The following is a 48,327-nucleotide window of genomic DNA, read 5'->3' as shown; positions in this document are numbered from 1 at the left end:
ATGTACTTGGCCTCGCGGTCGGCCTCGGAATACACCATCACGGCCTTGACGCCGAGCTCCCGGCAGGCGCGCTGGATGCGGAGCGCAATTTCGCCGCGGTTGGCGATCAGTATCTTTTTGAACATGCGGCGGTCACTCGATCATGAAGAGCGACTGTCCGTACTCCACCGCCTGACCGTTCTCGCACAGGATGCGGGTGATGGTGCCGGACTTGTCGGCCTCAATCTCGTTGAGGATCTTCATGGCCTCGATGATGCAGATGGTCTCGCCTTCCTTGACCTGGCTGCCCACTTCCACGTAGGCCTTGGCGCCGGGGCTGGACGAGCGGTAAAAGGTACCGACCATCGGGGACTTGACCGCATGACCTGCCGGCGCGGCGGGTGCCGCGGCTTCGACAGGCGCAGCCGGAATGCCGGCCGCCGGGGCGGCCACCGGTGCCGGCATCATGGCCATGGGGGCCTGCATCACCATGGGTGTGCCGCCTGACTTGACGATCCGGACCTTGCCTTCGGCCTCGGTGATTTCCAGTTCAGACACATTCGACTCCGAAACGAGGTCGATCAGTGTTTTGAGTTTTCTCAGATCCATGGTTTCTCCAACGGCAGTGGGCGCCTGTGAGGCCTACCCCTGATTGTTATTTTGCTGACGGTACAACTGGCAGGTTGGGCGCAGAGTGTGTCTAAATTCCGCCTTGTTCAGCCTTCAGCACCTAAGAGTCGGTTAGTTTGATCAATTCGGCTGAATTGGCCAAACGCGAAAAGGCGAAGTCTACCGCATAGCGGTAGCCTGCCGGACCAAAACCCGCCATCACGGCTTCGGCCAGGTCAGAGAAATAAGAGTGATGTCTGAAGGCTTCGCGCCTGTGCACATTGGAGAGATGGACTTCCACAAATGGAATAGCCACTCCGGCAAGGGCGTCACGCAGGGCGACGCTGGTGTGGGTGAAGGCCGCCGGATTGATCACGATGAAGCGGGTGCCGTCGGTGCGCGCCTGATGAATTCTATCCAGCAGCGCGCCCTCATGGTTGCTCTGAAAGGTTTGCAGCGATATGCCGCGATCTGCGCCTAATTTGACCAAACCTGCATTGATCTGATCCAAAGTCGTCGAGCCGTAAATTTCCGGCTCCCGAGTGCCCAGCAGGTTCAAATTGGGGCCGTGTAATACCAGTACGCTCATTGGACGCCGCCTCCGTGCCGGACCAAGCCGGTGAAGCCCAGACTTTAACCCAGAAACAGCCGTTTATTAAAGCTTGCGCCCATGCGTCTCACGCCAGTTGCGCCCACTGCGCCAGGTCTTCCTCGGTCACCTTGCCGCTTTTGCGATGCAGCAACTGACCATCAGCGCCAAACACCACGGTAAACGGCAGGCCGCCAGTCAGATTGCCCAGCGATTTGCTGAGCTCTGTGCCTGCAAAGCCAGCCATGGCGATTGGAAAGTTCAGGGGTTTGCGCTGTAGCCAGGCTCGTACTGCGCTGGGTTGGTCCACCGCCAAACCAAGAACTTGCCAGCTTTTAGCCTTGTTTTCTACGTAAAAACGGTCAATTAACGGCAATTCCTCAATACATGGTGGGCACCAGGTGGCCCAAAAATTCACCAACAGTGGTTTGCCGGAAAAGCTGGCGATGGCCAGGCTGCCACCGTCTGGCGTGTCAAAGCTTTGCTGCCAGAACGGGTCGCGTGTGCTGAGGGATGCGTCAGGGCCGGCGGGGTTGCCGTGCGGCTGAAGTTGCCGCCACGCCAGGCTGGCTCCTGCCAGCGCAGCGCCTGCGGCCGCGCCCCCCAGAAGCACTTTCCGGCGGTTCAAGAGGAGGTCTCCTGGTTGGTCATCAGCAATTTTTGCACGTCCACCATGTCACCGCGCGGCTTGCGGCCTTTGCTGTCCGGCCGCAGCGCGCCGCGCAGGTCGTCATGGTCGTACACCAGCAGGTGCACGCCGACGTTTTCGTTCAAGCCCTGGCAAAAGCTGCTCAGGCTCAGCGCCTCAACGCTGTCGCCGGTAAAGCCGGTCACGCTGCGCGGTTCATAGTCCACGCTATGGTCGATCAGCGCAATCTCGGCAGATTTCGGGTCATCGCAGAAAAGCTGGATGTAAATGTCTGATAGCCGGGTGGCAGTGCCGTGCCAGACCGCGCCACCCAGGTAGGGCCGAAACGGGGCCATGCGCTCCATCCAGGTCAGCGCCAGCACGCGTAGCGCCGCCAGTTCGGCTGGCTGCGTGTCGGCGCAGAACAGCGCAATGTACTCGCGCACCGCATCTTCCACTTCGTCATTGCCCGGCAGCTCGCTGCGCGCCGGCAGGCCCATTTGCTTGACGGCTCGGCGTTTGGCGGGGCCGTACTCCAGCCCTTCTTCGACCACCAACGCGGCAGCGGTGGCGGCAATGTCCAGTTTCAGGGTAGTGGGGTTCAAGTGGGGTATCCGCAGGGCAGGTGGGGGCAGCCCCTGATTCTGCCCCGATTGACCGGTGCTGCCGGCATAAAGTTGCAGCGCCCCTACGGGCGCAGCCCGCGATTGTCAGACGCTGCATTGACTTGCTATGAAAAATATAGCTGGCTACGCATTCTGCATTAGGGCCAGATGCCGATTTGACTGCTCAAGCGATGGCGTGCGTGCTGGCTCCAGCTTGCCTCCTAAAATACCGGCATGCACATACACATTCTGGGGATTTGCGGTACTTTCATGGGCGGGCTGGCGGCGCTGGCGCGTGAGGCCGGGCACAAGGTCACGGGTTGCGACACCGGCGTGTATCCACCCATGAGCGATCAGTTGCGCGGGCTTGGGATTGAGCTGATTGAGGGTTATGGGGCGGATCAACTGGCTTTTCGGCCGGATGTGTTTGTGGTGGGCAATGTGGTGTCGCGCGCGCAGGATGCCGGTGGCAAAGCCAGATACCCTTTGATGGAGGCGATTCTGGACGCCGGCTTGCCCTATACCAGCGGCCCTCAATGGCTGTCTGGCCATGTGTTGCACCACCCGACGCACCATGCGACTGGCCCGCGCCATGTGCTGGCCGTGGCCGGCACCCACGGCAAAACCACCACCACCGCCATGCTCGCCTGGATTCTGGAGTGCGCCGGCCTGCAGCCCGGTTTTCTGGTGGGTGGCGTGCCGCTCAACTTTGGCGTGTCGGCCCGGCTGGGTAGCGGCAACACCTTTGTCATTGAGGCCGATGAATACGACACCGCGTTTTTTGACAAACGCAGCAAGTTTGTGCATTACCGGCCCCGCACCGCGATTTTGAACAACCTGGAGTTTGACCACGCCGACATCTTTGACAACCTGGCCGCGATTGAGCGGCAGTTTCACCACCTGGTGCGCACCGTGCCCGGCTCTGGCCGCATCGTTGTCAACGCGCGGGAAGAAAGCCTGGCCCGGGTGCTGGCCCAGGGCTGCTGGAGTGAGCAGGTACTCTTCGGCGGCGATCCATCCAGCGGGTTTTCGGCAACCGGCGAGCCAGACGCTTTTGATGTGCTGAAAGATGGCCAGAAAGTTGCCCGTGTCGAATGGACCATCAGCGGCGTGCACAACCAGCTCAACGCCCTGGCCGCGATAGCTGCTGCCGACCACGTGGGGGTGGCGCCCGCGTTGGCGGCTGAGGCCCTGGCGAGTTTTGAAAACGTCAGGCGCCGCATGGAAGTGCGCGGCGTGGTGGCGCGCCCCGGCGGCAGCATCACGGTGTATGACGACTTTGCGCACCACCCGACGGCGATCCACACCACCATAGACGGCTTGCGCCGCCAGCTGAAAGGCCAGGGCGGCGCTCAGCGCATCCTCGCGATCTTCGAGCCGCGCAGCAACACCATGAAGCTGGGCACCATGACCGCGCAGCTGCCCTGGAGCCTGGAAAGCGCAGACCTGGCGTTTTGCCATGCGGGTGGACTCGACTGGGACGCCCGGGCTGCACTGGCCCCGATGGGCGCCCGCGCTCAGGTGGCCGACAACATTGACCAACTGCTGGCCCAAGTCACTGCGGCAGCCCGCCCCGGTGACCATTTGCTCTGCATGAGCAACGGCGGTTTTGGCGGCATTCATGCGCGTCTGCTGGAAGCGCTTCAGGCTGGCTGATTTGCTATTAGATTGATAGCTGGTTACGCGCGTCAATAAAGGGCTAAAGACCTAAAACACTCAGTAAGTGAGGCCCATGGCCGCCACATCGACATGAATCATCGGTCTGGCCAGCGCGGCGCTGGCGGCGCGGGCAAAGGCCTGCGCCCATGCGGCATCGGCAAATTGCTGCGGGCCGGCGGCCTGGGCCACTACCAGCACCTTGTCGGCTGTCAGCAGTTTGCCGGTGGGGCGCAGGGGTTCGCAGCCCATGCGGGTGAACTGTTCGTCCAGCCACTGCCTGGCCATATCGTGTGGCATGGGCTGCACTTCATTGAGGTCCAGGCGCAGGGGCGGGGAATTCTGAAAGGTGACGGTGACTTCGCTGCGCATGTTGACCTCGCAATCTGGGGATATGGCCATCAGCATGGGCGCATGGGCGACGCCTGGCAATCGGCTGAAACCCGGGCGCTCAGTCGCTAGTGTGGTGTTGCATGCTTGATGACACAAATAAAAATGATGGATTTTTGGTCAGGGCAAGGCGCAAACCACAGCGATACCCGTAGGTATCGCGCGGATTTGCAACGCCGCCATGGCCGAAAAGACGCATTTTTATGTGCCAAATAGCGTGCAACACCACACTAGGCCGCGCTATTTGCGGCTTAGCTGGGCGGGTGCGGTCGGGTCTGGTTTGGGAAAACTGCGTGGCGGCGCGGCCAGCTCACTGGGCGCGGCCTGGGGGGGCTTGGCCGGGCCCGGCTGGCTTCTGCCGGGCAGGCTTTCGTCGCTGGCGGAGGCGGTGCTGGCGGTGAAGGCGCCGGTGCCGGCTTTGTCGGCCGTGGTGGTAATGGACCCGGCAAAGTAAAGGCTGGCAAGCTCGCGCGCCAGCTGGGCCGGCGTCAGCCCGGTGCGCTGGCGCAGGGTCTCAAAGTCGCTGGCCTGCACCGACAACTCGCGCAGCAGCAGAAGCTGCGGGTCGCGCAACCAGCGCATGGGCACCTCCGGCGCGCGGCGGAAATAAATGGGGCGGCTGCGGTACCTGGTGGGCAGCACGTCGCGCTCGGTGCGTTGTGCGTAGATCCAGCGCAACTGCGTCAGGCTGCTGCGCAAGAACTGCGCGGGGATATCGTGGGCCTCCAGCGGGCGCCGGTCCCACTTGGCAAACTCAAAATCAACCGGATCGGCCTTGCGTGAGATGCCGATGCGCCATTCGTGAAAGTCCATCACCGCCAGCAAACTGCCGTTGTGGCTGACGTGGTAAATGCCGGGCAACAATTCGCTTTCGCGTGCAATCAGCTGGCCCCCCAACACGTACTGCGAGCGCAGTGGTCGCAACCAGCTTGCAAAATGCTGCAACACCTTGAGCAGGCTGGGCAGGGAGGCCAGATCAAAGGTGAGTTTCGGGTCAAACTCGCGCGAAACAAGCGGCAGCGAGAAGGCCACCGGCCGGTCCACCTGCTCCAGATCAAGCTGCACCGTGCGCTCACTCGGCAGGCCCGCCATAATTTTCAGGGTGTCGGCAGCAACCAGGCGACATTTCTCGCCGCTGACCAGCCACGCATCGGCGTCTGCAAAGGCACACAACTTCCACGCGATGCCGCCTTTGGGAAGCTGAGCCAACAACCCATGGAGTTGCAGGCGCTGCTCCGGCGTAAAGCCAGCCAGACCTAACCAGATGACAGGTTGATCAAAAGACATGGTGCATGGAGCAGACTTTGGGGCGGGAGTGGGGCGGGCGCGGTAGAACGAAAAGGTAACAATAAGTTAATGATTAATTTAACACCAAATGGCCCGCCACCCCTCCTCTAAACGGAGGGTGCGAAGGGCGGACTGCAGAGGGACTTCAGCGGCTGCGACGCACCTTGACCGACTCTGACAGCACATCCAGCAGGCGCAGGGAGTCGTCCCAGCTCAGGCAGGCGTCTGTGATACTTTTTCCGTACTCCAGGTCTTTGGCCTTGTCTTTGCCGGGGGTGAATTTTTGCGCGCCGGGCTGGAGGTGGCTTTCCACCATCAGGCCGAACACGTGTTTAGAGCCACCCGCCACCTGTGCGCCGATCTCGCGCGCCACTTCGAGCTGCTTTTCATGCTGCTTGGAGCTGTTGGCATGGCTGCAATCGACCATCAGCGTGGCCGGCAGTTTGGCCGTTTCCAGCTCCTTGCAGGCTGCGCCCACGCTGGCGGCGTCGTAGTTGGGGGTTTTGCCGCCGCGCAAAATCACATGGCAATCCTTGTTGCCGCTGGTCTGCACAATGGCCACCTGGCCGTTTTTGTGCACCGACAAAAAGTGGTGGCCACGCGCAGCCGCCTGAATGGCATCGGTGGCGATGCGGATGTTGCCGTCCGTGCCGTTCTTGAAGCCAATCGGGGCAGACAGGCCGGACGCCAGCTCGCGGTGCACCTGGCTTTCGGTGGTGCGGGCACCAATCGCGCCCCAGGCAATCAGGTCGCCGATGTACTGCGGCGAAATCACGTCCAGAAACTCACTGCCCGCTGGCAGGCCCAAGCGATTGATGTCGATCAGCAACTGGCGCGCGATGCGCAGGCCCTCGTCGATGCGAAAGGTTTCGTCCAGGTAAGGGTCGTTGATCAGGCCCTTCCACCCTACGGTGGTGCGCGGCTTTTCAAAATACACGCGCATGACAATTTCCAGGGTGTCGGCGTACTTTTCACGCTGCACCACCAGGCGGCGCGCGTATTCCAGCGCTGCAGCCGGGTCATGGATGGAGCAGGGGCCGATCACCACCAGCAGCCGGTCGTCCTTGCCTGCCATGATGCGATGGATGTTGCTGCGGGTTTGGGTGATCAGCGATTCAACAGCGGTTCCGCTGATCGGGAAGAATCGGATCAAATGTTCGGGCGGTGGCAACACAGTGATGTCCTTGATGCGTTCGTCGTCTGTCTGGCTGGTTTTATCGACGGGACTCGCATACCAGGCATCGCTGGCTTGGGTGGCTTTGGCATTCATGGCTGGCTTCCTTTTAAAACATCCAACAATTCATCGGCAAATAACAAGGGACAAAAAAAAACCGCCGGGTGTCCGGCGGTTTTCAAGAATCTGTTGCGTATTTATCTGCTTACGCGAGGATCTCTCTACCGCCGGAGGCGCTTGAGAACCAGAAGTAAGCAAAATAAAATTTCGCGGAGGTCATGGCTGCAATGTAGCACAAGGCGCAAAGCGGGCGAAGCGCAATGCTGTTCATTTAAGCGTTACAACTCCGTTCGGGCTGAGTTTGTCGAAGCCGCTTGGCATTGGACGACCCTTCGACACGCTCAGGGCGAACGGTTGAGCCCACAGGGTTGGGGCCAGGCGACCAGCGTGGGGCCCCTGTTCAGCTGCGCAAGCGTTCCCACCAGTTCCTGGCCCGTTTCACCTGCGCCTGGTCTATCGCCGCAACCGAAGATTCACTGGCCTCGCGGCCACACAGCTGCTCGTACATGTCGATCAGCAACATGCCTTCGCCCAGCATGCGCCAGGCAATCAGCTCAAAATCTTCAATGGCGACTGGCCGCTCGCAAGCGCTGCCTGCAGCGACCTGGGGGGCCACTGGCAGCAGCCACTGGCTGATCAATACCCGGAAGTTGTTCAGCGCGGCCAGGTAGGACGCATATTCGTACAAGCCGCGCCAGGCCGGCGACAGCGCGATCACCAGGGCACGGTGCTCGCGCAACACCGTCATGAGGTCCATCAGCGCAGGCGCGAGGACTGCCGGATCGGGCTCGCGCTTCAGGCCTGACAGCACCGCTTCAATGCTGCCCGCCATGCTCCCCATGCCGTCGGCCAGTTGCAGCGACTCCTCGTCGGCCATGGCCGAGCGCAGGAAGTGGCTGAGCTCGCCGAAGCTCTGCACGCTGGGTAAATGCGTGGTCGGATCGATGGGTAGCCGTGAACTGGGCGTCTCGCTCATGGTTCACTTTCCGGGACGCTCAGGCGGTGCCGCCGACTGTCAGACCGTCGATGCGCAATGTTGGCTGGCCCACACCTACCGGTACGCTCTGCCCTTCCTTGCCGCAGGTGCCGACACCGCTGTCGAGCTGCATGTCATTGGCGATCATGGTGACGCGGGTCAGCGCGTCCGGGCCGTTACCCACAATGGTGGCACCTTTGACCGGGTACAAAATTTTGCCGTTTTCGACCCAAAAGGCTTCGCTGGCAGAGAACACAAACTTGCCCGACGTGATATCTACCTGGCCGCCGCCAAAGTTGGTGGCGTACAGGCCCTTCTTGATGCTGGCCACAATTTCTTCCGGCGCCTTGTCGCCACCGAGCATGTAGGTGTTGGTCATGCGCGGCATCGGCACATGCGCATAACTTTCGCGCCGGCCATTGCCGGTGGGTTTGACGCCCGAGAGGCGCGCATTGAGCGAGTCCTGGATATAGCCCTTCAGGATGCCGTCTTCAATCAGCACATTACGCTGGCTGGCGTTGCCCTCGTCATCGACGTTGAGCGAGCCGCGCCGGTCAGCAATGGTGCCGTCGTCCAGCACGGTGACACCCTTGGCAGCTACACGCTCGCCGATGCGGCCTGAAAATGCGCTCGAACCCTTGCGGTTGAAGTCGCCCTCCAGGCCGTGGCCAATCGCTTCGTGCAGCAAAATGCCGGGCCAGCCGGGGCCAAGCACCACCGTCATCTGGCCAGCCGGCGCAGGGCGCGCTTCCAGGTTGGACAGCGCTGCGGTCACCGCGTCGCTGACGTATTCGGCGATTTGTGCATCGTCAAAATAGGCCAGACCAAAACGACCGCCGCCGCCGCCAGAGCCCATTTCGCGGCGGCTCACACCGCCGACTTTTTTCTCGGCAATCACGGTGACGCTCAGCCGCACCAGGGGGCGCACATCGGCGGCCAGGGTGCCGTCGGCACGCGCCACCATCACCACGTCGTATTCGCTGGCCAGGCCGGCCATGACTTGCACAATGCGCGGGTCTTTGGCTTTGGCCAGCTTCTCGACTTTCTCCAGCAACTTGACCTTGGCGGTGCTGTCCAGCGTGGCAATCGGGTCCAGGTCCTGGTACAGCGAGCGGCTGCTGGCGACGCGGCGCGCCGGGACCTTCACACGGCCGACGCGTGTCGAAGCCGAAATGGTGCGTACCGTGCGTGCTGCGTCCAGCAGCGAAGCTTCGGAGATGTCGTCAGAGTAGGCAAAGGCGGTTTTTTCGCCGCTGACGGCACGCACGCCGACGCCCTGGTCAATGCTGAAAGAGCCGGTCTTGACGATGCCTTCTTCCAGGCTCCAGCCTTCGCTGCGTGTGTACTGGAAATACAGGTCGGCGTCGTCCACACCATGCGATGTGATCTCGCCGAGGGCCCGGCTCAAATGCGCCTCGGTCAGCCCGAAAGGCGTCAGCAGCAGCTTTTGCGCAATCGCCAGCCGCCCGGTGGTGGACTCGGAACTGGGTCGGGCGGTGGCTACGGAGCCACGGGTGGGCTTGAGGGACGAAGACTGCGATGATTTGAGGAAAGTCATACGGTCATTGTAGGCAGTCTGCCCCGGGTGTTGCCCGGCAGGGGTTCTACCCAGCGCCCGGTGACCCGGATGGCCGTTTGCCTGACAGAAAGCGGTAAATCGCCGCATCGTCCAGCTCCGCCAGGCCGGCCTGATGAGCGGCGGCAAACACGGCGCTGGCGTGCACGCCCAGCGGCCCCTCCATGCCGGATGCGCGTGCTGCCTCGACGGCCAGGCGCGTGTCCTTTTCAAGCAACGTGACGTGTGCGCGCGGTGCGTAATCACCCGCGATCGCGCGCCGCATGCGGTCCGAGCCTATCCAGCTTTGTCCGCTGGACTGCTCGATCACGTCCAGCGTACGCCCCGGATCCAGCCCGAGCCGACCGGCCAGCGCCAGCACCTCGGCGGCACCCACCAGATTGATGCCCGCCAGCAGGTTGTTGACCAGCTTGGTGCGGGCACCGTCGCCGGGGCGCTCACTGATTCGAAACACCTTGGCCGACAGGGCCTGCAACAGGTCAGCCTGCTGCGCATAGACTGCGGCCGGGCAGGCCACCATCAGGCTCATCGAACCGTCGCGCGCGCGCGCCGGCCCGCCCGACATGGGTGCATCGATCGTACCGACGCCCAGCGCAGCCAGCCGGCTGGCGAAAGTTTCGACATCCTGCGGTGCCATGGTTGGGCAGAGGAGCACGGTATGGCCTGATTGCAGCATCTGGTGCAGGCCGTGCTCGCCAAACAGCACCTCGGCGGTTTGCGCGGCGTCCACCACACAAACAATAAATGCTACCGAATTAATAGCTGCTTGCGCAGGCGTGGAAAGGGCCAGGGCCCCATTTGATACCAAACTTTGAACCCGGACCGGATCGATGTCGCAGACCTCGACGGTCCAGCCGCGCTCCAGCAAGTTGGCGGCCAGGGCGCCGCCCATGTTGCCTGCGCCTATCAGGGTCACCTGATTCATGCGGGTTCTAACTCTGGACGCCTCGCCCGCCGATCTGCACGCGTACATCCAGGTGTCGGCGTCCTGGCAGTCCTTCGCCTTGTCGATCCCCGCTCTGCGGGGCCTCGGCGCAGCGCCCGTGCCAGCGTAGCTGCACAGCGAAGCCGAAGCACTGCAGCGCCTCCACTGCGCCCGTTCCGGGGCGCGACGTTCCGGCGCTGCCTCGCCACGGGGCTCATGACTGCACGAGCCTCTTCGCCTTGGAGATCGACATCAATATGCCGACCGCCAGACCGAGGGTGACCATGGCGGTACCGCCGTAACTGATGAAGGGCAAGGGCACACCGACCACGGGCAAAATGCCGCTCACCATGCCCATGTTGACAAATGCGTAGGTGAAGAAAATCATGGTCACTGCGCCGGCGAGCAGGCGCGAGAACAGGGTGGGCGCCTCCAGCGCAATCACCAGGCCACGCAGGATCAGAAACAAGAAGGCGCTGATCAGCGCCAGATTGCCCAGTAGCCCGAACTCTTCGGAGTAGGCGGCAAAAATAAAGTCGGTGGTGCGTTCGGGAATAAATTCCAGATGGGTTTGTGTGCCCTGCATGAAGCCCTTGCCCAGCAGGCCCCCTGAGCCAATGGCGATCATGCCCTGGATGATGTGAAAACCCTTGCCCAGCGGGTCGCGGCTTGGGTCCAGCAGGGTGCAAATGCGTTGCTGCTGGTAGTCGTGCAGCACCGGCCAGCGCACGCCGTCAGCGCATATCTGGGGTCCGAACCAGACCAGCGCAAAAATACCAGCCAGAGCCAGCAGCACCGGTGGCGCAATCAGCTTCCAGCTCAGGCCGGCAAAAAAAATCACCGACAGGCCGGCTGCCAGCACCAGCAGCGAGGTACCCAGATCGGGCTGCTTCATGATCAGGCCTACAGGTGCGATCAGCAGCAGCCCTGCCACCAGAAAATCAAGGGGACGCAACTGGCCTTCGCGCTTCTGGAACCACCACGCCAGCATCAGCGGCATCGCGATTTTGAGAATTTCGCTGGGCTGGATCACGATGCCGAGGTTGATCCAGCGTTTGGCGCCCTTTTTTGTGATGCCAAATATGGCGACAGCCACCAACAGGGCCACACCCGCCACATACATGGGCACGGCAAACGCCATCAGGCGCTGCGGCGGGATCTGGGCCACGACAAACATGATGGCGCCGGCAATCAGCATGTTCCGGCCGTGGTCCATAAAGCGGGTGCCATGGTCAAAGCCGGATGAATACATGATCAGCAGCCCGGCGCTGGCCAGCACAAAAACCGCAAACGCCAGCGGGCCGTCAAAGCCCTGAAACATCGGGGCGGCGCGCCGGAACAAAGAGGGCTTGTCAAAAACAGCGGACATGACGGGGATTATCGGCCAGCGTGGCGGGGCGATTTACGGTCCATCGGTCTGCTCAGACTGGTAGCGCAGCTTCTTGGGCTGCTTCTGCGCGCAGCACCTCGCCGCGCAGCGAGCGCTGCGAGGCTTCGGTGATGGTCACGTCTATCATTTGCCCAATGAGGCGCGGCTGGCCCTTGAAGTTGACCACCCGATTGCATTCGGTGCGGCCCATCAACTCGGTCGGGTCCTTGCGTGAGGCGCCCTCAACCAGAATGCGTTGCAGCGTGCCCTGGCGGCTGGCACTGATGGCACGCACGCTGTTATCAATCGCGGCTTGCAACTGCTGCAGGCGTTGCAGCTTGACCGCGTGGGGTGTGTCGTCCGGCAGGTTGGCGGCAGGTGTGCCAGGCCGCGGGCTGAAGATGAAGCTGAAGGAGGTGTCGTAACCGACGTCGTCGATCAGTTTCATCATCTTGCTGAAGTCCTCATCGCTCTCGCCTGGAAAACCGACGATGAAGTCGCTGCTCATGGCCAGGTCGGGGCGGATGGCGCGCAGTTTGCGAATGGTGGATTTGTATTCCATCGCGGTATAGCCGCGCTTCATGGCCATCAGGATGCGGTCCGAGCCGTGCTGCACCGGCAGGTGCAGGTGGTTCACCAGCTTGGGCAGCTTGCCGTAGGCGTCGATCAGGCGCTGCGTGAACTCGTTCGGGTGGCTGGTGACGTAACGGATGCGTTCAATGCCCGGGATGTCGGAGACGTACTCGAGCAGGGTGGCAAAGTCGGCGATGTCCGCCGTGTTTCCCATGGGGCCGCGGTAGGCGTTGACGTTCTGGCCCAGCAGGGTGACTTCGCGCACGCCCTGGTCGGCCAGACCGGCGACTTCGACCAGCACGTCCTCAAAGGGGCGCGAGACCTCTTCGCCGCGGGTGTAGGGCACGACGCAGTAGCTGCAGTACTTGGAGCAGCCTTCCATGATGGAGACAAAGGCGCTGGCGCCCTCGACACGCGCCGGCGGCAGGTGATCGAACTTTTCGATTTCCGGAAAGCTGATGTCCACCTGCGACTTGCCCAGGCTGATGCGTTTGCTCAGCAGGTCGGGCAGCCGGTGCAGGGTTTGCGGGCCGAAGACCACATCGACATAGGGCGCGCGCTCAATGATGGCTTCGCCTTCCTGGCTGGCAACACAGCCGCCCACGCCGATCAGCACGCCTTTTTTCTTCAGGTGCTTGACGCGGCCCAGGTCGCTGAAAACCTTCTCCTGTGCCTTTTCGCGCACCGAGCAGGTGTTGAAAAGAATCAGGTCGGCTTCATCGACGTTGCTGGTCGGCTCATAACCCTGGGCGGCGTGCAAGACGTCGGACATCTTGTCCGAGTCGTACTCGTTCATCTGGCAGCCGAAGGTTTTGATAAAGACTTTTTTGGACATGGTGTTGGCTGTCTGCTAATTGCTATCTATTTAATAGCTGCTTGCGCAGCTGCAGTATGGGCTGGAGGCCGATTTACCTGCAAAAAAACAGCGCAATTACTGCTTGTAGCCTGGTAGCTGCTTGTAGGGCGTCTTTCCGTCGTCCTGCGGGGCGGCGGCTGATTCGGAGCTGAAGCTGAAATTGCGCGTGTTCAGGCCCGCGCGTTTTTCCTTGGCTTCCTCGGGGTTGAGTATCCACACCTCATAAACCAGCCCGCCGGTATCGCGGGTGTAGTTGACCAGCAGCTCCTGACCCAGCAGGCTGCCCGACAGCACGTAGTTGTTGTTGATATTGCGGATTCGCGCGCCCGGCGACAGACGATCGGGCTTGCCGTTGATGCTGATTTCGGGCGGGGCCCGCACCACCATCAAACCACGCAGCGCGGTTTTTGGAAAATTGCGCACGCTGGGCACATCGTCGGTCTGTGCCAGTGCCGGGAGGGCCAGCAGGCTGGCCAGCGCCAGCAGGGTGGCGCCAAGAAAAAAATGCAGGCAGCGTTTCATGGTATTTATCCAGAGGCTGTGAAGTAACAAGGCCCCAGAAGTATTACCTCTGGGGCCCCGGGAAAATCTGGTGGTGATAGGTGGACTTGAACCACCGACATCAGCATTATGAATGCTGCGCTCTAACCAACTGAGCTATATCACCGCGCGACCGGAATTATAGCGGCTTCGCAAGCCGCTTGCCCCCGCCTGACTCCTGCAATGTTGGTTGCTGCGTCTGCGTCTTGCGCTCCGCGGCTGGACGACGCGGGGCGCCCGCCTTCGCTCGTGTCCCCCGGGGTGGGCCCGGCCCTCCTCCTTGACCTCGCTGCGGCGGTCACCCCGCGCGCGCCAGCCGCTCCGGGTCGGCGTACAGGGGTCCCCGAGTTGCGCGGCGAGGACGGGAGGACATGCGCGGAGCAGAGAACCCCGCCCTCCGGACCGGGGCAAAATACTGAAGCAAGCTTGATCGCGTCTCGCCGTAAGGCTGGCGCAGATCGCGCACATCCTGCCTTCTAGCGGTGTTTGAACGCCGCCTTGCGTTTGCCCACAAAAGCGTCCATGCCCTCTTTCTGGTCTTCGGTGGCAAAGGTCGCATGAAACAGGCGCCGCTCGAACATGATGCCATCGGCCAGCGTACCTTCGTAGGCGCGGTTCACCGCCTCCTTGGCCGCCATCACCGCAATCTGGCCGTAGTCGCAGATTTGCAGCGCCGCGCCCAGGGCTTCTTCCATGAGTTTGTCCAGCGGCACCACGCGGCTGGCCAGGCCGCTGCGCTCTGCCTCTGCCGCGTCCATCATGCGGCCCGTGAGCACCAGGTCCATGGCTTTGGCTTTGCCGACGGCGCGTGGCAGGCGTTGCGTGCCACCGGCGCCAGGGATGATGCCTAGCTTGATTTCGGGCTGGCCGAACTTTGCGTTGTCGGCGGCAATGATGAAGTCGCACATCATTGCCAGCTCACAGCCGCCGCCCAGTGCAAAGCCACTGACCGCGGCAATCACCGGCTTGCGTATGCTGCGAATTTGCTCCCAATTGCGGGTGATGTAGTCGTTTTTGTACACATCGGCAAAGCCGTAGCTGGCCATGGCGCCTATGTCGGCGCCGGCTGCAAAGGCTTTTTCGCTGCCGGTCAGAATCATGCAACCGATGGTGTCGTCCGCGTCGAAAGCCCTGAGCGCGGTGCCCAGCTCGTCCATCAGCTGGTCGTTCAGCGCATTGAGTTGCTTGGGTCGGTTCAGGGTGACGATGGCCACGCGGCCCTCGGTTCTAGTCAGAATCATCTCGTAGGTCATGGTGCTTTCCTTTTTGCTGCTGAATCATGCCATGCTGCCAGACATCCCAGCCAAGGGAAAACATTAACCGACCAATCGGTCGGTTAATGCTAAATTCCATTCATTCAAAGCTGGAGACAGATATGAGCGAAGCCCCTTCCGAACCATCGGTCCTGTTTGCCACCCAGGGCGGCGTTGCGCTGGTCACGCTGAACCGGCCGTTGGCCTTGAACAGTTTCACGCGCCAGATGCACAGTCAGCTCTGGGATGCACTGGACAAAATCGAGGCAGATACCTCGATACGCGCGCTGGTGATCACTGGCGCCGGCCGCGCCTTTTGCGCCGGGGCTGATCTGGCAGAGTTCGACTTCGAACCCGGCCCGGATCTGCTCAAGCGGGCCGACCCGGGGCCCATCATTGACCAGGCATTCAACCCGACCGTCAGGCGTTTGCAGGCGCTGCGCGTGCCGACCATCGCCGCGGTGAACGGCGTGGCTGCTGGCGCCGGTGCTTCGCTGGCCATGACCTGCGACCTGGCCATTGCTGCGCCGACCGCCAGCTTCATCCAGGCCTTCAGCAAAATTGGTCTGGTACCCGATGCGGGCGGCTCCTGGTTTCTGGTCAAGCGTCTCGGTCTGGCCCGGGCCATGGGCCTGGCCATGCTGGGCGACAAACTCAGCGCCCACGACGCAAAAGAGTGGGGAATGATCTGGGACGTGGCCAGTGAGGGCGAAAACTGCCTGGACAAGGCCATGCAACTCGCCGCACGCCTGGCGCAGATGCCGACCCGCGCTTTGGTGGCCACCCGGCATCTGCTCAGCGAAGGTGCCAGTCGCGACCTGGATGTCCAGTTGGACAAAGAACGCGACACGCAGTCGGCGCTGGGCCAGACCCATGACTACATCGAGGGCGTGACGGCCTTTCTTGAAAAACGCGCACCAACGTTCAGGGGTAACTAGCCATGGATGCGAAACAGCTGGCCCAGGCGGTGGGCGAATCGATGTTTGCGGCAGACAGCGCTTCACGTGACTTCATGCAGATGGAGCTGCTTGCCTGCGAGCCAGGCCGCGCACTGATGCGCATGACCGTACGCGAGGCCATGCTCAATGGCCACAAAATTTGCCATGGCGGTCTGATTTTCACGCTGGCCGACTCCACCTTTGCCTTCGCCTGCAACAGCCACAACAAAGTGGCGGTTGCTGCTGGCTGCAGCATCGAGTTTCTCAAGCCTGGACAGCTTGGCGATGTACTCACCTGCGAAGGGGTGGAGCAAACGCTGCAAGGCCGGCACGGCATTTACGACATGAAAGTCAGCAACCAGCGCGGTGAAGTGATTGCGATGTTTCGCGGCAAAAGCGCGCAGATTGCCGGCAGCGTTATTCCCGGGATTTCGGGGACATTGGCATGAAGAGTTTTCCGCTCGAACCCATAGAAAAGGCGAGCCTGGACGAACTGCGCGCATTGCAGCTCAAGCGCCTGAAGGCCACCTTGCAACATGCTTACCGCCATTCGCCGGTTTACAAGGCCAAATTTGATGCTGCCGGGGTGCACCCCGATGATTGCCGGTCTCTGGCCGACCTGGCGAAGTTTCCTTTTACGACCAAGGCCGACCTGCGCGACAGCTACCCCTTTGGCATGCTGGCGGTGCCGCGTGAGCAGTGTGTGCGTATCCATGCGTCCAGCGGCACGACTGGCAAGCCCACTGTGGTGGCCTACACCCAGAACGATGTGGACATGTGGGCGGCTTGCGTAGCACGCAGCATTCGCGCAGCCGGTGCGCGTCCGGGCGACCTGGTACACATCAGTTATGGCTACGGGCTGTTCACTGGCGGCCTGGGCGCGCATTATGGCGCTGAAAAACTGGGCTTGACGGTGGTGCCGTTTGGCGGGGGGCAGACCGAGCGCCAGGTGCAGCTGATCAACGACTTCAAACCCGACATCATCATGGTGACGCCGAGTTACATGTTGGCGATAGCCGACGAGTTTGAAAAGCAGGGCCTGTCGGCCGCCGACTCCAGCCTGCGCACCGGCATATTTGGTGCCGAGCCCTGGACCAACGACATGCGCCATGCGCTTGAAAACCGCATGGCCATTGATGCGGTCGATATTTACGGCCTGAGTGAAATCATTGGCCCCGGCGTCGCCAGCGAATGTGTGGAAACCAAGGACGGTCCGACCATCTGGGAAGACCACTTTTACCCCGAGATCATTGACCCCGTCACCGGTGAGCTGTTGCCCGACGGGCAGATGGGCGAGCTGGTTTTCACCAGCCTGAGCAAGGAAGCACTGCCCATCATCCGGTACCGCACGCGGGACCTGACACGCCTTCTACCGGGTACCGCGCGGACCATGCGCCGCATGGAAAAGATCACCGGTCGCAGCGACGACATGATGATTGTGCGCGGCGTCAACGTGTTTCCCACGCAGATTGAAGAGCTGATTCTCAAACGCGCCGAACTGGCGCCGCATTACCAATGTGTTTTAACGCGCGAAGGTGCGATGGATTGCCTCAGTGTGGTGGTGGAAACCCGGCCCGATCTGGCGCCCGACAGTGCTGCGGCCCGCGCTGCGGCAGCCTTGTTGCAGCAGGAGATCAAGGCCTACATCGGCACCAGCGTTCAGGTTGAGCTGCGGGCTGAAGGGGGGGTGGAGCGCAGTCTGGGCAAGGCAAAACGGGTGCTGGACCGCAGGCGCTGAAGTTACGGGGTGCGAGTGACCGCATCCAGATTTTCCCGGATACGAACCCTCTCGACGCGGTCTCGTTTCGGTCTTACACTGAAATGACAACAAGCGCTGGAGACTACCCATGGTTGACAAGCAGGCAATTTACCGCAAGACCGCAAAAGGCGCGGAGGCGATTTCAAACCGGCAGTCGGGTCTTGCACCCAGGCTGCGTTCGCTGTTGATCATGGTGGACGGCAAGCGAAGTTATGCGGAACTGACAGTGATCGCCACTTCCCTGGGTGATCCGGAGCGTTTGGCAGAGCTCGAAAGTGAAGGTCTGATGGAGCCGGCGGTGACAGAGGAAAAAACCATGCCTGCGCCGCTGGAGCCCGCGGTTTCGCAGGCGGCTCCCGGTCCGGCGCGTGCGCTCAACCTGGCGCAGGCGCGGCTTTTTTCGTCCCATCTGCTGGAGCACATGATTGGACCACTGGCCGAGCCGGTGTGTATCAAGATCGAGGCAACGCGCGACCTTGCCGATTTTGTGAGCGTGATCAAACGTGCGCGTGAGATGGTGCGCGAAATAAAAGGCTCTGTCGAGGCCGACCGGTTTGTCGCCCAGATAGAAGCGCAGATGCCCGAGTAGCCGAGTACTTTCTCAGTGCGTTGAGACCAGCCACTTTTGCGCCAGTGGCATGTCCTTGAGCACGAGGCGCCAGGTGCTTGCGGCCTGCGGCATGGCCAAATCCAGGCGCAGCAGGCGTTTGTCCCTGGACACCAGGGCCGTGATTTTTTTGCTGGGTCCGGCGTAAAGCAGCAGGTCGTCCAGCTTTCCCAGACGCCAGCCCTGGCTGTTGGCGCCGTCCGCCTTGCTACCTTTGCCCCCGCGGGGTTCGACGCCCAGCCATTCATCGCCGGCGGCAAAGCCAGCGCGTTCGGCCAGGCCCCCGCGCAGAACGGTCTTGATCTGCACCCCTGCGGTTTCCTGTACGCGTATGCCCAGCGCCTGAGCCAACTGCGCAGGCTCTTGCAGCACCGCGATGCCATGGATCCGCAACAGTTCTTCAAGTGGCAACTCGCCGGTCCCGTGTACCCAGCGGGCAATCTCCACCGCATAGGAGCGCCCACAGACTTCCTCGATTGCGGCGGCAAAGTCGGACTCGCTCATAGGCCCGCCCTTGCAGCGCAGCCACAGGGCGCGCATGACGTCGTCCAGCGTTGCCTGCCTGCTGCCCCTGCTTTCAGTACGCAAGCTCAGGTCGAAACACAGGGCAACCAGGGCGCCCTTGGTGTAGTAGCTGACGGTGGCGTTGGGTGTATTTTCGTCCTGGCGGTAATACTTGACCCAGGCGTCGAAGCTGGCCTGGGCGACGGACTGGACCAGCCTCCCCGGCGTCTGAAGGACCTGGTTGACGGTTTTATTCAGCAAGCGCAGGTAAGCGGCGTCATCGATCAGACCGGCGCGGCGCAGCAGCAAGTCATCGTAATAGCTGGTGAATCCTTCGAAGAACCACAGCAACTGAGTGTAATTTTCACTGCCGTAGTGGTAGCTTGCAAATTCTGCCGGGCGCAGGCGCTTGACATTCCAGGTGTGGAAGTATTCGTGGCTGATCAGCCCGCACAGCGTGGTGTAACCCTCGGGCATCTTGCTTTGTCCCAGGCGCGGCAGGTCTTTGCGGGTGCAGATCAGGGCGGTGCTGCTGCGATGCTCCAGCCCGCCGTAACCATCGTCCACTGCATTGAGCATGAACAGGTAGCTTTTGTGGGGCGGTTTTTTGCCACCATGCCAGAAGCGGATTTGCGCCTCGCAAATCTTCTTCGTGTCGGCCAGAAGTCGCGCGCCGTCGAAGCCAGCGGTAGCGCCCGCGACCACAAAGCGGTGCGGCACGCCGCAGGCACTGAAGGTGCCGCTCCAGAAGGTCCCCATTTCCACCGGGCAATCCATCAGCTCGTCGTAATCGGCGGCCAGGTAGGTACCAAAGCCGTTGGCCCCGACCTGGTTCGCCGGCAGTGCAGTCGCTGCCGACCAGCCAGCGATGGCCGGTGCGGCCACCAACTCCAGTGCGTGCGGCATTTTTTCCTGGCCGTGGACCTGCATGCACAGCGAGCTGCCGTTAAAAAAGCCGCGATGGGCATCCAGCCAGGCGGTGCGGACTGAGTTGTCGTTGGCGTAGACCTCGTAGCTCAGGCGCACAGGCTGGTCGGCCTTGCAGCGGATGTCCCAGGTGCATTTATCCACTTGCGTGAGTTGGTCAGCGGGCAGGGCTCTGGCCGTCTGATGCACGCGCAGCCCTTGCAGATTTTTCGAGAATTCACGCACCAGGTAACTGCCGGGAATCCAGACCGGCAGGCTGACGCGCTGCAAGGGCTGCGGCCGGGCGATTGTCAGCGTGACGCGAAACAGGTGTGCGTGCAGGTTGGCAATTTCGACGCGGTAGTGGATGGCGGGGGGTGTTGCGGCAGCGGCGGTTTTTTTGGTCGGCATATGGCTTGAAAGAATACCCCAAGCGCGCTGGCCCGCAGTGCCCCGGAGCGCAGGGGTGCTGATTATTTGCTATGAAAATAGCAGCTGGGTGCGCAGGCCCCATAAGGGCTGGATGCCGATTTCGTCGTCAAGGTGGGTGCGGATGTGCCTCAAGGTGCCTTGGCTTCGCTCAGTGATTTCTCCACCTGCTGGGCGCTTGCCGCGCCCGGCACACGCGAGCCGTCGGCAAAAATCAGGGTGGGTGTACCGGTGATGCGGTATTTTTTTCCGAACTCGACGTTGCGTGTTACCGCGCTGGCGTCGCAGCTGGCGCTGGGCACGGGCTGGTTACGCACCATCACGTCTTGCCAGGTCTTGGCCTGGTCTTTGGCGCACCAGAGGTTTTTTGATTTTTCGACAGAATCAGGGCTCAGGATCGGGTACAAAAACAGATAGACCGTCACGTCATTGACCTTTTGCATGTCGCGCTCAAACCGTTTGCAATAGCCGCAATTGGGGTCCTCAAACACGGCCATCTTGCGCTTGCCGTTGCCCCGCACAATCGTGAAGGCGTCTTTCAGGGGCAATGCGTCAAAGGGCAGGGCATTGAGCTTGTCCACCCGTTCTTCGGTCAGGTTGCGCTTGAGTTTGGTGTCGATGAGGTTGCCCTGGATCAGAAAATTTCCCTCGGCATCGGTGTAGAAAATCTCGCTGCCATTGACGCGGATTTCATAGAGGCCGGGCATGGCCGTCTTGCTGATCTCGTCGATTTTGGGCAGGTTGGGCAAACGCTCGATGAGCGTTTTGCGTATGGCCGCTTCCTGCGCATGGGCACCCAGGCTGATGCCCAGCAGGGCACCCAGGAATATGGTTCGGAGCAATTTCATTGTATTTCCAGTCATGTCAATCGAATCTGTGCTGTGTATTACAGCCTTGCCTTGTCGCCCATCGCCTGCCGCATCACCCACTGCTTGAGCGGGCCGCTGCGCTCAAAACCCTTCATGCCCCAGTTCCGCAGCGCCTGCCAGCGCGCGTCGCCTTGCGCAAACAGACCTTGCAGGCCATCTGTCACTGCGCCCATGGCCGCTACGTCGGCCTGACGCGCTCGTTCGTAACGGCGCAACAGTTTTTCCTCGCCCAGGCCGCGCCAATATTCGCGCTCACGCAGCACCTTCGCCAGGCCGGCGGCATCGGCCAGCCCCAGATTGAGGCCCTGGCCCGCCAGCGGATGCACCGCGTGCGCCGCATCGCCGGCCAGGGCCCAACCAGGGCCAACCCAGCGCTCGGCGCGTGACAGGCTCAACGGCCAGGCCGACAGCGTGCTGGCCAGGGCCAGGCGACCGGCTTCGGCCCCACAGGCCGCTTGCAGCGCCGCAGAGAAGTCTTCAGGCGACAACTTCAGCAGCGCATCAGCATGGTCCATAGAGACTGACCAGACCAGCGCCAGAGAGTTCCCGTCAAAACCGCCCGTTGGCAAAAGAGCCAGCACCTCGCCGTGCGCGCCAAACCATTGGCGCGCCACGCCGCCGTGTTTGTGGTCACTTTCCAGGCGCGCGGCGATGGCCTTCTGGGCGTAGGGCTTGACCACCCAGGACGCGCCAAACTCACTGCGACTGCTGCTTTTCTGGCCCTCGCAGACCACCTGTAGCGCAGCGGTAACCGGCGCTGCCACGGTTTCTACCTGGGGCTGGAATTGCAGCGCCTGCGCCAGTTGTTGCTCCAGTGCCGGTACATCAACAATCCAGGTGAGCGCCGCACCAGCGCCAGCGGGGTCACTGGCCGGCTGCGGTGTTTCAGCGATGAAGTCCAGTCTGCCGCCTGCGTCTCCCCACACCTGCATCTGCTGCACGGGGGTAACGAAAGGGGCTTCCGGCCAAGCGCGCAGCGACTCGAGCAACTGCCGGGAGGAGCTGTTCAGCGCGTAGGCCCGCACATCCTGTGGCCGGGGCAGCGCGGGCGTGCCGGTGGCCGTCTCTGGCGAGACCAGCGCCACCTGCAAGCGCTCACGCGCCAGCAACAGGGCCAGGGTGCGGCCCACTACACCGCTGCCGCGAATACACACATCAAAGGGCTTGGACATGCTTCATTTTAGAAGGCAGTGCAAAATCTTCCCTGACCTGGCACAACTTGACCGACAACTTGAACTGATTACTGGAAGGATTGGTGACGTGATTGAATCATTGAGCAAAGCCCCCGCCCCCCCGGGGCCAGACCTGACGGCAAGCATCACCAGCCTGTGGGTGTATCCGGTGAAGTCTTGCGGCGGCGTACAGCTGCCGGAAGCGATATTGCTGGATACCGGGCTGGAGTTTGATCGCGCCTGGATGGTGGTGGATGCGGAGGGCGTTTTTCTGTCTCAGCGCGAGCTACCCCGCATGGCCCTGATCCAGCCGCAACTCAAATACCACGACATGGTGCTGCGCGCACCCGGCATGCTGGCGCTGCACATTGCACTGGACCAGGTGGAGCAGCCGGTGCGGGTCACGATCTGGGACGATGAGGTCAAGGCCTACGACATGGGCCCCATCGCCGCCCAGTGGTTCACCGACTTTTTGGGCGTCCCGGCCCGGCTGGTGCGTTTTGACCCGGAGGAAAAACGCCTGTCGAGTTTGCGCTGGACCGGTGGTGTGGAGGCGCTGAACCAGTTCAGCGATGGCTACCCGGTGCTGGTGGTCAGCGAAGCGTCGCTGGCGGGACTGAATGAAAAGCTGGTGGCGGCAGGCGGTGCGGCCGTTGGCATGGCGCGTTTTCGCCCGAACATTGTGCTGGGCAGAGCCGGCGGCGATGATGGTGGTGGCCTGGAACTGGCGCCGCATGATGAAGACCGGGTCGGTGTGATGCACATCGAAACCAGCCAGGGGCCGGTGCAGTTGAAGCCGGTCAAGCCGTGCGCGCGTTGTCCCATACCCGATATAGACCCGGCCACGGCGCAGTCCAGTCCCGACGTGGGTGACATGCTGCAGACGTATCGGCAGGACCCTCGTCTGAACGGGGCGGTGAGCTTCGGCATGAATCTGATCGTGCTGCAAGGCGCTGACTGCCTGCTCAAGGTGGGGCAGAAGGTCTCTGCTGATTACTGCTTTGAACAGGGCCGCTCACCCTTGACGACATAGTTTGAACGGGCCTGAGGGTCCGGTCATGGCTGTTCGCGGATGGGGTAACTTTCATCCACAGAGTCCGCCTCCAGTGGCGTGGGCCGGGTCAACTCGGCCGCCAGAAAACGGATGGGCCTGCGGGTGCGTGCGCCCATGCTGTCCAGCAAGCCCGACAGGGCTTGTGAGAGTTCCGGCCCTTCCATCATTTTTTCACTCAGCAGTACTGCGGCGATGTGAAACTGCAGGACTACTTCTGGCTTGAGTCCTTTCAGCGGCATGAGCCCCGCTGCGATCAGGCGCGCTGCCAGCTCGGTCACGGGTTCGCGCGACGAGATACCTTCCAGAATCAGGCCAAAACGCGCTTCATCGACCCGGCCTGCGGTATCCGCATCGCGCAGGATGCGGCGCAGCTTGATCACGCTGCGCAACAGGCTTTGCTCGGCCACGGCGATACCGTGGGTGCGCTCGATGTAGTTGTAGTTGACCAGCTCGATATACACCACGGCAGCCGGTTCCTTGTGGCGCATGGCGCGCGACACCACCTGTGACAGCCGGTCACTGAAGAGGTGCGGGGTCAGCAAACCGGTCAGCGCATCCTGGCTGGACATGGCCTGCTCGCGGGTTTCAATGACGTGACGCTCACGTGAGCGGATGTTCAATGCCACCAGCAGCAAGGGTGCCTCTACCGCGAGCGCGATCATCAGCGAGTGCTCGATCAGCCAGGAGCTGGGCACCCAGCCAAAAATACGCGCCACCGCCATCAGCGTGGCCACGGACAGGGGTGTGAAGGCGCCCAGTACCCACAGGCCCACCACATCCCCGCGCCGCGACGCCAGAAACGCCGTTACCAGACCCAGTACAACGCACAGCGTCAGGTAAACACCTATGAGGCGAACACCCCAGACCCGGTCTATGACCACAAATAGCAGTGCCAGGCCCGGGCCGGCCAGGGCGGCCCAGTAGGTGACCCGATGAAGCCGCGCGTGATGCGCAGTCGAGCTGCAAAGCGCCCTGACCATCAGCAGCGCAACGCTGCCGCCTGTCAGCCCCAGGCAACCCTGTGCAGCGTTGTTCCAGGCTGCCGAGTCGCCCCACAGCAGATGGCCGGCCATGCCGCTGGTGGTGGCGATGACGCCCATCATGATGGCCGCATAACCTGCGTACCAGCCATACAACCGGTCGCGGTACACCCAACTCTGCGCCGCACTCGCAACCACCAACAGCAGCAGGGCACCAAAGACCACGCCGATCAACATGTAATCGACCTGCAGGCGCTGGCTTCTGGTCACGCTGGAGATGACATTGACAGGGATGTTGATCTGCGTCTGGTGCTGGATGCGGACATAAACGTCCCGCACCGTGCCGGGTTGCAAATCCAGCGAAAATTGCGCATACCGCCCCGGCTCTGGCCAGCTGGAGACGGGGACGGTATCGCCGGCTGTCTGCCCCAGCCATCGCCCGCTTGCTGACAGCTGGTACACGGTGACTTTGTCGAGCAGCGGAATCGGAAACTCCATGATCCACTGGTGGTGCGAGCCAAGTGGCTCCACAAAGCGGTAGTGCTGCCATAGCGCGGCATGGCTGCCCAGGGTGTAGATGGTGTTGCTGCGCGGCGGGCTCATGAAGGGCCGAAATTTGCCGGAAGCCACCTGCTCGATGCTGGCCTCCGCATCGGCGTCTATCCATGCCAGACCCTGGTTCTGCAGGTCGAGTGACACATTCGGGTCTTGCAATACAAGCACCGGCTGGGCCTGGATCGGCGCGGCCACAAGTGCCCCCAGTATCACCAGCGCCAGACCCGCGATCTGCACTAGTGCATATCGCATACACTTCTCAGCCTGTTTTTGAAGGTTTCTCATGAGCTTGAAGTGCGGTATTGTAGGCTTGCCCAACGTCGGTAAATCGACCCTTTTTAATGCCCTGACCAAGGCGGGCATCGCGGCGGAGAACTACCCGTTCTGCACCATAGAGCCCAACGTCGGCATCGTGGAATTGCCCGACGCGCGGCTGGCCGAGCTGGCGGCCATCATCAGCCCTGAGCGTATCGTGCCCGCGATTGTCGAGTTTGTCGATATCGCAGGTCTGGTGGCAGGTGCCAGTACAGGCGAGGGCCTGGGCAACAAGTTTCTGGCGCATATTCGCGAAACCGATGCCATCGTCAATGTGGTGCGCTGTTTTGAAGACGACAACGTGATCCATGTGGCCGGCAAGGTTGATCCGATCTCTGACATTGAGGTGATCCAGACCGAGCTCTGTCTGGCCGATCTGGCGGCAGTTGAAAAGGCCTTGCACCGCGTCACCAAAACTGCGCGTTCCGGTGACAAGGAATCGATCAAGCTGGTGGCTATACTGGAAAAATGCCAGGCCGCACTCAATGAAGCCAAACCGGTTCGAACGGTAGAGTTCAGCAAGGAAGAGCTGCCATTGCTGCAGCAGTTTTTCCTGATCACCGCCAAGCCCGCCATGTTTGTGGGCAATGTGGCGGAAGACGGCTTTGACAATAATCCCTTTCTGGACAAGCTGCGGGCTTTTGCGGCCAGCCAGAATGCGCCGGTGGTGGCCATTTGCGCCAAAATGGAAGCCGAGATGGCCGACATGAGCGACGAAGACAAAACCATGTTTCTGGCCGAGATCGGCCAGCAGGAGCCTGGCCTGAACCGCCTGATCCGCGCCGCCTTCAAGCTGCTGGGGCTGCAGACCTACTTCACCGCCGGTGTGAAGGAAGTGCGCGCCTGGACCATCCATGTGGGCGACACCGGCCCGCAGGCAGCCGGGGTGATACACACCGATTTTGAAAAGGGCTACATCCGCGCCCAGACCATTGCCTTTGACGACTACATCACCTACAAGGGCGAACAGGGCGCCAAGGACGCGGGCAAGATGCGCAGCGAAGGCAAGGAGTATGTCGTCAGGGATGGCGACGTGATGAATTTCCTGTTCAGCAGCTAGAGATGTGTACACCCCTGCCTGGGCTCACTGCGTGTAGCCCATCCTCCCCTTGCAGGGGACGCCTCCTGTCGCCCGGCGGAGCCGGTTCGACGGCGGCACTTGAATGGGTCGCGCGGTTCACATGACCGAACCCGTCCGCCTCTCCAAATACCTGGCGCACATGCTCAACTGCTCGCGCAGCCAGGCCGAGCAGTACATCGCAGGCGGGTGGGTGCGTGTGGATGGTGTGGTTGTCGAAGAGCCGCAGCACCGTGTGCTGGACCAAAAAGTCGAACTGGACCCCGATGCCAGTCTGCTCGAACTGGTGCCGGTGACACTGTTGCTGCACAAGCCACCGGGTCATGCGGCCGGGCTGGACTCAGATGCCAAACAGCCGGGCATCCCGGCTGCGCAATTGCTGACTTACACCAACCATGAGCGAGGCGACCCATCGGGCATCCGTCCGCTGAAAAAACATTTCACTGCCTTGACACTGGCCACGCCGCTTGCCACGCCAGCCAGCGGTCTGGTGGTGTTCACCCAGGACTGGCGGGTGGCACGCAAGCTCAGCGAAGATGCCTCGGTGATGGAGCATGAGGTGATCGTCGATGTCGGTGGCGCCCTGGTACCTGGTGGCCTGGAGCGACTCAATCGCATCGACCACGGCTTCACTTTCAACGGCGTGTTGCTGCCACCGGCCAAAGTTAGTTGGCAAAACGAAACCCGATTGCGCTTTGCCCTGAAAGGCGAGCGGCCCGGTCAACTGGCCTTCATGTGTGAAAGTGTTGGCCTGCAGGTGCTGGCCATGAAACGTATTCGCGTTGGCCGGGTGCCCCTGAGCAGTTTGCCGGCCGGACAGTGGCGCTATCTGCAGCCCCACGAACGGTTCTGATTTTTCGCCGGTAGCGCCATCCTTCGACGGGCTCGGGACGAACGGGAGCGCAGTGAGCTACCGTGAGGGCTCAATCAAAACTTGAAGCCACCGGGGAACGCCCAGACCAGCGCAGCGGTCATCGTGAAATAACGCAGGAATTTGCCGATGGCCATGTAGGCGACGCAGGGCCAGAACGAAAATTTGAGCCAGCCCGCCACCGCACACAGCGGATCACCCACCACGGGCAGCCAGGCCAGCAGGCAGGCTTTGGGCCCCAGCTTTTCCAGCCATCGCACGGCCCGGCCGTGGTGCGAGGAATGCGAATATTTGTCCACCACCTTGTGCGCGCCGTAGCCCAGCCACCAGTCCAGTGCGCCGCCCAGTGTGTTGCCTGCGGTAGCCACCAGCACGGCCGGCCAGAACAGATCGGGACTGAGCTTGACCAGACCAAACACCACCGGCTCTGAACCCAGCGGCAGCAGCGTCGCAGAGATAAATGAGACCAGAAAAACCGTGCTCAAGCCGTACTCGGGCAAAGCCAGCGCATCGATCAGGTGCCTAATCCATATCTCCATGGCTCGCGAGTATAGGCAGGGCAGATGCAGTAGCGTGTAGGGCAGGGGCCTGCGCATCCGTGTGCCAATTCCGATTGCTGAAATTTTGGGCAGCTACAATGTGCCTTGTTTTTAAGCATGCCCCACTCCCCTTTCCTTTCATGAAACTCGGCCCCTACGTTCTGGCCAACCGGCTGTTTGCGGCGCCGATGGCAGGTGTCACTGACCGGCCGTTTCGCCGCCTGTGCAAAGCCGGGGGGGCGGGTTATGCGGTCAGCGAGATGGTGACTTCGCGCCGCGACCTGTGGGACAGCCTGAAGACCTCGCGCCGTGCCAACCACGATGGCGAAGAGGCGCCGATTGCGGTGCAGATTGCCGGTACCGATGCGCTGATGATGGCCGAAGCGGCCGCCTACAACATTGACCGGGGCGCCCAGATCATCGACATCAACATGGGCTGCCCGGCCAAGAAGGTCTGCAACAAATGGGCCGGCTCCGCGCTGATGCAGGACGAGCCACTGGCCCTGGCCATTGTCCAGGCGGTGGTGGCCGCCTGCGCAGCGCGTGGCGTGCCGGTGACGCTGAAGATGCGCACCGGCTGGGCCGAATCCCATAAAAACGCGGTGGGCCTGGCGCGCCAGTTTGAGGCCGCCGGCGTACAGATGCTCACGGTCCATGGCCGCACGCGGGAGCAGGGCTACAAGGGTCAGGCCGAATACGACACGATTGCCGAAGTCAAGGCAGCGGTGGCTGTGCCTGTGGTTGCCAACGGCGATATCACCACGCCGGAGAAGGCCCGTGATGTGCTGGCCTGCACCGGTGCCGATGCAGTGATGATTGGCCGCGCGGCCCAGGGGCGACCCTGGATTTTTCGCGAGATCGGGCACTTTCTTGAAACCGGCACACATCTTGCGCAACCGCTGGTGGTTGAGGTCAAACGTCTGCTGCTTGATCACCTGCTGGACCACTACGCGCTGTACGGCGACTTCACCGGGGTGCGCACGGCGCGCAAGCATATTGGCTGGTACGTCAGGGTGTTGCCCGGCGGGGAAGCCTTTCGCGCGCGCATGAACCGGATCGAGGACTGCGAGGCGCAGTGGCGGGCGGTGAGCGAATTTTTTGATGTGCTCGGTGAGTCCATGGACCGCATGCCGGCATTGGCCGGGCTTGCCGGGGCGGCAGTGACCGTCAGACATGCAGACAGCAAAAAGGAGGGAGAGCTCACATGAGCAAAAAACACATCGAAGAGTGCGTACGCACCAGTCTCGAGGGCTATTTCAGGGATTTGCGCGGCACCGAGCCAGACGGCATGTACGACATGATGGTGCGTGTGGTCGAAAAGCCGCTGCTGGAGGTGGTGATGCAGCATGCCGAGCACAACCAGTCGCGCGCCGCTGAATGGCTGGGCCTGAACCGCAACACCCTGCGCAAAAAACTGCTCGAGCACAAGCTGATCAAGTGAAGCGTCTGCGCTTCATCCCTTACCTTCCCCACAAAAGACAAGCATGAACGCCCTGATTTCCGTCTCCGACAAAACCGGTATTGTTGATTTTGCACGCGCGCTGCATGCGCTTGGCATCAAGCTGATTTCGACCGGCGGCACCGCCAAACTGCTGGCCGACGAGAAGCTGCCGGTGACCGAGGTCGCCGAACTGACGGGCTTTCCAGAAATGCTCGATGGCCGCGTCAAGACCCTGCACCCCATGGTGCATGGTGGCCTGCTGGCGCGCCGCGATGTGCCCGAACACATGGCCGCTCTCAAGAGCCACGGCATTGACACCATCGACCTGCTGGTTGTCAATCTGTACCCGTTCGAAGCCACGGTCGCCAAAGCCGGTTGCACGCTGGAAGACGCGATTGAAAACATCGACATTGGCGGCCCGGCGATGGTGCGTTCTGCCGCCAAGAACTGGAAAGACGTGGGCGTGCTGACCGATGCATCGCAGTACGCGGGCGTACTCGAAGAACTCCGGGCCGAGGGCAAGCTCAGGGACGCGACTAAATTTGCGTTGTCGGTGGCTGCCTTCAACCGCATCAGCCAGTACGACGGCGCGATCAGCGACTATCTTTCCGGCATTCAGCCGGACGGCGTGCACAGCCTGTTTCCTGCCCAGTCCAATGGCCGGTTTGTCAAAGTGCAGGACCTGCGTTACGGCGAAAACTCGCACCAGCAGGCCGCGTTGTACCGCGACCTGTACCCTGCGCCCGGCTCGCTGGTGACGGCCAAACAGCTGCAGGGCAAGGAGCTGTCGTACAACAACATCGCCGATGCCGACGCCGCCTGGGAATGTGTCAAGGGTTTTACCGGCCCGGGCTGCGTGATCGTCAAACATGCCAACCCCTGCGGTGTGGCGGTGGGCGCTGATGCGCTGGAGGCCTACAGCAAGGCGTTCAAGACCGATCCGACCTCGGCCTTCGGCGGCATCATTGCGCTGAACTGTACCCTCGACGAGACCGCTGCCCAGCAGATCTCCAAACAGTTTGTCGAGGTGCTCATGGCCCCGGCTTTCACGCCCGAGGCGCTGGAAGTGTTCAAGACCAAGGTCAATGTGCGCATCCTCCAGATCGATCTGCCGCCCGGAGGAGACACGGCCTGGAAGCAGGGCCGCAACCTGATGGACGTCAAACGTGTCGGCTCTGGGCTTTTGATGCAGACGGCCGACAACCACGAGCTTGCGCTGGCCGACATAAAAGTCGTCAGCAAGCTGCAGCCGACGCCCGCGCAGATGCAGGATTTGCTGTTCGCCTGGAAGGTGGCCAAATACGTCAAATCCAACGCCATCGTGTTCTGCGGCGGCGGAATGACACTCGGCGTAGGCGCTGGTCAGATGAGCCGCATCGACTCGGCCCGCATCGCATCCATCAAGGCCGCCAACGCCGGCCTGGATCTGACGGGCTCGGCGGTCGCCAGCGACGCCTTTTTCCCGTTCCGCGACGGGCTCGATGTTGTGGTTGACGTGGGCGCCACCTGCGTGATCCAGCCGGGTGGCAGCATGCGCGATGAGGAAGTGATTGCGGCGGCGGATGAGCGCGGCGTGGTGATGGTGCTCAGCGGGGTTCGGCATTTCCGGCATTGAGCCGGATTTCTGCAAATAAAAAATGGCTGTAGCCCTTACTGAACGGGCGTGAGCAGCTATTCAATTTATAGCGGGGGTCTGTCTCTGATCGGCCTGACCGAACTTCAAAGCGCAGCAAAAAACTGTGTCGCGGCATCCACCGTGGCTTCAATATCAGCCGCCGTATGCGCCGAACTGACAAAGCCGGCTTCATACAGAGCCGGGGCGTAATACACACCCTTGTCCAGCATTGCATGGAAGAAACGGTTGAAGGCCGGACTGTCTGTTGTCATCACCGTGGCGTAGTTTTGCGGCAGCTTGTCCATCAGGAAAAAGCCAAACATGCCGCCCTCGCTGTCGCCGCAAAAGGGCACGCCCGCCTGGGCGGCGGCACCGGTCAAGCCGCTGACCAGGCTGCGGGTACGCTCGCCCAGTGCTTCATAAAACCCGGGCTTTTGGAGCTCGCGCAGTGTCGAAAGACCACAGGCCGTAGCCACTGGATTGCCTGACAAGGTGCCGGCCTGATACACCGGGCCCATCGGCGCCAGCTGCTCCATCACCGCGCGGGTGCCGCCGAAAGCTGCCAGCGGCATGCCTCCGCCTATCACTTTGCCCAGCACCGTCATGTCTGGTTTGAACCCAGGAAGGTATTTGGCGTAGACGCTTTGCGCGCCGCCCAGCGCCACACGAAAGCCGGTCATCACTTCATCAAACACCAGCAGCACCCCATGCTGCGTGCAGAGCTCACGGCAGCGCTGCATGAAAGGCACACTGGCCCGTACAAAATTCATGTTGCCGGCAATCGGCTCGATCATGAGGCAGGCGGTACTGCTGCCATGCAGGGCAAAGGCTTCTTCAAGCTGGCTGAGGTTGTTGTATTCGAGCACCAGCGTGTGCTGCACCACCTCGGGCGGCACGCCAGCGCTGGTGGGATTGCCAAAGGTGGCAAGGCCCGAGCCGGCCTTGACGAGCAGCGCGTCGGCATGGCCGTGGTAACAGCCCTCGAACTTGATGATCTTGCTGCGGCCGGTGGCGCCTCGCGCAAGCCGGATCGCACTCATCGCTGCTTCGGTACCGGAGCTGACCAGTCTAAGCATTTCGATGGAAGGCACCAGCCTTACGATTTCTTCGGCGAGTTCGACCTCGCGCTCGGTCGGTGCGCCGTAGGAGAAGCCTTCGAGAACCGCTTTCTGCACGGCCTCGACCACTGCCGGGTGGCCGTGGCCGAGGATCATGGGGCCCCAGGAGCCGATGTAGTCGATATAGCGCTGTCCGTCTGCATCCCAGAAGTAGGCGCCCTGCGCGCGCTGTACAAAGCGCGGTGTACCGCCGACCGCCTTGAACGCGCGTACCGGTGAGTTGACCCCGCCGGGGATCAGTTTTTTGGCACGTTCGAAAAGAGCGAAGTTGCGTGAGGGTGCGGTGTCAGTGTTTGGTGCCATGCGTGGGTAAATCAAAAGGGGGAAGTGGCCGCAACGTGTCGTCAGGGTCGGCGACTTCTTCGTTCGTTGGCTCCGCATCGTCATCTTCCGACTGCGCCCAGAACAGGCGGTCGGGCACGATGTTACCCATGCCGGGGTGAAAACCGGCGTTCAGGCTGTGGTCAAGGTAAGTCAGGGCCTCGGAGGTGGCGGCCTGCAGGTTGTGGCCGTTGGCCAGCAGTGCAGACAGGGCGGCCGTCAGGGTGTCGCCCGCGCCGGCAAAAACGGCTTCAAAGCGTTCGAATTTTTCACTGTACAAAACTGCTTGTGGCGTGGCCAGCACGTTGTCGATGAATTGATCCGGCAACGGTATGCCGGTCACCAGCGTGTAGGGAACGCCAAAGGCGGATGCGGCTTTGGCGATGTCGCGGGCTACCGGACTTTTTTCGCCGGCCCAATCTGGCAACAACCAGCGCCAGAGACTGCTGTGGTTGCCCACCAGAACGGTGGTTTGCGGCAGCAGTAGTTCGCGGAAGGCGTCGAGGTAGTTGTCGATGGCTTCCTCATCCCACCACGCAAGGTTGGGCATGTAGGCAATCAACGGAACTTCAGAATAGTCCGACGCAATTTCCGCAATCGCGCTGACGATCTCCGGGCTTCCGACGAAGCCGACCTTGATGGCGTTGACGGACATGTCTTCGAGTGCGGTGCGGGCCTGCTCGGTGACCACGTCTTCGTCAAAGGCAATGTGATCGAATATTTCGGCAGTGTCGCGCACATAACTGCCGGTCACGACTGCCAGCGCATGTGCGCCGGCGGAGGCAATGGCGCTGATGTCTGCCGTCAGGCCACCGGCCCCGCTCGGGTCGTTGGCGTTGAAGGTCATCACGCAGGCAGGGGAAGTTTCGCTGTCCTCGGCTGCGGTTTGCCGTGTATCCAGAGGGGGGGGGGTGGGGTTTGCCATAGGGCTGGAATTTTGCGGGTACGCGAATAAGCAACGCCGCCTCGATACAATTGTTGCATTCTATTCGAAGGCAACTTAAGCTGTGACTCAATCAACAACCTGGATGTGTTTAATTTGTGGCTGGATATATGACGAAGCGGCGGGGGCACCTGAACACGGCATTGAGCCTGGCACTCTCTGGGGTCAGGTACCCATGAACTGGACCTGTCCCGAATGCGGAGCCCGCAAGGAAGATTTTGAAATGGTCCAGATCTGAATGCCCGGGGCGTTTGCCTGAATAACATGCGCGGCCTAAGTCATGCCCAAGCCGTGCATCTCAAGGAGCACAGTCAGTGAGTATTCCCAGTTCAGGGCTCAAGGTGTTGGTCATTGATGACAGCAACACCATTCGCCGCAGCGCAGAGATATTTCTCAAGCAGGGCGGCCACGAAGTCCTGCTTGCCGAAGACGGCTTTGATGCCCTTTCCAAGGTCAATGACTACATGCCGGATCTGATCTTCTGCGACATTCTGATGCCCAGGCTGGACGGTTACCAGACCTGTGCCATCATCAAGCGCAACCTCAAATTTTCGAATGTACCGATTGTGATGCTGTCCTCCAAAGACGGCGTTTTCGACAAGGCAAGGGGCAGGATGGTCGGCTCGCAAGATTACCTGACCAAGCCGTTCACCAAAGACCAGCTGCTGCACACAGTTCAGGAGCTGGGCAGCGCAAAACAAGGAGAAGCGTAATGGCCATCAAGAAAATTCTGATTGTGGACGACTCGAAGACCGAGTTGATGTTCATGACCGATCTTTTGACAAAGAACGGTTTTGCCGTCAAAACCGCCGAGAACGCGGAAGACGCCTTTCGTCGGCTTGCGGAGGAAAAGCCCGACCTCATCCTGATGGATGTGGTGATGCCCGGGCAAAATGGCTTCCAGCTCACGCGGGCCATCACGCGGGACCCGCTTTATGCCGACGTGCCCATCATCATGTGCACCAGCAAAAATCAGGAAACCGATCGCGTCTGGGGCATGCGACAGGGCGCCAAGGACTACATCACCAAGCCGGTTGATGCCGACGACCTGATGGCCAAGATCAAGTCGCTGGGTTGACATCTTCCGATTCCCGTTAAAGCATGGCCAACAGACAAGCGCTCAGAGAACTCCAAAGCCGCCTGGCCGACAGGCTAAAGGCGGCCAAAACCCAGGGTGTTGCTGCATCCTGGCTGGCTGTCGAGGCCGGCGGCAGCAAGTACCTGTTTCCCTTGAACCAATCCGGGGAAATTTTTCCATGGGTCAGTGCGCAAAATGTGCCTTACACGCAGGCATGGTTTGCTGGCGTGGCCAATTTGCGGGGTGGCTTGTACGGCATTGTCGATCTGGCGAGTTTTGTCACTGGCGTCACGCCGCGACCCCGCAGTGAGCTGGCCCGGACCGAATCGCGTCTGGTGGCGCTCAATAGCGCACTCGAGATCAACTGCGCGCTCCAGATTGACAAGCTTTCTGGTCTGCGCAACCCGGACGCATTTACCGACTTTGCAGAGCGCGCGAGCGACGCGCCAGAATTTTTTGGCCACAGCTATGTGGATGCTGTCGGCGTGAGCTGGCAGGAAATCAACCTTCAGTTGCTCGCCCAGCAAGCTCATTTTTTGACCATCAGCGCCTAGCGCGCGCACGTTTTCCCCCGGAAGGCTCACCATGTCTGTCATTGAAAAAATCCAGAAGCTGTTCAAAACAAAACAAGCGCCACCTGAGGACAGCATGGATGGTGTTTCTCTGGATATGTCGGTCGATCCGCTTGCCACTGGCGCCCTTGACGTGCAGGTTAACCCGGTGTCAGCGATGTCGTCGACCCAGACCGATGTGGGCGACGACCCCGAAACCCAGTCCCCGGACGAGACGCCTGACGACGTAGAGCTTTTGTCGCTGCCTTTGTTGGGTCGCCGACCCATGGGCCAGCACCAGCGGGTGCTTGTGATTTTGATGGCCTTCTCGGTCATCGTGCTGGGCGCGGTGACATTCGTTGCCCTGAACCAGGCGGACAGGGTCGCTCAGCAAGTGGCGGCAACCGGACAATCGCTGATGCAGTCGCAGAGGCTGGCGAAATCCGTTTCGCAAGCGCTGGTGGGTAGCGCCCAGGCTTTCCCCGACGTCCGTGAGAGCTCCGACGTGCTGGCTAAAACCGTGCGCGGTTTGAAGGATGGGGATGTGTCGCTCCGGCTTGAGCCAGTGAGTGGCGAACTGCTGCCGGAAGTGCAGACCGTAACCCCCCTGATGGAGCGCGCAGAGAAAAACGCATCGACCGTCATGGGGCAGCAGGCTATTTTGACCCAGGTGGGCAATGCGCTGCGCACCATTAACCGCCAATCTTCGGACCTGCTGGAAATCGCAGAGACGGTGGCGTCTCTCAAACTGCAGCAAAATGCGGCCCCGGCGGAGATTTCGGCGGCTGGTCAGCTGGTGATGTTGACCCAGCGTATTGGTAAGTCGGCCAACGAGTTCCTGACCATGGAGGGCGTGAGCCCGGAGGCGGTGTTTCTGCTGGGCAAGGACTTGAACTCCTTCAAGGAAATTGCCCAGGGCTTGCAGGAAGGCAGTCCCGAGTTGCGTCTGGTTGGCTCCAAGGACCCGCAGACGCGTGAGCGGCTTGAGGCGCTGATGGCGCTGTACGAGCAGACCCGGGTTCAGGCGGGTGCGATTTTGGGTAACTTGCAGGGCCTGGTGTCGGCGCGTGAGGCACAGGCATCGATTCTTTCTGACAGCGAGGCCTTGCGCCGTGGTCTGGAGGACATTCAGGGCAAGCTTTCTTCGCAGACGGGTCTGGGGGCGGGCGCGCTGACGACCCTGGCCGTGGCTGCGGCCTTTGCCCTTTTGTGCGCAGTTGGCCTGGCGCGTTTGCAGGTGCTGGACAGCCGGCAGCGCCAGGGGGTTGCGGAAAACCAGCGGCTGGAAGCCAAAGGACAGGAGCAGGACGCCAAACGTGTGAACGACGCCAACCAGGCCGCCATTTTGCGGCTGATGAACGAATTGCAGACAGTGGCTGAAGGTGACCTGACGCAGGAAGCCACTGTGACCGAAGACATCACGGGCGCCATTGCAGACTCTGTGAACTACACGGTGGAGGAGTTGCGCCAGCTGGTGGGTAACGTGCAGAACACGGCGACCCGGGTGGCCCAGACGACCGCGCAGGTTGAGAGTACATCGACCGAGCTGCTGGCAGCATCGACCGAGCAGCTGCGAGAAATTCGCGAAACCGGCCAGTCAGTGCTGGACATGGCGACCCGAATCAACCAGGTGTCCAGTCAGGCGCAAGAGTCCTCCCAGGTGGCACGGCAATCCCTGACCGCCGCCGAGTCGGGTTTGCAAGCCGTGCAAAACGCCATTGGTGGCATGAACTCGATCCGCGACCAGATCCAGGAAACTTCCAAGCGGATCAAGCGTCTGGGTGAATCGTCCCAGGAGATTGGCGAGATTACCGAGCTGATTTCCGACATTACCGAACAGACCAACGTGCTGGCGCTCAATGCGGCCATTCAGGCGGCGTCCGCCGGTGAGGCCGGGCGCGGTTTCTCGGTGGTTGCGGAAGAGGTGCAGCGACTGGCTGAACGTTCCGCTGATGCGACGCGCCAGATTTCTGCGTTGGTGAAAGCCATTCAGACCGACACACAAGATGCGGTAGCCGCCATGGAGCGCTCCACGCAGGGTGTGGTGGAAGGGGCCAAACTGTCTGACAGCGCAGGTACCGCACTGTCCGAGATTGACCTGGTTTCACGCCGGCTGGCCGACCTGATTGAGCAGATTTCGAACGCTGCATCGCGGGAAGCCGAATCTGCCAACGTGGTGGCCGGCAACATCCAGCACATTTTTGCAGTGACTGAGCAAACCGGAGAAGGTACCCGCTCAACCGCCCTGCAGGTGCGTGATTTGTCACGCATGGCTGAAGAGCTAAGACAGTCCGTTTCCCGCTTCAAGATCGCCTGATACAGGCCACTGTCCTGCCTGTGAACCCCGACTCATGAACCGGTCTGCCATTTATGCAATCGAACGCCCCGAATTCATCACCCGCTGAACTCGACCTGGCCGTCAACGATCTTGGTCCCCTGGCCTGGGTACTGGACGAACTCCGGAAATCCCTTGATGGTGCGGCCAAGGCCTTGAAGCGTTTTGTCCGCGACGCCGACCTGGCGCGCGGTTCCGACCTGGCGGCGCTTGATGCCAGCCAGTTGCGTATTGCCCGCCAGCAGTTGCATCAGGCTGTAGGGGCTCTGGAGATGGTGGGCCTGGGTGCCCCCGCCCTGGTTTTGCGTGCCATGGAAGCGGCGGTCCAGAAGTTCGTACAGCACCCCGAGCTGTGCAGCCAGGAAGCGGCGACCAAGGTCGAACAGGCCAGTTTTGCGCTGACCGAATACCTCGAAGGCGTACTGGCTGACAAGCCGGTATCAGCGGTGTCCTTGTTCCCACAGTACCGAGATGTGCAGGCGCTGGTGGGGGCAGACCGCATTCACCCGGCAGACCTGTGGGTGTTCGAGTGGCGCTGGATTGAGCCCGCCCTGGCGACAATCGCAGAACCCCGGGCCTACGACGATGCCTCGCGCCAACTGCTGGATCAACTGGTGTTGAAGATCATGCGTACCGGTGATCCGCTGGCTGCCCAAAGTTTCAGGGACATGTGTTTGGGTTTTGCAGAGGCCGCCAAAGCGGGCGAGCCCCGGGTTTTCTGGAAAATCGCCGCAGCCTATTTTGAAGCGCTTGCACAGGGCCTGCTCAAGCTTGATCTGTACGTCAAACGTGCAGCGTCCCGGGTGCTGTTGCAATACGCCTCCTTTGCCAAAGGCGAGACCAATGCGTCGGACCGCCTGGCGCAGGATCTGCTTTTTTTCTGCGCGCAGGCAATTGCGCCACGTGCTAGCGATGCGCCGGTTCTTTCGGCGGTGCGCGCCAGCTACGGCCTGGCCCGATTCAAGCCGGTGAATTACGAGGCGGTGCAGTTCGGTCGCTTTGACCCGGCGCTGCTCGCCCAGGCACGCAAGCGGATTGTGTCTGCCAAGGAAACCTGGTCGTCGCTCACGGCGGGGGATCTCGGCAAGTTCAAGACGGTGGCCGATCAGTTCAGCCTTGTGACTGATTCCCTTGTCAAGCTGCATCCAGCCAGTGAACCGCTGGCCAAGGCACTGTCGAGGGTGATTGACGCCGCAGTGCGATCGGCGCAGGCGCCCCCGATCGAGCTTGCGCTCGAAGTGGCAACCGCCATGCTTTACCTCGAAGCCGCCTTCGAAGACCTGGACCCCAACGATCCCCAACTGGCCAGCAGAACGGCCAAATTGGCCGAGCGTCTTGACGCGGCTCGAAGCGGCGGCGAAGCGCAGCCGCTGGATGCATGGATGGAAGAGCTTTACCGGCGCGTCAGCGACAAGCAGACCATGGGCAGCGTAGTGGGTGAGTTGCGAATTTCGCTCAGTGAGCTGGAAAAATCCCTGGATGTTTTTTTCCGGAATCCACAGGACAAAGCGGCCCTGACCGCGGTACCTGGACAGCTCTCCCAAATGCGCGGCGTACTTTCTGTTTTGGGGCTGGATCAGGCCTCGCAGGCGGTGCTGCGTATGCGCGACAGTGTCGAGCAGATGTTGGTCACGGAAGTGGACGAGCAATTGGCCCGGTCAGCCGGGACCTTTGAGCAACTCGGCAACAACCTGGGTGCCCTGAGCTTTCTGATTGACATGCTCAACTACCAGCCGGCGCTGGCTAAAAAGCTTTTTGTTTACGACGATCAGAAAGGTGAGCTCAAGCCCTTGATGGGGCGTATCCACACCGCCCATGATGTCGCGTTCAGCGTCTCTGCCGGCAGCGAGTTGTCTCAGGAGCTTTTGTCGGTGGTGCAGGATGCCGAGGCCGGAGTTTCCGCAGAGAATCTGAGCGTCAAGCTGGACGTGTTGGCCAATCACGCAGCACTTGCAGATCAACCCGCGCTGGCCCGGACCGTGCGAGACGCAGCGCTGGCTGTGGCCGGCAACAGCGGCCTGCAGACCCATCCTGATTCACTGACACAGCTGGTTGCGGCTGCTTCGCCAGCCGCCGTTTTGCAGGCACCCCCCCCCGGTTCACCCGCCGCAGGCGCTGATTTCGAAGAGGACGATCTGCGTGACATTTTCCTCGAGGAAGCGCGCGAGGTGACGGGTCAGGCACAGGCCGCGCTGGCCGCATTGATGCATGAGCCGGCCGACATCAGTGAACTCACGGTGCTGCGCCGTGCGTTCCACACTCTGAAGGGCAGCTCCCGGATGGTGGGGCTCAATGAGTTTGGCGAAGCTGCGTGGTCGATGGAGCAACTCCTCAACACATGGCTGGCTGAGCAAAAATCCTCCAACGACGACTTTCGCCACCTCTGCGTGCAGGCTATGGAGGCTTTTGCCGTCTGGATCGACGATATCGCTGCCAACCGGGATGCGCCCTGGTCTGCTTCCGCCTTCCGCGCCAGCGCTGAAGCCATGCGCCTGGAAGGCCGGGCTCAGGCTTTGGTCCTTCCTGCAAAGACTGCTGCCGCTGCGACGGTGCCCGAACCCGTCGCGGAACCTCTGCCCCCGACGCAGGAAGTGGCAACTTTACAGGCCACCGCAGAGGCGGACTTTGACTTCTCTTTCGAGATGCCTGTGACGCCGCCGGCTGAAGCCACGGGGTCTGTACAAGCTGCAGAACCTGCCGCTGCTGCCGAGCCTGGACTGGCACAGCCTGCCACGCCGCAGGAATTTTCTCTCGGCGAGATTCAGGGTATTGACTTCGACAGTCTGGCGGCCCTCTCGGATGTCCCCGCAGAGCCGGTGGGGGAATCAGCGCTCGCTGCTGACAGCGTGTTTGAGCTGGAGCTCCCGGAGCCGTCTCCTGCCTCCGGCTTGGCCGAGCCGCTGGAATTGTCCAGCGCAGATTTTGATGTCCATTTCAAGCTGGATGACGGGCCTTCAGAACCAGACCTTGCCGCAGCGCCTGCACCTGCACCTGAAGTGGTGGACGACGTGATTGACTTTGACTTCATCGCCAGCGCGATGGATACGCCCTTACAGTCTCCGGCTGCTGAAGTGACTGAAGCGCAGACGTCCCCGGTGCCGGATTTTGATGATCCCGCTGGCATTGAAGCGGGTGGCGACGAACAGGTCAAGGTGATTGGCGCCTTGCGTATTGGTATCCCGCTGTACAACGTCTATCTGAACGAGGCCGACGAATGGTCACGCCGTTTGGTCACCGAGGTCACCGAATGGACGATGGAGCGGGACAGGCCCATAGGCGATTCGACCCTCGCCCTGACCCATTCGCTGGCGGGCAGTTCTGCCACTGTCGGATTCGAGGCATTGTCGGAAATGGCGCGCGCGCTCGAAAACGCATTGCAGCAGTCGCAAAGCCATCAGGGGCGAGCGGTCAAGAATTACAGCAAGTTGTTCATAGACGCGGCCGAGGACATACGCCGCCTGCTGCATCAATTCGCAGCCGGTTTTCTGAAGCAACCTGACGCAAGTCTGCTGCAGGCATTGCGCGAAATAAATTACGCCATACCGGACGTGGTAGCGTCTTCCGACCCGGAGGTTCTGCACGAAGCGCCAGCCCTGCCTGACCTCCATGCCCCGGCTCCGCTCGATCCACCAGCGACGGTGAGCAGCGCCGCCGTCCCCGCTGGGGGCGGCAGCACGCGGTTGTCGGCCAAAGAGATTGCGCAGGCACTGGTGATTGCACAGCCGGTGCTTGCCGTTGTGCCACCCGTTACCCAACCCGAGCCCGAGCCCGAGCCCGAGCCGACGGTGGAACCCTTGGCGGCCCCTGCGCCGACGGTGGCACCACCAGCGGATGCCTTCGCAGCGCCAGAGCCTTCCAGGCTTGCAGCAGCAGCGGCATTCGCTGAAGACATGGACGATGAGTTCGACGCGGTCGACGCCATCGATCCGGATCTGTTCTCCATCTTTGAAGAAGAGGGCGCCGAGCTGATGCCCCAGCTGGGTGCGGCCCTGCGGCAATGGTCGGCTCGGCCGGACAACCTGGGTGCGCGCAACGAGGTATTGCGTGCGCTTCACACCCTCAAAGGCAGTGCGCGGCTGGCTGGTGCCATGCGTCTGGGTGAAATGGCGCACAGGATTGAGTCCGACATCGAACACATGGGCTCCGATGCGGCAGCCTTCCAGAATTTTGAGTCGCTGCTGACGACTTTTGATGCGATGCAGGCCAATTTCGAGGCCTTGCGTCACCCCGATGAAACGCCTGAGCCGCTGCAAGCGCTTGTGCAACAGGCCAGCGCGCCAGAGGCCCCGCTGTCCGATCTGGAGCCGCAAGCGGCGCCGGGGGCAGCAGTGGCACCCGCTGGCCGCAAGGTCACCATGTCGCTCGCGCAGGCCACGGCATTGCAGCCCTTGCGGGCGGTGGCGTCTGGCTCCATCCGGGTTCGCTCTCAATTGCTGGACCGCATGGTGAACCAGGCCGGTGAGGTCATGATCACGCGCTCGCGGCTGGAGGCGGAACTCGGGCAGTTGCGGGGATCCCTCAACGATTTGAGCGGCAACTTGAACCGCTTGCGTGCTCAGTTGCGCGACGTTGAGTTGCACTCCGAGACGCAGATGCAGTCCCGCTTGCAACAGGCCAAAGAGGCGCAGCTTGGCTTTGACCCGCTCGAGTTTGACCGTTTCACCCGCGTGCAGGAGTTGACACGCATGATGGCCGAGTCCGTCAATGACGTGGCCACCGTTCAGCGCACTTTGCAGCGCACTGTGGAGGCAACCGAGGATGACCTGATTGCCCAGGCGCGTCAGACGCGCGAATTGCAGCGCGATTTGCTGCGTACCCGCATGGTTGAATTTGAGGGTATTTCAGAGCGTCTGTACCGTGTGGTGCGGCAGGCGTCCAAGGAGACCGGCAAGCAGGTTCGCCTGGACCTGCAGGGCGGCACCATCGAGATGGACCGGGGCATGCTGGACCGCATGACACCCGCGTTTGAACATTTGCTGCGCAACTGCGTCGCGCACGGCATTGAAGATCCGCAGACCCGGACCGTCGCCGGCAAGGAGGCCAGCGGCCTGATCACGGTCAGCGTGCAGCAATCGGGCAACGATGTGGCCGTGGAATTTCGCGATGACGGTGCGGGTCTCAATTTGCAGCGTATCCGCGAGAAGGCGCTTGCCTCGGGCCTGCTGGCGGACGGCCAGCAAATCAGTGATGACGAAGCAGCCAATCTTATTTTCATGCCGGGGTTCACGACCGCAGCGCAGGTGACCGAGCTGGCAGGGCGGGGCATCGGCATGGACGTGGTGCGCTCCGAAGTCAACTCGCTCGGTGGTCGCATTGAAACCACCACAGTGGCCGGCAAAGGCACCAACTTCAAGATGGTTCTGCCGCTGACCACGGCGGTCACGCAGGTGGTCATGCTGCGCGCCGGTGGATTGTCGGTGGGGGTACCGGCCAACGTGGTCGAAACTGTTCGCCGCGTTTCTGCCAAGGATCTGCAACAGGCCTACAACACCGGCGTGGTCGATGTAGCTGGCGAGGCGGTACCATTTTTCTGGTCGGGCGCCTTGCTGCAGGCATCACGTCTGAGCACCGATCCACAGGGCAAGACAGCTCCCGTGGTTATTTTCCGCAGTGCGGCCCAGCGGCTTGCACTGCACGTGGATGAAGTGTTGGGCACACAGGAGGTGGTGGTCAAAAACCTCGGGCCCCAGTTGTCGCGGCTTCCGGGCCTGGCGGGCATGTCGGTGCTGGCGTCCGGTGCGGTGGTGCTGATCTACAACCCGGTGGCGCTTGCATTCGTCTATGGCCCGCAGGCGCGTGCCTGGAGTTCTGACAGTGCCGAGCCGCACATGCTTGAGCAAGCGGGTGCCGACAGCTCGGGTAGTTCCGGCGGTACTGGCCTTGCGCGGGCCCCCGCAAACCCGGTGGCTCCACAGATCCCGCTGATTCTGGTGGTCGATGACTCCATCACCGTGCGACGCGTGACCCAGCGTCTGTTGCAGCGCGAAGGTTACCGCGTGTCCATGGCGGCGGACGGCTTGCAGGCACTGGAACGCTTGCAGGAAGAGCGGCCCACGGTGGTGTTGTCTGACATTGAGATGCCGCGCATGGACGGCTTTGATCTGGCGCGCAACATCCGTGGGGATGTCCGCCTGCGCGATCTGCCCATCATCATGATCACCTCGCGAATTGCCGAGAAGCACCGCGAACATGCCAAAGAACTGGGTGTTGACCATTACCTCGGCAAACCCTATGCCGAAGACGAGCTGCTCAGCCTGATTCGGCACTACTGCAGCGTCGAAGCCTCGGTTTAGTAGCCAAATACGGATGTAGCCCTTGCTGCATATGCGTAAGCAGCTATAAAAACGATAGCAACTACTGTTCTGCGGCTTTCTTGACCACCGCATAACGTTGCAGCGTCAATGCCCGCGCCGCCTCGTGCTGCACGATGGGATGCGGGTAGTTGTCCCCCAGACGCACACCGGCGGCAGCCAGGGCCACGGGTTTGGCCAGCCAGGGGCTGTGCAGGTCCGGCCCGGCCAGACCGGCCAGCTGCGGCAGGTATTTGCGTATGAATTTGCCTTTGGCATCAAACTTTTCACTTTGGCTGGTCGGATTGAAGATACGGAAATACGGCTGCGCATCACAGCCACTGCTGGCCGCCCATTGCCAGCCGCCGTTGTTGGCCGAGAGGTCGAAGTCGTTGAGTTTTTCAGCAAAGTACTGCTCGCCCCAGCGCCAGTCCAGCCCCAGGTCTTTCACGAGAAAACTGGCGGTGACCATGCGCAGCCGGTTGTGCATGTAGCCGCTCTGGTTGATCTGTGCCATGGCGGCATCGACCAGCGGGTAGCCGGTGCGGCCCTTGCACCAAGCTTCAAACATTGTTATTGCGGCAGGTCCCTGCTCCCAGCAGATCGCGTCATACGCGGGTTTGAACGCGCGGGTTGCGACATGTGGAAAGTTGCTGAGGATCTGCGCATAAAAATCACGCCATATCAGCTCGCTGAGCCAGACTGTTGCACCAGCGCTGCCGCGCTGCTGCAGGTGCATTGCCGCGTCTGCCAGCCGGCGAATCGACACCGTGCCAAAACGCAGGTGCACCCCCAGGTAGCTCGGGCCCTTGATTGCCGGGAAATCGCGCGTGGCATGGTACTGGTCGATACGCGCCATGAAATCGTCCAACAGCCGCATACCGCCACTGCTGCCGGTGGCGATTTTCAGCGCACCGAGGTTGGTTGCAGCAAATCCGATGTCTTCCAGCGCGGGCACCGCCGCGCGAAAGGCCGGCGGCCGCGCTGCCAGGGAGGCCGCGTAGTGTGGCACCGGGTAAGGCTTGAGGTAAAACGGATCTACCTTGGCCAGCCAGGCGTTTTTGTAGGGTGTGAACACGCTGTAGGGTTTGCCCGCCAGTGTGAGCACTTCCGCACGTTCAAAAATCACATGATCCTTGAAGCTGTGAAAGGCTTTTCCATCCTGCCCCAGGGCCGCGGCCACTTTGGCGTCGCGCGCGAGCGCCTGAGGCTCGTCGTCGTGGTTGGTAAACACCGCGTCTGCCGCCAGCGACCTGGCCAGCTCAGGCAGGGCCTGCGCCGGCCAGGCATGCGCGATGATCAGACCAGCGTCGGCCACAGCATGCGGCGCGGCCAGCTCCCGCAACTGCTGGTCCAGATCCACCAGCGACTCCCGGATGAACTCGACCCGGCGGTCTGCGCGCGGCAGCGGATCAAGAATGTCACGGTCAAAAATGAAGACGCAAAAGACCTGCCGGCAGGTTCTCAGCGCATGGTAAAGCGCCGCATTGTCGTCCGCGCGTAAATCGCGCCGAAACCACATGAGGCCCGTGTCGTATTTCTTGTTCATGGGGCAATGGTGTGTGCGTGGCAGCCGGGTTTTTCTTCCCGCGCAGCCCGGCTGTGCGTAAAATCATCGCATGGCACTGGATTCTGCACCGATCAACCTGACTCACCATTTCCTGATTGCCATGCCCGGGCTGGATGATGTGGCATTCGCCAGAAGTGTTATCTACATGTGTGAGCACAGCGACCGTGGGGCGTTGGGGCTGATCATCAACAAGCCCAGTGACATCAACCTGCAGGGCCTGTTCGACAAGGTGGAGTTGCCGCTTCGGCGCGGCGATCTCTCCGATTCGCCGGTGTTTCAGGGCGGGCCGGTACAGACCGAGCGCGGATTTGTGCTGCACGAGTGCATGCTGGCGGGCAGCGAGTCGGTCTACGCTTCCACCATGACCATCCCCGGAGGCCTGGAGATGACCACCTCCAAGGACGTGCTGGAAGCGCTGTCAAGCGGTGCCGGGCCACGCAAGGTGTTTGTCTCGCTGGGTTATTCCGCCTGGGGCGAAGGCCAGCTTGAATCCGAGATTTCAGACAACAGCTGGTTGACGGTTGAAGCCGACCTGGCGCTTATTTTTGACACGCCGGTCGATCAGCGTTACGACAAGGCCTTGCTGCTGCTGGGCCTGCAGAGCTGGATGCTCTCGCCCGAGGCAGGGCACGCATGAGCGCAGCGGCCCCGCCTGTCATGGCCACCGGACTGCAAACATTTCTCGCTTTCGATTTTGGCCTCAAGCGCACCGGCGTTGCCAGCGGCAACCGCCTGACCCGCACCGCCAGCGCGCAAGGCAGTATTGCCGCCGAGGGTGATGCACGATTCACCGCCATAGCCCTGAAAATCAGGGAGTGGCAGCCTGACGCGCTGGTGGTGGGTATTCCCTTTCATCCCGACGGTGCCAGCCATGACAATACCGCGCGCGCGCTGAAATTTGCCCGCCAGTTGCGTGGCCGTTTCGGCCTGCAGGTGTTTGAGGTCGATGAACGCTATAGCACCACAGAGGCCTTGGCACAGGGGGAGAAGGATGCCGATGCAGCCTCTGCCCGCATCATCCTCGAGCAATTTTTAAGGAGTCTTTCATGACCAGTCTGACCCTGGATGCCGAAGCCCTGTACCGTGAAGTGCTTCGCGCCATGGAGCAACTGCTGGCGAACTGCGCCCGTCCGCCCCGGCTGGTAGGCGTGGCCTCGGGCGGTGTCTGGCTCGCCGAGCGCCTGCGTGCCGATCTGGCGCTGTCCGACGAAATTGGAACGCTTTCGTCGGCGATGCACAGGGACGATTTTTCTCAACGTGGTCTGTCGGCCAGCGGACAGACGGTACTGCCTTTTGACGTGAACGCGGCTGACCTGATCGTGCTCGATGATGTGCTTTACACCGGCCGCACCATCCGGGCGGTGCTCAACGAGCTGTTTGACTATGGCCGGCCAGCCAGTGTGCGGCTGGTGGTGCTGGTGGACCGGGGTGGGCGCGAGTTGCCGATCCAGGCCGACTTCGCTGCTGCGCGGGTGGCGCTGCCGGCTTCGCAGTCGCTGGCACTGGCCCGTGCCGAAGACGGGCGCTTCAGCCTGCAGGTACAGGGAGCCGCGTCATGAAACCCTGTGCTGCTGTGCCGGCGTGGCTGCGGAGAATATAAGCATGTTGTACCGACGAAACCCACAGCTCAACAAAAATGGCGAATTGATTCACCTGCTGTCCATTGAGGGTTTGCCCAAGGCCATACTGGTACAAATCCTCGATACGGCCGCCAATTTTGTCAGCGTCAGTGACCGTGAGGTCAAAAAGGTGCCTCTGCTGCGCGGAAAAAGTGTCTTTAACCTCTTTTTCGAAAATTCGACGCGGACCCGTACCACCTTCGAGATTGCTGCCACACGTTTGTCGGCCGATGTGATCAACCTCGATATCGCACGTTCTTCAGCCTCCAAGGGCGAATCGCTGCTGGACACCATTTCCAACCTGAGCGCGATGGCTGCCGACCTGTTTGTAGTGCGGCACAGCGAGTCGGGTGCGCCGTATCTGATAGCGCAACATGTGGCGCCGCATGTCCATGTCATCAACGCCGGCGACGGCCGCCATGCCCACCCCACCCAGGGGTTGCTGGACATGTATACCATTCGCCACTACAAAAAAGATTTCAACCAGCTCACGGTGGCGATTGTGGGTGACGTTCTGCACTCGCGCGTGGCCCGCTCTGACATTCATGCGTTGACAACGCTTGGTTGCCCCGAGGTGCGGGTGGTAGGGCCCAAAACCCTGGTGCCCGCCGACATGGCGCAGATGGGTGTGCGTGTCTGTCATACGCTGGAGGAAGGCATCAAGGGGGCAGATGTAATCATCATGCTGAGGCTGCAAAACGAGCGCATGTCCGGCGCCTTGCTGCCCAGCAGCCACGAATTCTTCAAGAGTTTCGGTTTGACCAATGAAAAACTTCAGCTCGCCAAACCCGACGCGATTGTCATGCACCCGGGGCCTATCAACCGGGGTGTCGAAATTGATTCGGCGGTGGTCGATGGTGCGCAAAGCGTGATCCTGCCGCAAGTGACCTTCGGCATTGCGGTGCGCATGGCGGTCATGGGTATTGTTGCGGGGAACGACGCATGAAGATACTGATAAAAAATGGCCGTGTGATCGACCCGGCGTCAGGGTTTGACCAGATCGGTGACGTAGCCATTGCTGCCGGGCGCATCGTTTCGCTGGGTGTCCCACAGCCTGATTTTTCACCCAACAAGATCATTGACGCCAGCGGTTGTGTGGTGGCGCCCGGCTTGATTGACCTGTCCGTTCGCCTGCGCGAGCCAGGCTACGAGCACGAAGGCATGCTGGAGAGTGAGCTGGCAGCGGCTGTGGCCGGTGGCGTCACCAGCGTGGTCTGTCCGCCCGATACCGACCCCGTGCTTGACGAGCCCGGGCTGGTCGAAATGCTGAAGTTTCGCGCCGAAAAGCAGCACCAGTCGCGCGTCTTTCCACTGGGTGCACTGACCCGCGCCTTGCAGGGCGAGGCTTTGACCGAGATGATGGAGTTGACGGAGGCCGGTTGTGTCGGCTTCAGCCAGGCCGAGGTGCCGCTGGCCAATACCCAGGTGCTGCTGCGCGCACTCCAATATGCCGCCACCTTTGGCTACACGGTCTGGTTGCGGCCCCAAGATAGCTGGCTCAGCAGCGGTGTGGCAGCCAGCGGCGCGCTGGCGACCCGGCTCGGCCTGAGCGGTGTGCCGGTGGTGGCCGAGACGATTGCCCTGCACACAATTTTCGAGTTGGTCCGTGTGACCGGCGCGCGTGTGCATGTCTGCCGCATCAGCAGTGCCGCCGGCGTGACGCTGCTGGCCCGTGCCAAGGCAGAAGGCCTGCCGGTGACAGCGGATGTCAGCATCAACAGCCTGCACCTGATTGACGCCGACATTGGTTACTTCGACAGCCGCATGCGCCTGAACCCGCCGCTGCGCCAGCAGCGCGACCGCGACGCCTTGCGCCAGGCCTTGC

The 48,327-nt window shown here is 61.5% G+C and carries 45 protein-coding genes and 1 tRNA gene (1 of these 46 only partly in view); 22 read left to right on the top strand and 24 right to left on the bottom strand.

Annotated features, from left to right (window positions below; all coding sequences use genetic code 11):
• The 5 genes from Q8L50_RS01280 to Q8L50_RS01260 form a co-directional block, all read right to left on the bottom strand.
• Positions 1–125: biotin carboxylase N-terminal domain-containing protein (locus Q8L50_RS01280; protein WP_305346837.1), on the bottom strand; the 125-nt coding region annotated here is incomplete at its 3' end.
• A gap of 7 nt (positions 126–132) precedes the next feature.
• Positions 133–588 carry an acetyl-CoA carboxylase biotin carboxyl carrier protein gene (gene accB, locus Q8L50_RS01275; protein ID WP_305346833.1) on the bottom strand — a complete coding sequence of 152 codons (456 nt, stop codon included), beginning with the start codon at positions 586–588 and terminating at the stop codon, positions 133–135.
• Between the two features lie 121 nt (positions 589–709).
• Positions 710–1,177, bottom strand: coding sequence for a type II 3-dehydroquinate dehydratase (aroQ, locus tag Q8L50_RS01270; RefSeq protein WP_305346832.1), 468 nt, complete (start codon positions 1,175–1,177; stop codon positions 710–712).
• A gap of 88 nt (positions 1,178–1,265) precedes the next feature.
• Entirely contained in the window at positions 1,266–1,805 is a 540-nt protein-coding gene (locus Q8L50_RS01265; protein ID WP_305346831.1) for a TlpA disulfide reductase family protein, read from the bottom strand.
• The gene (locus Q8L50_RS01260; RefSeq protein ID WP_305346830.1) at positions 1,802–2,410 is read right to left on the bottom strand and encodes a hypothetical protein; all 609 of its coding nucleotides are present in this window, start codon (positions 2,408–2,410) and stop codon (positions 1,802–1,804) included. Before Q8L50_RS01260 ends, Q8L50_RS01265 begins: the two co-directional genes overlap by 4 nt.
• A gap of 234 nt (positions 2,411–2,644) precedes the next feature.
• On the opposite strand from Q8L50_RS01260, the gene mpl reads away from it, so the two are divergent.
• A complete protein-coding gene (gene mpl, locus Q8L50_RS01255) occupies positions 2,645–4,066 on the top strand; it encodes a UDP-N-acetylmuramate:L-alanyl-gamma-D-glutamyl-meso-diaminopimelate ligase (RefSeq protein WP_305346829.1) in 1,422 nt (473 codons plus the stop codon).
• A 60-nt stretch (positions 4,067–4,126) separates the two neighbouring features.
• On the opposite strand, the gene Q8L50_RS01250 is transcribed toward mpl, so the two are convergent.
• The 11 genes from Q8L50_RS01250 to Q8L50_RS01200 form a co-directional block, all read right to left on the bottom strand.
• Entirely contained in the window at positions 4,127–4,438 is a 312-nt protein-coding gene (locus Q8L50_RS01250) for a hypothetical protein (RefSeq protein ID WP_305346836.1), read from the bottom strand.
• Between the two features lie 258 nt (positions 4,439–4,696).
• Entirely contained in the window at positions 4,697–5,743 is a 1,047-nt protein-coding gene (locus Q8L50_RS01245; protein WP_305346828.1) for a hypothetical protein, read from the bottom strand.
• A 145-nt stretch (positions 5,744–5,888) separates the two neighbouring features.
• On the bottom strand, positions 5,889–7,013 hold the full coding sequence (locus tag Q8L50_RS01240; RefSeq protein WP_305346827.1) for a 3-deoxy-7-phosphoheptulonate synthase: 1,125 nt from the start codon (positions 7,011–7,013) through the stop codon (positions 5,889–5,891).
• 364 nt (positions 7,014–7,377) lie between these two features.
• A complete protein-coding gene (locus Q8L50_RS01235; RefSeq protein ID WP_305346826.1) occupies positions 7,378–7,953 on the bottom strand; it encodes a hypothetical protein in 576 nt (191 codons plus the stop codon).
• A gap of 19 nt (positions 7,954–7,972) precedes the next feature.
• Entirely contained in the window at positions 7,973–9,511 is a 1,539-nt protein-coding gene (tldD, locus tag Q8L50_RS01230; RefSeq protein ID WP_305346825.1) for a metalloprotease TldD, read from the bottom strand.
• 46 nt (positions 9,512–9,557) lie between these two features.
• Positions 9,558–10,454 carry an NAD(P)-dependent oxidoreductase gene (locus tag Q8L50_RS01225; protein ID WP_305346824.1) on the bottom strand — a complete coding sequence of 299 codons (897 nt, stop codon included), beginning with the start codon at positions 10,452–10,454 and terminating at the stop codon, positions 9,558–9,560.
• A gap of 214 nt (positions 10,455–10,668) precedes the next feature.
• Positions 10,669–11,823, bottom strand: coding sequence for a rod shape-determining protein RodA (gene rodA, locus Q8L50_RS01220; protein ID WP_305346823.1), 1,155 nt, complete (start codon positions 11,821–11,823; stop codon positions 10,669–10,671).
• A 52-nt stretch (positions 11,824–11,875) separates the two neighbouring features.
• Positions 11,876–13,231, bottom strand: coding sequence for a tRNA (N6-isopentenyl adenosine(37)-C2)-methylthiotransferase MiaB (miaB, locus tag Q8L50_RS01215; RefSeq protein WP_305346822.1), 1,356 nt, complete (start codon positions 13,229–13,231; stop codon positions 11,876–11,878).
• Between the two features lie 96 nt (positions 13,232–13,327).
• Positions 13,328–13,774, bottom strand: coding sequence for a hypothetical protein (locus tag Q8L50_RS01210; RefSeq protein ID WP_305346821.1), 447 nt, complete (start codon positions 13,772–13,774; stop codon positions 13,328–13,330).
• Positions 13,775–13,842: 68 nt separating this feature from the next.
• Positions 13,843–13,919: transfer RNA gene (locus Q8L50_RS01205), tRNA-Met, on the bottom strand.
• Between the two features lie 349 nt (positions 13,920–14,268).
• Entirely contained in the window at positions 14,269–15,045 is a 777-nt protein-coding gene (locus tag Q8L50_RS01200) for an enoyl-CoA hydratase (protein ID WP_305346820.1), read from the bottom strand.
• Positions 15,046–15,167: 122 nt separating this feature from the next.
• Here Q8L50_RS01200 and Q8L50_RS01195 point away from each other — a divergent pair, with 122 nt between their 5' ends.
• The 4 genes from Q8L50_RS01195 (at position 15,168) to Q8L50_RS01180 (ending at position 18,331) form a co-directional block, all read left to right on the top strand.
• Positions 15,168–15,983: an enoyl-CoA hydratase-related protein gene (locus Q8L50_RS01195; protein WP_305346819.1), complete on the top strand. Its 816-nt coding sequence runs from the start codon at positions 15,168–15,170 to the stop codon at positions 15,981–15,983.
• A gap of 2 nt (positions 15,984–15,985) precedes the next feature.
• A complete protein-coding gene (gene paaI / locus Q8L50_RS01190) occupies positions 15,986–16,432 on the top strand; it encodes a hydroxyphenylacetyl-CoA thioesterase PaaI (RefSeq protein ID WP_305346818.1) in 447 nt (148 codons plus the stop codon).
• The gene (gene paaK / locus Q8L50_RS01185) at positions 16,429–17,721 is read left to right on the top strand and encodes a phenylacetate--CoA ligase PaaK (protein WP_305346817.1); all 1,293 of its coding nucleotides are present in this window, start codon (positions 16,429–16,431) and stop codon (positions 17,719–17,721) included. Before paaI ends, paaK begins: the two co-directional genes overlap by 4 nt.
• Positions 17,722–17,830: 109 nt before the next feature.
• Positions 17,831–18,331, top strand: coding sequence for a hypothetical protein (locus Q8L50_RS01180; protein ID WP_305346816.1), 501 nt, complete (start codon positions 17,831–17,833; stop codon positions 18,329–18,331).
• A gap of 12 nt (positions 18,332–18,343) precedes the next feature.
• On the opposite strand, the gene Q8L50_RS01175 is transcribed toward Q8L50_RS01180, so the two are convergent.
• The 3 genes from Q8L50_RS01175 to Q8L50_RS01165 all read right to left on the bottom strand — a co-directional run bounded on the left by Q8L50_RS01175 (position 18,344) and on the right by Q8L50_RS01165 (position 22,229).
• On the bottom strand, positions 18,344–20,170 hold the full coding sequence (locus Q8L50_RS01175; RefSeq protein WP_305346815.1) for a M61 family metallopeptidase: 1,827 nt from the start codon (positions 20,168–20,170) through the stop codon (positions 18,344–18,346).
• Between the two features lie 149 nt (positions 20,171–20,319).
• Positions 20,320–21,036, bottom strand: a complete 717-nt coding sequence (locus Q8L50_RS01170; RefSeq protein ID WP_305346814.1) for a DsbC family protein — start codon at positions 21,034–21,036, stop codon at positions 20,320–20,322.
• A gap of 38 nt (positions 21,037–21,074) precedes the next feature.
• Positions 21,075–22,229, bottom strand: coding sequence for an FAD-dependent monooxygenase (locus tag Q8L50_RS01165; protein ID WP_305346813.1), 1,155 nt, complete (start codon positions 22,227–22,229; stop codon positions 21,075–21,077).
• An 88-nt stretch (positions 22,230–22,317) separates the two neighbouring features.
• Here Q8L50_RS01165 and Q8L50_RS01160 point away from each other — a divergent pair, with 88 nt between their 5' ends.
• Entirely contained in the window at positions 22,318–23,262 is a 945-nt protein-coding gene (locus Q8L50_RS01160; RefSeq protein ID WP_305346812.1) for an MOSC domain-containing protein, read from the top strand.
• Between the two features lie 23 nt (positions 23,263–23,285).
• On the opposite strand, the gene Q8L50_RS01155 is transcribed toward Q8L50_RS01160, so the two are convergent.
• Positions 23,286–25,070 (bottom strand): 7TM diverse intracellular signaling domain-containing protein, encoded by a 1,785-nt coding sequence (locus tag Q8L50_RS01155; RefSeq protein WP_305346811.1) that lies wholly within the window; start codon positions 25,068–25,070, stop codon positions 23,286–23,288.
• A gap of 31 nt (positions 25,071–25,101) precedes the next feature.
• Here Q8L50_RS01155 and ychF point away from each other — a divergent pair, with 31 nt between their 5' ends.
• A complete protein-coding gene (ychF, locus tag Q8L50_RS01150; protein WP_305346810.1) occupies positions 25,102–26,193 on the top strand; it encodes a redox-regulated ATPase YchF in 1,092 nt (363 codons plus the stop codon).
• Between the two features lie 121 nt (positions 26,194–26,314).
• Positions 26,315–27,064: an rRNA pseudouridine synthase gene (locus Q8L50_RS01145; RefSeq protein ID WP_305346809.1), complete on the top strand. Its 750-nt coding sequence runs from the start codon at positions 26,315–26,317 to the stop codon at positions 27,062–27,064.
• A 74-nt stretch (positions 27,065–27,138) separates the two neighbouring features.
• On the opposite strand, the gene Q8L50_RS01140 is transcribed toward Q8L50_RS01145, so the two are convergent.
• Positions 27,139–27,621: a YqaA family protein gene (locus Q8L50_RS01140; RefSeq protein WP_305346808.1), complete on the bottom strand. Its 483-nt coding sequence runs from the start codon at positions 27,619–27,621 to the stop codon at positions 27,139–27,141.
• A 140-nt stretch (positions 27,622–27,761) separates the two neighbouring features.
• Between Q8L50_RS01140 and dusB the strand changes: the two genes are divergently transcribed.
• Genes dusB through purH form a run of 3 tightly spaced genes read left to right on the top strand, consistent with a single transcriptional unit; the run spans position 27,762 to position 30,677 of the window.
• The gene (gene dusB, locus Q8L50_RS01135; RefSeq protein WP_305346807.1) at positions 27,762–28,829 is read left to right on the top strand and encodes a tRNA dihydrouridine synthase DusB; all 1,068 of its coding nucleotides are present in this window, start codon (positions 27,762–27,764) and stop codon (positions 28,827–28,829) included.
• The gene (locus Q8L50_RS01130; RefSeq protein ID WP_305346806.1) at positions 28,826–29,062 is read left to right on the top strand and encodes a Fis family transcriptional regulator; all 237 of its coding nucleotides are present in this window, start codon (positions 28,826–28,828) and stop codon (positions 29,060–29,062) included. Before dusB ends, Q8L50_RS01130 begins: the two co-directional genes overlap by 4 nt.
• A 43-nt stretch (positions 29,063–29,105) precedes the next feature.
• Entirely contained in the window at positions 29,106–30,677 is a 1,572-nt protein-coding gene (purH, locus tag Q8L50_RS01125) for a bifunctional phosphoribosylaminoimidazolecarboxamide formyltransferase/IMP cyclohydrolase (protein ID WP_305346805.1), read from the top strand.
• Between the two features lie 104 nt (positions 30,678–30,781).
• On the opposite strand, the gene hemL is transcribed toward purH, so the two are convergent.
• Together hemL and Q8L50_RS01115 are read right to left on the bottom strand one after the other, a co-directional pair.
• A complete protein-coding gene (gene hemL, locus Q8L50_RS01120; RefSeq protein WP_305346804.1) occupies positions 30,782–32,098 on the bottom strand; it encodes a glutamate-1-semialdehyde 2,1-aminomutase in 1,317 nt (438 codons plus the stop codon).
• Complete coding sequence (locus tag Q8L50_RS01115; RefSeq protein ID WP_305346803.1) at positions 32,082–33,041, bottom strand: bifunctional hydroxymethylpyrimidine kinase/phosphomethylpyrimidine kinase; 960 nt, start codon at positions 33,039–33,041, stop codon at positions 32,082–32,084. The genes hemL and Q8L50_RS01115 overlap by 17 nt, the downstream gene beginning before the upstream one ends.
• A gap of 82 nt (positions 33,042–33,123) precedes the next feature.
• Here Q8L50_RS01115 and Q8L50_RS01110 point away from each other — a divergent pair, with 82 nt between their 5' ends.
• The 6 genes from Q8L50_RS01110 (at position 33,124) to Q8L50_RS01085 (ending at position 43,316) form a co-directional block, all read left to right on the top strand.
• A complete protein-coding gene (locus Q8L50_RS01110) occupies positions 33,124–33,297 on the top strand; it encodes a rubredoxin (protein ID WP_305346802.1) in 174 nt (57 codons plus the stop codon).
• 76 nt (positions 33,298–33,373) lie between these two features.
• A complete protein-coding gene (locus tag Q8L50_RS01105; protein WP_305346801.1) occupies positions 33,374–33,772 on the top strand; it encodes a PleD family two-component system response regulator in 399 nt (132 codons plus the stop codon).
• Positions 33,772–34,137, top strand: a complete 366-nt coding sequence (locus tag Q8L50_RS01100; RefSeq protein ID WP_305346800.1) for a response regulator transcription factor — start codon at positions 33,772–33,774, stop codon at positions 34,135–34,137. Before Q8L50_RS01105 ends, Q8L50_RS01100 begins: the two co-directional genes overlap by 1 nt.
• Before the next feature lie 23 nt (positions 34,138–34,160).
• The gene (locus Q8L50_RS01095) at positions 34,161–34,691 is read left to right on the top strand and encodes a chemotaxis protein CheW (protein WP_305346799.1); all 531 of its coding nucleotides are present in this window, start codon (positions 34,161–34,163) and stop codon (positions 34,689–34,691) included.
• 31 nt (positions 34,692–34,722) lie between these two features.
• Positions 34,723–37,005 carry a methyl-accepting chemotaxis protein gene (locus tag Q8L50_RS01090; RefSeq protein WP_305346798.1) on the top strand — a complete coding sequence of 761 codons (2,283 nt, stop codon included), beginning with the start codon at positions 34,723–34,725 and terminating at the stop codon, positions 37,003–37,005.
• Between the two features lie 53 nt (positions 37,006–37,058).
• Entirely contained in the window at positions 37,059–43,316 is a 6,258-nt protein-coding gene (locus Q8L50_RS01085) for an Hpt domain-containing protein (RefSeq protein WP_305346797.1), read from the top strand.
• A 61-nt stretch (positions 43,317–43,377) separates the two neighbouring features.
• Here Q8L50_RS01085 and Q8L50_RS01080 read toward each other — a convergent pair whose 3' ends face one another.
• Positions 43,378–44,862, bottom strand: coding sequence for a deoxyribodipyrimidine photo-lyase (locus Q8L50_RS01080; RefSeq protein WP_305346796.1), 1,485 nt, complete (start codon positions 44,860–44,862; stop codon positions 43,378–43,380).
• A gap of 70 nt (positions 44,863–44,932) precedes the next feature.
• Between Q8L50_RS01080 and Q8L50_RS01075 the strand changes: the two genes are divergently transcribed.
• The 5 genes in view from Q8L50_RS01075 to Q8L50_RS01055 are tightly spaced (at most 43 nt apart) and all read left to right on the top strand, a layout consistent with a single transcriptional unit that may run on beyond the window.
• On the top strand, positions 44,933–45,520 hold the full coding sequence (locus Q8L50_RS01075; protein ID WP_305346795.1) for a YqgE/AlgH family protein: 588 nt from the start codon (positions 44,933–44,935) through the stop codon (positions 45,518–45,520).
• Positions 45,517–45,933, top strand: a complete 417-nt coding sequence (gene ruvX, locus Q8L50_RS01070; protein ID WP_305346794.1) for a Holliday junction resolvase RuvX — start codon at positions 45,517–45,519, stop codon at positions 45,931–45,933. The genes Q8L50_RS01075 and ruvX overlap by 4 nt, the downstream gene beginning before the upstream one ends.
• Positions 45,930–46,442 (top strand): bifunctional pyr operon transcriptional regulator/uracil phosphoribosyltransferase PyrR, encoded by a 513-nt coding sequence (gene pyrR / locus Q8L50_RS01065; protein ID WP_305346793.1) that lies wholly within the window; start codon positions 45,930–45,932, stop codon positions 46,440–46,442. The genes ruvX and pyrR overlap by 4 nt, the downstream gene beginning before the upstream one ends.
• Before the next feature lie 43 nt (positions 46,443–46,485).
• Entirely contained in the window at positions 46,486–47,448 is a 963-nt protein-coding gene (locus Q8L50_RS01060) for an aspartate carbamoyltransferase catalytic subunit (RefSeq protein WP_305346792.1), read from the top strand.
• Positions 47,445–48,327 carry the 5' portion of a dihydroorotase gene (locus Q8L50_RS01055; RefSeq protein WP_305346791.1) on the top strand. It continues 410 nt past the right edge of the window, so 883 of the gene's 1,293 nt are visible here — the first part of the coding sequence; the start codon lies at positions 47,445–47,447; the stop codon falls past the right edge of the window. The genes Q8L50_RS01060 and Q8L50_RS01055 overlap by 4 nt, the downstream gene beginning before the upstream one ends.

Source organism: Polaromonas sp., from assembly GCF_030680935.1.
Taxonomy (GTDB): domain Bacteria; phylum Pseudomonadota; class Gammaproteobacteria; order Burkholderiales; family Burkholderiaceae_C; genus Polaromonas.
Note: the sequence above shows the minus strand (reverse complement) of the source record. Positions and strands in the feature narration are given on the sequence as shown.

Bases quoted from the DNA above. Each gene is read 5' to 3' on its own strand.
- accB (WP_305346833.1), bottom strand. From the start codon at position 588: ATGGATCTGAGAAAACTCAAAACACTGATCGACCTCGTTTCGGAGTCG.
- aroQ (WP_305346832.1), bottom strand. From the start codon at position 1,177: ATGAGCGTACTGGTATTACACGGCCCCAATTTGAACCTGCTGGGCACT.
- mpl (WP_305346829.1), top strand. From the start codon at position 2,645: ATGCACATACACATTCTGGGGATTTGCGGTACTTTCATGGGCGGGCTG.
- Q8L50_RS01250 (WP_305346836.1), bottom strand. From the start codon at position 4,438: ATGCGCAGCGAAGTCACCGTCACCTTTCAGAATTCCCCGCCCCTGCGC.
- Q8L50_RS01245 (WP_305346828.1), bottom strand. From the start codon at position 5,743: ATGTCTTTTGATCAACCTGTCATCTGGTTAGGTCTGGCTGGCTTTACG.
- Q8L50_RS01240 (WP_305346827.1), bottom strand. From the start codon at position 7,013: ATGAATGCCAAAGCCACCCAAGCCAGCGATGCCTGGTATGCGAGTCCC.
- Q8L50_RS01235 (WP_305346826.1), bottom strand. From the start codon at position 7,953: ATGAGCGAGACGCCCAGTTCACGGCTACCCATCGATCCGACCACGCAT.
- tldD (WP_305346825.1), bottom strand. From the start codon at position 9,511: ATGACTTTCCTCAAATCATCGCAGTCTTCGTCCCTCAAGCCCACCCGT.
- Q8L50_RS01225 (WP_305346824.1), bottom strand. From the start codon at position 10,454: ATGAATCAGGTGACCCTGATAGGCGCAGGCAACATGGGCGGCGCCCTG.
- rodA (WP_305346823.1), bottom strand. From the start codon at position 11,823: ATGTCCGCTGTTTTTGACAAGCCCTCTTTGTTCCGGCGCGCCGCCCCG.
- miaB (WP_305346822.1), bottom strand. From the start codon at position 13,231: ATGTCCAAAAAAGTCTTTATCAAAACCTTCGGCTGCCAGATGAACGAG.
- Q8L50_RS01210 (WP_305346821.1), bottom strand. From the start codon at position 13,774: ATGAAACGCTGCCTGCATTTTTTTCTTGGCGCCACCCTGCTGGCGCTG.
- Q8L50_RS01200 (WP_305346820.1), bottom strand. From the start codon at position 15,045: ATGACCTACGAGATGATTCTGACTAGAACCGAGGGCCGCGTGGCCATC.
- Q8L50_RS01195 (WP_305346819.1), top strand. From the start codon at position 15,168: ATGAGCGAAGCCCCTTCCGAACCATCGGTCCTGTTTGCCACCCAGGGC.
- paaI (WP_305346818.1), top strand. From the start codon at position 15,986: ATGGATGCGAAACAGCTGGCCCAGGCGGTGGGCGAATCGATGTTTGCG.
- paaK (WP_305346817.1), top strand. From the start codon at position 16,429: ATGAAGAGTTTTCCGCTCGAACCCATAGAAAAGGCGAGCCTGGACGAA.
- Q8L50_RS01180 (WP_305346816.1), top strand. From the start codon at position 17,831: ATGGTTGACAAGCAGGCAATTTACCGCAAGACCGCAAAAGGCGCGGAG.
- Q8L50_RS01175 (WP_305346815.1), bottom strand. From the start codon at position 20,170: ATGCCGACCAAAAAAACCGCCGCTGCCGCAACACCCCCCGCCATCCAC.
- Q8L50_RS01170 (WP_305346814.1), bottom strand. From the start codon at position 21,036: ATGAAATTGCTCCGAACCATATTCCTGGGTGCCCTGCTGGGCATCAGC.
- Q8L50_RS01165 (WP_305346813.1), bottom strand. From the start codon at position 22,229: ATGTCCAAGCCCTTTGATGTGTGTATTCGCGGCAGCGGTGTAGTGGGC.
- Q8L50_RS01155 (WP_305346811.1), bottom strand. From the start codon at position 25,070: ATGCGATATGCACTAGTGCAGATCGCGGGTCTGGCGCTGGTGATACTG.
- ychF (WP_305346810.1), top strand. From the start codon at position 25,102: ATGAGCTTGAAGTGCGGTATTGTAGGCTTGCCCAACGTCGGTAAATCG.
- Q8L50_RS01145 (WP_305346809.1), top strand. From the start codon at position 26,315: ATGACCGAACCCGTCCGCCTCTCCAAATACCTGGCGCACATGCTCAAC.
- Q8L50_RS01140 (WP_305346808.1), bottom strand. From the start codon at position 27,621: ATGGAGATATGGATTAGGCACCTGATCGATGCGCTGGCTTTGCCCGAG.
- dusB (WP_305346807.1), top strand. From the start codon at position 27,762: ATGAAACTCGGCCCCTACGTTCTGGCCAACCGGCTGTTTGCGGCGCCG.
- Q8L50_RS01130 (WP_305346806.1), top strand. From the start codon at position 28,826: ATGAGCAAAAAACACATCGAAGAGTGCGTACGCACCAGTCTCGAGGGC.
- purH (WP_305346805.1), top strand. From the start codon at position 29,106: ATGAACGCCCTGATTTCCGTCTCCGACAAAACCGGTATTGTTGATTTT.
- hemL (WP_305346804.1), bottom strand. From the start codon at position 32,098: ATGGCACCAAACACTGACACCGCACCCTCACGCAACTTCGCTCTTTTC.
- Q8L50_RS01115 (WP_305346803.1), bottom strand. From the start codon at position 33,041: ATGGCAAACCCCACCCCCCCCCCTCTGGATACACGGCAAACCGCAGCC.
- Q8L50_RS01100 (WP_305346800.1), top strand. From the start codon at position 33,772: ATGGCCATCAAGAAAATTCTGATTGTGGACGACTCGAAGACCGAGTTG.
- Q8L50_RS01095 (WP_305346799.1), top strand. From the start codon at position 34,161: ATGGCCAACAGACAAGCGCTCAGAGAACTCCAAAGCCGCCTGGCCGAC.
- Q8L50_RS01090 (WP_305346798.1), top strand. From the start codon at position 34,723: ATGTCTGTCATTGAAAAAATCCAGAAGCTGTTCAAAACAAAACAAGCG.
- Q8L50_RS01085 (WP_305346797.1), top strand. From the start codon at position 37,059: ATGCAATCGAACGCCCCGAATTCATCACCCGCTGAACTCGACCTGGCC.
- Q8L50_RS01080 (WP_305346796.1), bottom strand. From the start codon at position 44,862: ATGAACAAGAAATACGACACGGGCCTCATGTGGTTTCGGCGCGATTTA.
- Q8L50_RS01075 (WP_305346795.1), top strand. From the start codon at position 44,933: ATGGCACTGGATTCTGCACCGATCAACCTGACTCACCATTTCCTGATT.
- ruvX (WP_305346794.1), top strand. From the start codon at position 45,517: ATGAGCGCAGCGGCCCCGCCTGTCATGGCCACCGGACTGCAAACATTT.
- pyrR (WP_305346793.1), top strand. From the start codon at position 45,930: ATGACCAGTCTGACCCTGGATGCCGAAGCCCTGTACCGTGAAGTGCTT.
- Q8L50_RS01060 (WP_305346792.1), top strand. From the start codon at position 46,486: ATGTTGTACCGACGAAACCCACAGCTCAACAAAAATGGCGAATTGATT.